Annotated in this window: 54 protein-coding genes (2 of these 54 cut by a window edge); 14 read left to right on the top strand and 40 right to left on the bottom strand. The window is 38.4% G+C overall.

All coding sequences use genetic code 11. The features are described 5' to 3' along the window. From mgtE to ACLIJJ_RS23345, 3 genes are all read left to right on the top strand, one after another. Positions 1–963, top strand: the 3' portion of a protein-coding gene (gene mgtE, locus ACLIJJ_RS23355; RefSeq protein WP_233316907.1) for a magnesium transporter. 396 nt of this gene lie to the left of the window's left edge; only the last 963 of its 1,359 coding nucleotides appear in the window; the start codon falls outside the window, past its left edge; the stop codon is at positions 961–963. Positions 964–1,134: 171 nt separating this feature from the next. Continuing rightward, complete coding sequence (locus tag ACLIJJ_RS23350) at positions 1,135–2,295, top strand: FtsW/RodA/SpoVE family cell cycle protein (RefSeq protein WP_233316906.1); 1,161 nt, start codon at positions 1,135–1,137, stop codon at positions 2,293–2,295. 295 nt (positions 2,296–2,590) lie between these two features. Beyond that, entirely contained in the window at positions 2,591–3,043 is a 453-nt protein-coding gene (locus tag ACLIJJ_RS23345) for a Dps family protein (protein ID WP_233316905.1), read from the top strand. A gap of 33 nt (positions 3,044–3,076) precedes the next feature. Here the strand turns inward: ACLIJJ_RS23345 and ACLIJJ_RS23340 are convergent, their stop codons facing one another. After that, complete coding sequence (locus ACLIJJ_RS23340; protein ID WP_233316904.1) at positions 3,077–3,979, bottom strand: YegS/Rv2252/BmrU family lipid kinase; 903 nt, start codon at positions 3,977–3,979, stop codon at positions 3,077–3,079. A gap of 138 nt (positions 3,980–4,117) precedes the next feature. Here ACLIJJ_RS23340 and ACLIJJ_RS23335 point away from each other — a divergent pair, with 138 nt between their 5' ends. Together ACLIJJ_RS23335 and ACLIJJ_RS23330 are read left to right on the top strand one after the other, a co-directional pair. After that, entirely contained in the window at positions 4,118–4,774 is a 657-nt protein-coding gene (locus ACLIJJ_RS23335; protein ID WP_233316903.1) for a potassium channel family protein, read from the top strand. A gap of 153 nt (positions 4,775–4,927) precedes the next feature. Beyond that, the gene (locus ACLIJJ_RS23330) at positions 4,928–6,442 is read left to right on the top strand and encodes a mechanosensitive ion channel (protein WP_233316902.1); all 1,515 of its coding nucleotides are present in this window, start codon (positions 4,928–4,930) and stop codon (positions 6,440–6,442) included. A gap of 198 nt (positions 6,443–6,640) precedes the next feature. Here ACLIJJ_RS23330 and ACLIJJ_RS23325 read toward each other — a convergent pair whose 3' ends face one another. From ACLIJJ_RS23325 to ACLIJJ_RS23290, 8 genes are all read right to left on the bottom strand, one after another. Further along, positions 6,641–7,420: a divergent polysaccharide deacetylase family protein gene (locus ACLIJJ_RS23325; protein WP_233316901.1), complete on the bottom strand. Its 780-nt coding sequence runs from the start codon at positions 7,418–7,420 to the stop codon at positions 6,641–6,643. A gap of 98 nt (positions 7,421–7,518) precedes the next feature. Beyond that, positions 7,519–8,592, bottom strand: coding sequence for an ABC transporter substrate-binding protein (locus ACLIJJ_RS23320; RefSeq protein WP_411411772.1), 1,074 nt, complete (start codon positions 8,590–8,592; stop codon positions 7,519–7,521). Beyond that, positions 8,589–9,392, bottom strand: coding sequence for an ABC transporter permease (locus ACLIJJ_RS23315; RefSeq protein WP_233316899.1), 804 nt, complete (start codon positions 9,390–9,392; stop codon positions 8,589–8,591). The genes ACLIJJ_RS23320 and ACLIJJ_RS23315 overlap by 4 nt, the downstream gene beginning before the upstream one ends. After that, positions 9,389–10,192, bottom strand: coding sequence for an ABC transporter permease (locus tag ACLIJJ_RS23310; protein ID WP_233316942.1), 804 nt, complete (start codon positions 10,190–10,192; stop codon positions 9,389–9,391). The genes ACLIJJ_RS23315 and ACLIJJ_RS23310 overlap by 4 nt, the downstream gene beginning before the upstream one ends. Then, positions 10,182–11,288, bottom strand: coding sequence for an ABC transporter ATP-binding protein (locus tag ACLIJJ_RS23305; RefSeq protein ID WP_233316898.1), 1,107 nt, complete (start codon positions 11,286–11,288; stop codon positions 10,182–10,184). Before ACLIJJ_RS23305 ends, ACLIJJ_RS23310 begins: the two co-directional genes overlap by 11 nt. A gap of 23 nt (positions 11,289–11,311) precedes the next feature. Continuing rightward, positions 11,312–11,854 (bottom strand): helix-turn-helix domain-containing protein, encoded by a 543-nt coding sequence (locus ACLIJJ_RS23300; protein WP_233316897.1) that lies wholly within the window; start codon positions 11,852–11,854, stop codon positions 11,312–11,314. Positions 11,855–12,053: 199 nt separating this feature from the next. Then, complete coding sequence (locus tag ACLIJJ_RS23295) at positions 12,054–12,299, bottom strand: hypothetical protein (RefSeq protein WP_233316896.1); 246 nt, start codon at positions 12,297–12,299, stop codon at positions 12,054–12,056. Positions 12,300–12,760: 461 nt separating this feature from the next. Further along, positions 12,761–13,486 carry a hypothetical protein gene (locus ACLIJJ_RS23290; RefSeq protein ID WP_411411771.1) on the bottom strand — a complete coding sequence of 242 codons (726 nt, stop codon included), beginning with the start codon at positions 13,484–13,486 and terminating at the stop codon, positions 12,761–12,763. Between the two features lie 208 nt (positions 13,487–13,694). Here ACLIJJ_RS23290 and def point away from each other — a divergent pair, with 208 nt between their 5' ends. Next, on the top strand, positions 13,695–14,270 hold the full coding sequence (def, locus tag ACLIJJ_RS23285; protein WP_233316894.1) for a peptide deformylase: 576 nt from the start codon (positions 13,695–13,697) through the stop codon (positions 14,268–14,270). Positions 14,271–14,316: 46 nt separating this feature from the next. On the opposite strand, the gene ACLIJJ_RS23280 is transcribed toward def, so the two are convergent. The 4 genes from ACLIJJ_RS23280 to ACLIJJ_RS23265 all read right to left on the bottom strand — a co-directional run bounded on the left by ACLIJJ_RS23280 (position 14,317) and on the right by ACLIJJ_RS23265 (position 19,352). Next, entirely contained in the window at positions 14,317–15,213 is an 897-nt protein-coding gene (locus tag ACLIJJ_RS23280; RefSeq protein ID WP_233316893.1) for a peptidylprolyl isomerase, read from the bottom strand. Positions 15,214–15,394: 181 nt separating this feature from the next. Further along, entirely contained in the window at positions 15,395–17,008 is a 1,614-nt protein-coding gene (locus ACLIJJ_RS23275; protein ID WP_411411770.1) for a trypsin-like peptidase domain-containing protein, read from the bottom strand. 246 nt (positions 17,009–17,254) lie between these two features. Then, the gene (locus tag ACLIJJ_RS23270; protein WP_233316892.1) at positions 17,255–18,664 is read right to left on the bottom strand and encodes a sensor histidine kinase; all 1,410 of its coding nucleotides are present in this window, start codon (positions 18,662–18,664) and stop codon (positions 17,255–17,257) included. Then, entirely contained in the window at positions 18,654–19,352 is a 699-nt protein-coding gene (locus ACLIJJ_RS23265) for a response regulator transcription factor (protein WP_233316891.1), read from the bottom strand. Before ACLIJJ_RS23265 ends, ACLIJJ_RS23270 begins: the two co-directional genes overlap by 11 nt. Before the next feature lie 175 nt (positions 19,353–19,527). Between ACLIJJ_RS23265 and ACLIJJ_RS23260 the strand changes: the two genes are divergently transcribed. Beyond that, positions 19,528–19,971 (top strand): GNAT family N-acetyltransferase, encoded by a 444-nt coding sequence (locus tag ACLIJJ_RS23260; RefSeq protein WP_411411769.1) that lies wholly within the window; start codon positions 19,528–19,530, stop codon positions 19,969–19,971. A gap of 48 nt (positions 19,972–20,019) precedes the next feature. Here the strand turns inward: ACLIJJ_RS23260 and ACLIJJ_RS23255 are convergent, their stop codons facing one another. The 11 genes from ACLIJJ_RS23255 to ACLIJJ_RS23205 form a co-directional block, all read right to left on the bottom strand. Beyond that, positions 20,020–20,910 (bottom strand): ROK family protein, encoded by an 891-nt coding sequence (locus tag ACLIJJ_RS23255; RefSeq protein WP_233316889.1) that lies wholly within the window; start codon positions 20,908–20,910, stop codon positions 20,020–20,022. Between the two features lie 92 nt (positions 20,911–21,002). Further along, positions 21,003–21,992 carry a Gfo/Idh/MocA family protein gene (locus ACLIJJ_RS23250; RefSeq protein WP_233316888.1) on the bottom strand — a complete coding sequence of 330 codons (990 nt, stop codon included), beginning with the start codon at positions 21,990–21,992 and terminating at the stop codon, positions 21,003–21,005. 153 nt (positions 21,993–22,145) lie between these two features. Then, positions 22,146–23,093 carry a siderophore ABC transporter substrate-binding protein gene (locus ACLIJJ_RS23245; protein ID WP_282581412.1) on the bottom strand — a complete coding sequence of 316 codons (948 nt, stop codon included), beginning with the start codon at positions 23,091–23,093 and terminating at the stop codon, positions 22,146–22,148. Between the two features lie 270 nt (positions 23,094–23,363). Then, the gene (locus tag ACLIJJ_RS23240) at positions 23,364–24,122 is read right to left on the bottom strand and encodes an iron ABC transporter ATP-binding protein (RefSeq protein ID WP_233316887.1); all 759 of its coding nucleotides are present in this window, start codon (positions 24,120–24,122) and stop codon (positions 23,364–23,366) included. Next, complete coding sequence (locus ACLIJJ_RS23235) at positions 24,116–25,072, bottom strand: iron chelate uptake ABC transporter family permease subunit (protein ID WP_411411768.1); 957 nt, start codon at positions 25,070–25,072, stop codon at positions 24,116–24,118. The genes ACLIJJ_RS23240 and ACLIJJ_RS23235 overlap by 7 nt, the downstream gene beginning before the upstream one ends. After that, positions 25,059–26,015 carry an ABC transporter permease gene (locus tag ACLIJJ_RS23230; protein WP_233316885.1) on the bottom strand — a complete coding sequence of 319 codons (957 nt, stop codon included), beginning with the start codon at positions 26,013–26,015 and terminating at the stop codon, positions 25,059–25,061. The genes ACLIJJ_RS23235 and ACLIJJ_RS23230 overlap by 14 nt, the downstream gene beginning before the upstream one ends. 247 nt (positions 26,016–26,262) lie before the next feature. Beyond that, positions 26,263–26,562 carry a cytochrome aa3 quinol oxidase subunit IV gene (qoxD, locus tag ACLIJJ_RS23225; RefSeq protein ID WP_233316884.1) on the bottom strand — a complete coding sequence of 100 codons (300 nt, stop codon included), beginning with the start codon at positions 26,560–26,562 and terminating at the stop codon, positions 26,263–26,265. A 3-nt stretch (positions 26,563–26,565) separates the two neighbouring features. Next, positions 26,566–27,165 (bottom strand): cytochrome aa3 quinol oxidase subunit III, encoded by a 600-nt coding sequence (gene qoxC, locus ACLIJJ_RS23220; RefSeq protein WP_245399827.1) that lies wholly within the window; start codon positions 27,163–27,165, stop codon positions 26,566–26,568. After that, positions 27,165–29,120 carry a cytochrome aa3 quinol oxidase subunit I gene (gene qoxB, locus ACLIJJ_RS23215; RefSeq protein WP_233316883.1) on the bottom strand — a complete coding sequence of 652 codons (1,956 nt, stop codon included), beginning with the start codon at positions 29,118–29,120 and terminating at the stop codon, positions 27,165–27,167. Before qoxB ends, qoxC begins: the two co-directional genes overlap by 1 nt. Beyond that, positions 29,120–30,064: a cytochrome aa3 quinol oxidase subunit II gene (gene qoxA, locus ACLIJJ_RS23210; RefSeq protein ID WP_233316882.1), complete on the bottom strand. Its 945-nt coding sequence runs from the start codon at positions 30,062–30,064 to the stop codon at positions 29,120–29,122. Before qoxA ends, qoxB begins: the two co-directional genes overlap by 1 nt. A 423-nt stretch (positions 30,065–30,487) precedes the next feature. Further along, on the bottom strand, positions 30,488–32,584 hold the full coding sequence (locus ACLIJJ_RS23205) for a transglycosylase domain-containing protein (RefSeq protein WP_251646688.1): 2,097 nt from the start codon (positions 32,582–32,584) through the stop codon (positions 30,488–30,490). 209 nt (positions 32,585–32,793) lie between these two features. On the opposite strand from ACLIJJ_RS23205, the gene ACLIJJ_RS23200 reads away from it, so the two are divergent. Continuing rightward, positions 32,794–32,919, top strand: coding sequence for a hypothetical protein (locus ACLIJJ_RS23200; RefSeq protein ID WP_233316881.1), 126 nt, complete (start codon positions 32,794–32,796; stop codon positions 32,917–32,919). Between the two features lie 81 nt (positions 32,920–33,000). Here ACLIJJ_RS23200 and ACLIJJ_RS23195 read toward each other — a convergent pair whose 3' ends face one another. The 6 genes from ACLIJJ_RS23195 to ACLIJJ_RS23170 form a co-directional block, all read right to left on the bottom strand. Beyond that, positions 33,001–33,858, bottom strand: coding sequence for a glycosyltransferase family 8 protein (locus ACLIJJ_RS23195; protein WP_411411767.1), 858 nt, complete (start codon positions 33,856–33,858; stop codon positions 33,001–33,003). Between the two features lie 113 nt (positions 33,859–33,971). Next, positions 33,972–35,120 (bottom strand): mannitol-1-phosphate 5-dehydrogenase, encoded by a 1,149-nt coding sequence (locus ACLIJJ_RS23190; RefSeq protein ID WP_411411766.1) that lies wholly within the window; start codon positions 35,118–35,120, stop codon positions 33,972–33,974. Between the two features lies 1 nt (position 35,121). After that, the gene (locus ACLIJJ_RS23185; RefSeq protein ID WP_233316878.1) at positions 35,122–35,553 is read right to left on the bottom strand and encodes a PTS mannitol transporter subunit IIA; all 432 of its coding nucleotides are present in this window, start codon (positions 35,551–35,553) and stop codon (positions 35,122–35,124) included. Next, positions 35,541–37,655, bottom strand: a complete 2,115-nt coding sequence (locus ACLIJJ_RS23180) for a BglG family transcription antiterminator (protein ID WP_233316877.1) — start codon at positions 37,653–37,655, stop codon at positions 35,541–35,543. Before ACLIJJ_RS23180 ends, ACLIJJ_RS23185 begins: the two co-directional genes overlap by 13 nt. Before the next feature lie 207 nt (positions 37,656–37,862). Then, complete coding sequence (locus tag ACLIJJ_RS23175) at positions 37,863–39,323, bottom strand: PTS mannitol transporter subunit IIBC (RefSeq protein ID WP_411411765.1); 1,461 nt, start codon at positions 39,321–39,323, stop codon at positions 37,863–37,865. A gap of 248 nt (positions 39,324–39,571) precedes the next feature. Next, a complete protein-coding gene (locus tag ACLIJJ_RS23170; RefSeq protein ID WP_237940570.1) occupies positions 39,572–40,879 on the bottom strand; it encodes a hemolysin family protein in 1,308 nt (435 codons plus the stop codon). 616 nt (positions 40,880–41,495) lie between these two features. Here ACLIJJ_RS23170 and ACLIJJ_RS23165 point away from each other — a divergent pair. The 4 genes from ACLIJJ_RS23165 (at position 41,496) to ACLIJJ_RS23150 (ending at position 44,904) form a co-directional block, all read left to right on the top strand. Beyond that, entirely contained in the window at positions 41,496–42,059 is a 564-nt protein-coding gene (locus ACLIJJ_RS23165; protein ID WP_233316874.1) for a tyrosine-type recombinase/integrase, read from the top strand. A 21-nt stretch (positions 42,060–42,080) separates the two neighbouring features. Next, positions 42,081–42,587: a cation:proton antiporter regulatory subunit gene (locus tag ACLIJJ_RS23160; protein WP_233316873.1), complete on the top strand. Its 507-nt coding sequence runs from the start codon at positions 42,081–42,083 to the stop codon at positions 42,585–42,587. Next, complete coding sequence (locus ACLIJJ_RS23155) at positions 42,587–43,813, top strand: cation:proton antiporter (protein ID WP_233316872.1); 1,227 nt, start codon at positions 42,587–42,589, stop codon at positions 43,811–43,813. The genes ACLIJJ_RS23160 and ACLIJJ_RS23155 overlap by 1 nt, the downstream gene beginning before the upstream one ends. 77 nt (positions 43,814–43,890) lie before the next feature. Beyond that, on the top strand, positions 43,891–44,904 hold the full coding sequence (locus ACLIJJ_RS23150; RefSeq protein ID WP_233316871.1) for an AI-2E family transporter: 1,014 nt from the start codon (positions 43,891–43,893) through the stop codon (positions 44,902–44,904). Between the two features lie 35 nt (positions 44,905–44,939). Here ACLIJJ_RS23150 and ilvD read toward each other — a convergent pair whose 3' ends face one another. Together ilvD and ACLIJJ_RS23140 are read right to left on the bottom strand one after the other, a co-directional pair. Then, complete coding sequence (ilvD, locus tag ACLIJJ_RS23145) at positions 44,940–46,616, bottom strand: dihydroxy-acid dehydratase (protein WP_233316870.1); 1,677 nt, start codon at positions 46,614–46,616, stop codon at positions 44,940–44,942. A gap of 293 nt (positions 46,617–46,909) precedes the next feature. Beyond that, positions 46,910–47,809: an aldo/keto reductase gene (locus tag ACLIJJ_RS23140; protein ID WP_233316937.1), complete on the bottom strand. Its 900-nt coding sequence runs from the start codon at positions 47,807–47,809 to the stop codon at positions 46,910–46,912. A gap of 240 nt (positions 47,810–48,049) precedes the next feature. On the opposite strand from ACLIJJ_RS23140, the gene ACLIJJ_RS23135 reads away from it, so the two are divergent. Further along, on the top strand, positions 48,050–48,682 hold the full coding sequence (locus ACLIJJ_RS23135) for a VanZ family protein (RefSeq protein ID WP_411411784.1): 633 nt from the start codon (positions 48,050–48,052) through the stop codon (positions 48,680–48,682). A gap of 30 nt (positions 48,683–48,712) precedes the next feature. Here ACLIJJ_RS23135 and murB read toward each other — a convergent pair whose 3' ends face one another. From murB to ACLIJJ_RS23120, 3 genes are all read right to left on the bottom strand, one after another. Then, positions 48,713–49,627 (bottom strand): UDP-N-acetylmuramate dehydrogenase, encoded by a 915-nt coding sequence (gene murB, locus ACLIJJ_RS23130; RefSeq protein ID WP_233316869.1) that lies wholly within the window; start codon positions 49,625–49,627, stop codon positions 48,713–48,715. A 147-nt stretch (positions 49,628–49,774) separates the two neighbouring features. After that, on the bottom strand, positions 49,775–50,596 hold the full coding sequence (locus ACLIJJ_RS23125; RefSeq protein ID WP_411411764.1) for an ABC transporter ATP-binding protein: 822 nt from the start codon (positions 50,594–50,596) through the stop codon (positions 49,775–49,777). 50 nt (positions 50,597–50,646) lie between these two features. Continuing rightward, positions 50,647–52,236 carry a histidine kinase N-terminal 7TM domain-containing diguanylate cyclase gene (locus ACLIJJ_RS23120; RefSeq protein ID WP_251646659.1) on the bottom strand — a complete coding sequence of 530 codons (1,590 nt, stop codon included), beginning with the start codon at positions 52,234–52,236 and terminating at the stop codon, positions 50,647–50,649. Between the two features lie 234 nt (positions 52,237–52,470). On the opposite strand from ACLIJJ_RS23120, the gene ACLIJJ_RS23115 reads away from it, so the two are divergent. After that, complete coding sequence (locus ACLIJJ_RS23115; protein WP_233316866.1) at positions 52,471–53,187, top strand: tryptophan-rich sensory protein; 717 nt, start codon at positions 52,471–52,473, stop codon at positions 53,185–53,187. A 31-nt stretch (positions 53,188–53,218) separates the two neighbouring features. Here ACLIJJ_RS23115 and ACLIJJ_RS23110 read toward each other — a convergent pair whose 3' ends face one another. From ACLIJJ_RS23110 to tuaE, 5 genes are all read right to left on the bottom strand, one after another. Beyond that, a complete protein-coding gene (locus ACLIJJ_RS23110) occupies positions 53,219–54,607 on the bottom strand; it encodes a protoporphyrinogen oxidase (protein ID WP_411411763.1) in 1,389 nt (462 codons plus the stop codon). A gap of 213 nt (positions 54,608–54,820) precedes the next feature. Then, positions 54,821–55,978: a teichuronic acid biosynthesis protein TuaH gene (tuaH, locus tag ACLIJJ_RS23105; protein WP_411411762.1), complete on the bottom strand. Its 1,158-nt coding sequence runs from the start codon at positions 55,976–55,978 to the stop codon at positions 54,821–54,823. A gap of 11 nt (positions 55,979–55,989) precedes the next feature. Next, positions 55,990–56,748 carry a teichuronic acid biosynthesis protein TuaG gene (tuaG, locus tag ACLIJJ_RS23100; protein ID WP_233316863.1) on the bottom strand — a complete coding sequence of 253 codons (759 nt, stop codon included), beginning with the start codon at positions 56,746–56,748 and terminating at the stop codon, positions 55,990–55,992. Position 56,749: 1 nt separating this feature from the next. Next, the gene (locus ACLIJJ_RS23095) at positions 56,750–57,421 is read right to left on the bottom strand and encodes a hypothetical protein (protein ID WP_233316862.1); all 672 of its coding nucleotides are present in this window, start codon (positions 57,419–57,421) and stop codon (positions 56,750–56,752) included. Continuing rightward, a protein-coding gene (gene tuaE, locus ACLIJJ_RS23090; protein ID WP_233316861.1) for a teichuronic acid biosynthesis protein TuaE crosses the window boundary here: on the bottom strand, positions 57,411–57,671 show its 3' end. It continues 1,206 nt past the right edge of the window; only the last 261 of its 1,467 coding nucleotides appear in the window; its start codon lies off the right edge, out of view; its stop codon occupies positions 57,411–57,413. The genes ACLIJJ_RS23095 and tuaE overlap by 11 nt, the downstream gene beginning before the upstream one ends.

Here is a 57,671-nt window from a genome sequence, read left to right as displayed (position 1 = left end):
GATGAAACAGCCGGCCGACTAATGACGAACCGCTTTGTTTGGATACGCGATTATTATTCGACAAGAGAAGCAGTCGATAAGCTTAAGAGCTTTGCTGATTTTGCAGAAACATTAAGCTATCTTTATGTCATTGATCAAAAACGGAAATTAGTTGGAGTAGTATCTTACCGGGATTTATTAATTGCAGAGCCGCAGGATAAAATCAGGGACATTATGTATGAGCGGGTAATCAGTGTTTCTGTTGCTGAGGACCAAGAGCAAGTTGCTCATATCATCCAGAAATATGATTTCTTAGCCATTCCTGTTGTTGATGATGAAAACATGCTGATGGGTATTGTTACCGTCGATGATATTATTGACGTTGTTATCCAGGAAGCTGATGAAGATATTCAAAAATTATCTGCCGGCGGTAAGGATATAGACTTCGATACGAAAGCTCATGTTGCAGCATATCGCAGACTGCCTTGGCTTATTTTGCTCCTGTTTATCGGCATAGTGTCAGGCAGCATTATCAGTTCTTATGAGGATATTCTCAGTAAAGCTGTAGCGTTGTCCTTTTTCATGCCGATGATTTCCGGAATGACCGGTAATACTGGCACACAATCGCTTGCGGTTATCGTTCGCGGATTAATTTCTAATACAATTAATAAAAAGATTGTTACTAAGGTAATTTTCAGGGAATTGCTTGTCGGCCTTATAATTGGAGCAACATGTGGCATAATCATCACATTAATAGCATATGTATGGCAAGGAGATCCTGTCTTAGGATTTGTGGTTGGATGCTCCCTTTTCTTTACACTTATTATCGGAACACTGTCTGGTACAATTATTCCGCTGATTTTGTATCGCTTTAAGATTGATCCGGCAGTAGCTTCAGGTCCACTTATTACTACATTAAATGATATTTTTTCTTTGTTTATTTATTTTGGCATCGCAAGTGCCTTCCTCAAACATATTATGTAAAGCCAGACGCTTCATTAGAATGACTTCCCAATTTCTAATGAGGCGTTATTTTTTTCACTTAAGCAAAAGTTAAATATTTTTTGCCAATATAAAAAAATGGAAACTATTAGTCCCTTGTAACCGTCTTAATAATTGCAATTCATTTCCAGTTATTTATAAGGAGTTTTGCTTATGAGAGGAAGAAACAACAGTGTTTCAGATAAAGTTGATTGGACATTATGTTTGCTGCTGCTGCTGTTTTGTTTGACAAGCTGTGTGTCGATATACAGTGCAGACAAAGATTATCTGCCCTCACAAATTATGTGGTATGTGATCGGCTCGGTCGCTATCGCTGTTATTACTTGCTTTGATAATGACCAGTTGAGGAAGCTGACGTGGATTTTATACGGAATCGGAATCGCCCTTCTTCTAGGACTCGTTTTTGCACCGATCACCGATTTCACTCCAGAACGAAACGGCGCTCAAAGCTGGTATGTCATCCCATCTGTTGGCAGCATCCAGCCTTCGGAATATATGAAAGTATTCACGATTATGGCATTATCAAAGGTTATCCATGACCATCATGAAAAGACAGTTTATACTTCATTAAAAACAGACCTTATCCTTTTATGTAAAATAGGCCTTACGGCAGGAATTCCAATAGGACTTGTTATTGTACAAGACTTTGGAACGACATTAGTTTTAATTGCCATCGTCGCAGGGATGGTTCTTGTTTCAGGCATTACCTGGAAGATCATTATTCCGTTATACAGCTCCATTATTTCCTTCGGGGCGCTTGTGATGTATTTAGCTGTTTTCGGCAGAAGCCTGCTCGCTAAATACTTAAGCATCGACCAGTATCAGTTTGCCAGAATTGACTCTTGGCTTGATCCTGTTGAAGCAGGAGATTCCGGTCTCCAGCTCGTCTGGTCTCTGCAGGCAATAGGCTCAGGTCTTATTTCAGGAAAGGGCTATGGGAACGTTGAGGTTTATATCCCCGAAAGGCATACAGATTTTGTGTTTACTATTATTGGAGAGGAATATGGCTTTGTGGGTGGAAGCATCCTAATTATTCTATATTTCCTGCTTATATATCATTTAATCAGAACTGCCTTTCTATCTAATGATCCTTACAGCATTTATATATGTGTCGGTGTCATTAGCATGATTGCGTTCCATGTATTTGAGAACATTGGGATGACAATCCAGCTCCTTCCTATTACAGGTATTCCGCTTCCCTTTATCAGCTATGGAGGAAGCTCGCTAATGACGAATATGATGGCAATGGGGCTAATCTTCAGCATTCGCTATCATCATCGCAGCTATATGTTCTCTCCCTCTCTTTCCATATAATAGAAAGCAAAAAAAGCAGCAAATCATTCATTGCTGCTTTTTTGCTTGTTTAAATCCTAGCAGCAACCGGGTATAGTTTTCTAACAGCTGCAGAAAATAATGGTGATATTTGAAAGTTATTTGAACTTATGTGTTTTACACTAGTTTTCCACATGTTTCCTGTATATGATAGTAGTAGAAAGAATCATCAGTAAATTGAAATCAAAACTAAATTAAAATAATTATAATTAAGTATTGATTTTAAATTAAAACTTGTTATAATTAAAGTATGATAAATCGAAGGGAGCTAATCAAAATGGGATTACAAACTAAAGTTGAATTACAAAAAGAATTAAATGTACAAGTAGCAAACTGGAGCGTGCTTTACACAAAACTTCACCAGCATCACTGGTATGTAAAAGGACCTTTCTTCTTTACATTACATGAAAAATTTGAAGAGCTCTACGACGAAGCGGCAGAAGTTGTAGATGAACTTGCAGAACGTTTATTGGCAATCGGTGGAAAGCCTGTTTCCACATTAAAAGAATTTATGGAAACTTCTACACTATCAGAAAGCACAGAAAAATTATCAGCAACTGAAATGGTGAAATCTCTTGTAGAAGATTACAGCCACATCAATACACAACTTAGAGCATTAGCGGGACATGCTGACGAGCTTGACGATACTGTGACACATGATATCGCAATTGGATTAACAGAAAAAATCGAGAAGCATCTATGGATGCTTACAGCATACTTATCTGAATAAAAAATAAGGCATCCTTTCAAAGGATGCCTTTTCTCATGTTAACTTTGGCTTCAGCATTTTAATATGTCCAGGAAGAACCTTCAGTTCACTTGGTGTTTTTGTGTAAACCTCGCCATCCATATCCACATCCACAAAATGCTCAGAGCTTATTTTAATATGTTTCCCTCTTATATACACAACCTCCTCCATAAACGCCTTATCTGTTTCGAAGTCAATTTTCCGCAAGTCATTTAACTCTTTTACTAGCTGAAAATTTGTATTCCTGACAAGGAAAACATCAACCATTCCATCATTATAGGAAATGGAGAATGGCAATCGTTTCCCCCCAATATAGTTACCATTCACTACTATTGCCAAAACAGCCTTTTCACGTATTTCCTTGCCGTCTATATTCATGACAAGCTCTTTCGGCTCTGTGTTTTGGATGGTTCTAATAGCACTTAGAACATAACTCGCCTTTCCAAGAACGTTTTTCTCCTCTTCCCTAATATTATTTGATGTTTCAGCAACAATGCCTATCCCCCAAAAATTCAAGAAGTAAGCAGAATCAGTTTGAACAATATCAACAGCTTCTTCTTCTCCATTAGAAACAAGCTCCTTGGCTGCTTTTTGCAAATTTTGCTGTATATTTAAAGTCCGGCTGAAATCATTGCATGTCCCCCCTGGCAAGACAGTCAGCACAGGTCGTTTCTGTAAGCCGGCCAGTCCATTTATGCATTCGTGGATAGTTCCATCTCCACCAAGAACAATTACAAGATCTACCTTCTCTCCATACTCTCTGCATATTTCTGCAGCATGCTTTGGCCGGCTCGTTTTAAAAACATGCAATTGATCTATTTCATTTGCAAACACAGGTAAACAGCTTTGAAGCTGTACATCCGTTTCCTTTTTGCCTGCATTGCCATTATAAATAAAAAGGGCATTTTTATATTTCATAGTTTCTATGCATCCTCCTTCTTTTTATACCCTTTACCCATAAAGTACATAAAAGCTAACTTGTCTCTGCATAACTTTGGAAATATCTAGCATTATGATAAAATATAGTCCAAATACAAAAGCAGCGGAGGAACTTATGTGAAAAAACAATTTGTGGTGATTGGACTAGGGAATTTTGGCGGGAGTCTTGTTAAAGAATTTCACGAGGCTGGAACAGAGGTATTGGCAATTGATCAAAGCCTGGAAAGGGTCGAAAAATACCGCCCGTTTGCCACGCACTGTGTACAGGTCAACAATATGAGCGAGGCAACGCTGACAACTCTTGGAATCCGCAACATGGATCATGCTTTTGTTGCTTTGGGAGATGACATTGAGTCGAGCGTACTTACAACCTTGATTTTAAAAGAAATGGGCATGAAGCAAGTTTGGGTTAAAGCAGCAGATACTTATCATAAAAGAGTTCTAGAAAAGATAGGAGCAGACCGAGTCATCCATCCAGAAAGGGATATGGCTAAAAGAATCGCCCATCATGTTATCTCTGAAAAAATGATTGATTATATTGAGCTGTCAGATAAACACGGCATTGTAGAATTAGCTGCCACAGAGAAAGTACACCAGCAAACACTTCTTGAATTAAATGTTCGAGCAAATTTCGGCTGTACGATAATCGGCATTCAACGAAAGGGCGATACAATCGTCTCCCCTTCTGCCGAAGAGAAAATTTATAAAGGCGATACACTGATTGTCATCGGCAGCAATGAAGATATTTACCGATTCGAAGAAGATGGATTATAAGCAAGCGGAGAAAATCCGCTTTTTTTTATGCAGCTAGAATGCAGACCTTCTCTGTTTCCACTCCAATTTCAGCTAACCTTCCTTCTAACTTTTTAGTTTATTCTCAAATCTGACGGGTAATAAGGACAATAAGTCATGACAAGGAGGAATAATATGATAAATAACAGTGGAAATTGGAATGGATGGAACAACTACTTAGACAGATTGCCAGATTTTCTCTTGGCAGTGGTCGTATTAATCCTCGGTTGGATTATCGCAAAAATCATTGAGAAAGCCATTTATAAAGGACTTCAGAAAACAAAGCTCGATGATAAAATTTTTCCTGAAGGAAAACCAAAAAAGTACTCTTCTGAAAAAATTATCAGTAAAATAATATTTTACATTCTACTTGTGTATGTATTCAGTCTCTTCTTTAACATCTTGAATTTAACTGTTATTACATCACCATTAGTATCAATGCTCTCATCTATTTTTGGAGCAATCCCTAATATTCTAAAAGCTGCCATCATTCTATTGGTTGCATGGCTGGTTGCTTCTGGCTTAAAGTACTTGATTAAAAAGTCAGGGAACACATTGAAAGTCCATGAGAAACTTAACAAATGGAAATTACTAGACAACAATCAACAGCAGCCTAACCTGATAGACAAGATTGCGAATATCGTCTTTTATTTTGTACTACTTCTTTTCTTGCCTGCGGTTTTAGGCGCACTTGATTTATACGGGGTTTCAGAACCATTTGCTAACATGCTTCAAAATATTCTTGCATTCCTGCCTAAGCTTCTTGCAGCAGCGTTGATTGTTTTAGTCGGTTATTTTGCAGCAAAAATCGTCCGCACAATCATTACAAGCTTCCTGCAAAGCGTCGGTTTAGAATCATTGGCTAACCGCTTTGGAATGGCGAAGTTATTTGAAAAAACATCCCTATCTACTATAGTAGGTAATATCGTATTTATCTTCATTATGATTCCTGTCGTTATTTCTGCATTAGAGAAACTGGATATAGACGGAATCTCCCAGCCTGCAGTAAGCATGCTGAATGATGTACTGACAATGATTCCAAACATTGCTGTGGCAATCTTCCTTGTATTGCTGGGCGTATGGATTGGTAAATGGATTAAACAAATCGTCTCATCCCTATTATCTGGCTTAGGAATCGATTCTTATGTCCATAAGATAGGAATTGCACCTTCTACAAGCATTGCCAACCTGATTGGTTCAATTGCACAAATTTTAGTTGTTTTCTTGATGGCAGTCCAAGCATTAAATCTGCTCGGCCTTGAGTTCTTAGTTACATTATCAACGGCTGTTGTGGCTTACTTGCCGCAAGTCATTGCCGCTGTTGTAATTATTGGTGTAGGTTTGTGGCTCGGAGTTCTTGTGAAAAACACACTTGCAGGACTACTTCATGGAGCGGCATTTAGACTGCTTCCTTCCATAGCGAAGTACTCTATTATTGCCATTACAATCTTTATGGCATTAGATCAATTAGGTGTTGCTTCTTCTATTGTTACAGCTGCATTCACTCTTATCCTTGGTGGTCTAGCTCTTGCATTCGGACTAGCCTTCGGTCTTGGCGGAAAAGATTTTGCTGCTAAGAGATTAAGAAAGCTTGATGCAAAGATGGATGAATCAGGAATCAATAAGAATCAAGATGACAGCAGTATGTAATAAGCTTATATGTAAAGAAACTCCGCAATTTGCTTGCGGAGTTTTTTTCAATCATCTGAAAAAACCGTCATTTCTTATAAGTTATTAGTTGATATGAAACCAATTTCATAGTTTATGCTTAACTAAACGGCGGAGCTTTTCAGCGTTATATGCGTGAATTTTGCATAGCGTGATGGTCAGCTGCTCCGCTGCTTATTCTTACGGCAAGTCTGTATCAAGCAATTCATAACCGTCTACCAATGTGGACAACGGCACGATTTCGGCATCTTTTTGGTATAACGGAATATATTGTTTCAGCACAGATACAACAGCAGGACCGGAAATGCCTACATGGCCGATTGCAATATACTCGTCCTTCTTATTAAGGTTCTTAACAAGACTTGTTGCCTGCTTTTGGATATGCTGGTTAGAATAAATGTGATCGAAGAACATATTGTTCTCCAAATAAGGCACTTGCAATTCCTCTGCCAGTTTTTTTACGACGCTCTTCCCTGTCGTTTTGCTGTCGAGATAAAATAAATCGTGTTTTTTACACTCTTCTAATATTATCCTCATCACTCTTTCATCCTCTGTAGCCTTTGAACCCATATGATGATTCATCCCAACTGCATAAGGAATACTTTCAATGGCGGAGACAACTCTTTTTCTAATTTCTTCATCGCTTAAATTCGTTGTGATTGCTCCAGGACCAAGCCAGCTTTTTTTACCTTGCTTAGGCTCTAACGGCATATGAATGATAACATCATGCCCCTTTTTGTGAGCTTTAATGGCATCCTCTTTGCTCGTCGGCATAAATGGCATAATTGCCGCAGTGATTGGCACAGGCAGATTCAGCATCTCTTCTGTTCCCTTCATATTGTTGCCGAAATCATCAATGACAATCGCAAGCTCTTTTTTTGCCTGCTGCTTTTCACCCTCCGCATATGCAGTCACACAGGAAAAGGTGAGCAAACAAAAAAGTAATAATGTTTTTCTCATAAAAACACCTCGCTTTTTTCCTTAGTATTTTCTTCTAATCCAGACTTCATCCACTTATTTACTTCCATAAAAAAATGACTTGGCATAAAGCCAAGTCACTATTTGCGATGCATTTTGAATTCCAGGAACAGATCATTATACTCAGCTAAAGACCGCTGCCCAAGATTCTCATACACCTCAAGTTTCGATGTCATTTCCTCATCTAAATAAAAGCGTTTATCAGAAGTAATTTCTTCCGGCAAGTATTGCATTGCCGCTTTATTTGGCGTCGAATAGCCAACATACTCTGTGTTTTGTGCTGCATTTTTTGCATCAAGCATAAAATTGATAAACTGATGAGCACCATCAATATTTTTTGCTGTTTTCGGAATAACCATATTATCAAACCAAAGATTAGAGCCTTCCTGTGGAACCACATATTCTACCTCTTCATTTTCCCACATGATTTCAGCTGCCATGCCTGACCATAGTACGCCAATCGCTGCTTCTTCGTTTTCTATAAGCATACGAATTTCGTCCCCAACTATTGCTTTAACATTAGGAGTCAGCGTATCCAGCTTCTCCTTCGCTTCCCGCAAATGCTTATGATCTTTGTCATTAAGAGAATAGTTTAAGCTGTTAAGGCTCATCCCCATTATTTCTCTTGCTCCATCTATAAGCATGATTTGGTTTTTCAAGTCACTATCCCATAAGTCATTCCAGGAAGTTATCTTTTTCCCTCCGAGCATTTCGGGATTATACACTATACCTACTGTTCCCCAAAAATAAGGGATGGAATATTTATTATCCGGATCAAATGATAAATTCATGAATCTGCTGTCAATATTTTTGAGATTCGGTAACTTTGTATGATCAATCGAGAGAAGGAGATTCTCCTCTTTCATTTTATCAATCATATATTCAGAAGGGATGGCAATATCATAATTCGTGCCGCCCTGTTCTATTTTAGTCATCATCGCTTCATTTGAATCAAATGTCTCATATATAACCTTTATTCCTGTCTCTTTTTCAAACTTATCGATAAGGTCCGCATCGATATAATCTCCCCAGTTATAGACCGTTATCGTATTTCCACCCGCATACCCTCTGCTGCTGTTCACTTGATGAACAACTGCCATTAGGATAGCTGATAAGATGAGAGCTGCTGTCAGCCCTCTTATTAGCCCCTTCATTTGCTCACCCCCGGTTTATGCCTTCTGACTGTTCGCTTCGCAACGAAATAGTAGCCGATGACAAGCAGCAGTGTAATAAAGAATAGCAAAGCAGAAAGTGCGTTGATATTAAGCGAAATTCCTCTTCTTGCCAATGAATATATTTCTACAGATAAAGTAGAAAAACCATTGCCTGTCACAAAGAAGGTAACTGCAAAATCGTCCAAAGAATAGGTTAGCGCCATAAAAAATCCAGCATAGATACCTGGAGCAATATATGGCAGAATAACCTTCGACAGAACTTCCTTCCAGCCTGCGCCAAGGTCAAAAGCTGCATCCATTAAGGTTGGGCTCATTTCCTGAAGCTTTGGCAGCACCATTATTACCACTATCGGAATAGAAAAGGCAATATGCGACAAGAGAACAGATACAAAACCGAGTTTTATTCCTAAAATAGTAAAGAAAATCAGAAACGATGCACCAATGATAACATCAGGACTTACAATCAAAACATTATTTAAGGACAACACCGTATTCCTTAATCGTTTTCTTCTCATCATGGAAAGACTGATTGCTCCAAACACACCGATAATGGTCGCAATCGATGCTGACAGCAGTGCGACAATTATCGTGTTCAGTACAATCACAAGCAGCCTTGTGTCTTGAAACAGCTCTTTGTACCACTTCCAAGTGAAGCTTTGGAAATCATGCATTGTACCACCGCTGTTAAAGGAATAAAAAATCAAATAAAAGATTGGGGCATATAGAAGAATAAAAATGAAAACTAAATATAGTACAGATACTTTCGATAATTTATTCATCTTATCCCCCTCTCTTTCTTGCTACCTGTTAGCATCATAATCACAATCATGATAATAATCAGGAAAACAGCTATTGTAGAACCCATTCCCCAGTCTTGTGTGATTAAGAAATGCTGTTCAATGGCTGTTCCAAGCGTGATGACTCTGTTGCCGGCAATCAATCTTGTAATCATAAACAGAGATAATGCTGGAATAAAAACAGCCTGGCAGCCTGACTTGACCCCATCTATTGTTAATGGAAATATTACCTTTGAGAACGTCGTCCAGCTCGATGCACCTAAATCTTTTGACGCATCTACAAGACTAGGATTCAACTTTTCTAGTGCATTAAAGATTGGTAATATCATAAACGGAATAAAGATATACACACTGACAAACAGGAAGCTGAAATCTGTAAACAGAATTTGCTGTTTACCAATTCCTAAGAAGTCCAGCACCTCGTTTGCTGCACCATATGTTCCGAAAATCCCTAAAAATGCGTAAGCCTTTAAAAGCAGGTTAATCCATGAAGGCAGTATAATAAGGAGCAGCCATAATTGCTTATGCTTAGTCTTCGTTAATATATATGCTGTTGGATAAGCGATAATCAAGGAGAAAAAAGTGATCAAAAACGCATACCAAAAGGAGTTTAACGTCATTTTCAAGTAAACAGGTGTAAAAAACTTTTCGTAGTTACTGAATGTCAGCTGATCTTCAATATCAAAAAAAGAATAATAAACAATCAGCACCACAGGAGCAATTACAAACAACGCAATCCATAAGTAGTAGGGAATCGTATACCAATTTGCCTTATTTTTCATCATTTGCACCTTCATATGCCTCAAGGCGTCTGTCAAACTCTTCTTCTGTTTCTCCTATTCTCATGACATGAATTGCCTCTTTTTCAAAATCAAGACCAATTTCTTCCCCTACAACAACTTTTTTAGTGGAATGAACAAGCCACTCATTGCCATCCTCATCATATCCGCAAATTTCATAATGAACTCCCCTAAACAGCTGGGAATCTACCTTTACTTTAAGCTTTCCTGCATCTGGTGAAGTAATGTTTAAATCCTCTGGACGGATAACAACCTCCACCGCTTCATTATGGTTAAAGCCTTGGTCGACACATTCAAATGTTTTGCTTGCAAAATGAACGACAAAGTCTTTCTCCATTCTCGCTGAGACTATATTGGATTCTCCAATAAAATCAGCGACAAAACGATTAATCGGCTCATCATAAATATCCGTAGGTGTGCCGCTTTGTTCGATTTTGCCTTTATTTAAGACAAATATTTCATCTGACATTGCTAATGCCTCTTCCTGGTCATGTGTGACAAAGATAAACGTAATCCCAAGCCTTTGCTGAAGTTCTCTCAGCTCATACTGCATTTCTGTGCGCAGCTTTAAATCCAATGCAGAAAGAGGCTCATCAAGAAGAATTATTTCCGGTTCATTTACAATAGCTCTCGCAATGGCCACACGCTGCTTTTGGCCACCTGACATTTCACTTATTTCCCTATTCTCATAGGAATCTAAATTGACAAACCGTAATGCGTCCTTTACTCGCTTCTCTATTTCCTGCTTTTTCAGCTTTTTAATGCGCAAACCGAAGGCAACATTTTCAAAAACATTTAAATGAGGAAATAACGCATAATCTTGAAACACCGTATTTACTTGTCGTTTATTCGCTGGAATTTTATTGATAACTTTATCATTAAAGTAAATATTCCCCTCAGTCGGCTCCATAAAGCCTGCGATAAGGCGCAGAATTGTTGTTTTTCCGCAGCCTGAAGGTCCAAGCAGTGTATAGAATTTGCCTCGTTCTATTTCAAAGCTGACATTCTCTAGCACAGTCGTATTTTGGTCATAGGCTTTTGTTACATTTTCAAACCTTATAATAGATTCACCTGGCATGATATTCTCCTTTTCTCCTAAATTTATAAGTAAGAATCAGTTGCTACAAGCAGCAGTGAGGACTTACCATCAGCGATGTTAAAGAACTGGTGCTCCTCTGTCGCATGGAAATAGATGGACTCCCCTTGTCTTGCTCTGTATTCTTGTTTTCCGAGCTTTAACAGCACTTCCCCTTCCAAAACGAAGGCATATGTTTCAGACAGGGAAGGCTCAAACTTTTTAAATTCACCTTTTTTACTAAAGCTAAGCTTTATTGGCTCCATTTCCTTTTCATTGGATTCCGGTACTAGCCATTGAATATGATAGCCTTTTTCTTCATCAAAAAAGTCTGTTACATCCTCTTCTGTATAAACAACCTTCTGCTTCCTCTCTTCATCATCAAAAAATTCTTTTGGAGAACAGCCTAGCACTTCCAAAATATCAAAGAATGTTTCAATAGAAGGAGAGCTTAAATCTCGTTCGAGCTGTGATATATAACCTTTGCTTAAATCTGTCCTTTCCCCAAGCTCTTCCTGGGTCAGACCCTTTTTCAAACGCAAGTTCTTTATCTTTTTACCTATTTCCATATTTTTAACCTACTTTTTTGTTTAGAAATAGTAAACTCAAAGTCATAAAAGTTTACTGAAACTAAACTTTAAGTTTAATTTTACTCCGTTCATTATACAATAATTTGAATGGACTGCAATCCTATTTTAAAAAAACATCCAACATATAAAAAAATGGAGGACTTTGCTTTCGCAAAATCCTCCCACATTGAATAGAAACTTATTCTTCCTCCATTAACGGTCTATACTTTCCATTCTCCACTTTTTCTATTTTCCCGAAATGTATAAGCTTTTTAAGTGAAGCATTACAGTAAGCAGAAGCATCATACGAATCCCTGCCAACTCTTATCCCAATCTCGGTAGGACCTATTCCAGCTTCCTCGTTCTTTTCCTTATACAAATCACACAAAGCGTTGTATATATTCTGATCTTTTTCGGTAATTCGTAGTTTGGAATATTGTTTCAAAATGTATTCCTCCTAATGCTTCTCCCTTATTCGATAATTTATCTAAGCTGACTTCTGTTCATTTCTCTAACCAAAAATGAATGAAAGACAGACCCCTGTAAAATAAGAATACTAATCATTAACGAAAATAACATTCATTTATGCATATTTTTTACAAAAATAGATATTAGGGTTGATAATCTGATTTGTTAATAGGTATTTCATATCATTTCAATATATAGAACACAGGTATAATAGTCTTAATATTTAGTCAATAAATAGCATTAAACTACGCAAATCACTCACTGTTTCTCCTTCCAAATACTCCCTTTATTAAAAAACTGCTTATTCTCTGCCGGTTTATAGTACATTTATCATTTGTTTTAATTTTGCATAAAAATACAATTTTCCACTATAAACCATAGAGAAGACGCTGCTCTTTAAAGCAGCGTCTATAGCTCTGTATTGTAGAATATCGTTATTTAATTCTCTCGTGCTTCTTTGCCTCGATGGTGATGCCCCATCATAGGTCCTTCATGAAATGGCAGCAGCTTAAGCTTTTTCACTTCTTCTGGGTAACTAATCATCATTTCCTTCAACAGTTCTTTCGGTGTTTTATCCTTCGTTTCAATGCCAAGCTCCTTAGCGGCATTTGTAATCTGGACTTCTCTGACTTCATTTGCAAGAGCTCTTAAATCCTTACCCTCTGTTTTAATGTTCATTTTTTTTGCCTCTGACAGTATTAATTGTTCTCTGACTTCTTTACTGAGCTGCTCAAGTGTTTTACCTTCTGTCTTAATATTTAATTCCTTCGCCTTTTGCTTAATCTTGGCTTCGTATAACTCTTTCATCAACGTGCGTGGATCTTTGCCCTCTGTGCTGATTCCCAGCTTTTTAGCTTCATCCTGCAGTCTTTTTTCATGAACCTCTGCAGCAATCTGCTTCATGTCTTTTCCGTCTGTTTTAATACCAAGCTTACTTGCCTCTTTTTTAATTAAAACCTCATGAATTTCCTTTTTTAGCGCTTCTCCGTCTTTCCCGTCTGTTTTTATTCCTAAGCTCTCAGCCATCTTCTTAATGAAGGCTTGGTCCTCCTCAGGCGCCTGATGGTTTATCGGCGGGTTCTCCGGAGCTGCTTTTGCTGTATGTAAAAAGCTAGGCATCATAAAACTAAGTGTTAACAATCCAACTACCAGTATTTTTTTCACATTGCTTCCTCCTTTATTTTCCTTCCCTCCTATCTTTTCCTTCGTTTCATAATTTATGTAAATTTTTATTGTAAATTAACTTGAAGAAAACAGACATTATTTTTATGATGATCCCGTAAGTTAGAATTAGACTTCCATCCATTCTTTTGCTATTTTACTTATATGGTTTTTCGACTATAAAAGGACAATAATGGAGTTGATTAAATACATGAGCAAGTACAATCAATCATATGTAATAACGATGCAGGATATCGTAAGAGAAGGTGATGATATCCTCAGAGAGAAAATGCCTGAACTTTCACTGCCGCCAACCGAGGAGGATAAGCAAGAGCTTCTGTGCATGCTGCAATACTTAAAAAACAGCCAGGATCCTAGCCTTGCTAAAAAGTATAAGCTTCGTCCCGGTGTCGGCATCTCCGCAAATCAAATCGGGCTTAACAAAAGGATGTTTGCGGCCTTTATTAAAGGTGAAAATGGCAATAACTTTGAGCATATGCTAATCAATCCAAAAATCATCAGCCACTCTGCAAGCATGATATACCTGCCTGACAGCGAAGGATGTCTCTCTATTGACAGACCTGTCATTGGCTATGTGCCCCGTTTTAAAAGAATTACAGTGAAGGCTTATGATATTAACGGGAAAGAAGTAAAAATTAAACTGAAAGACTATGAAGCAATTGTATTTCAGCATGAAATCGATCATTTAAACGGTATATTGTTTCCGGACCATATTAACAGCACTAATCCATTTCAGCTTCCAGATATGGATATCAATCCTCTTTAAGCATAAAAAAGCGACTTTCCCTTTTACAGGAAAGTCGCTTTTTTCATTAGCTTGCACTTGTTGTGCTAGCAGTATCCAAGTTGTTCTTGATGTCGTAGTCAGCTTTTACTTCTTCCAACCATGTGCTGTATTCTGTGTTCATTTTGCTCTCGAACACTGTATCTTTAATTTCATCTTTATGATCGTCCAATTTAGCTTCTACTGCATCTTTATGGCCTGTTACTTTAATGATGTGCCAGCCGTTTGTTGTTTCAACTGGATCACTGATTTCATCTACATCCATAGCGAAAGCAGCTTTTTCAAACTCTTCAACCATTTGGCCAGATGAGAAGTATCCTAGCTCACCGCCGTTTTCTTTTGTTGCTGTATCAGTTGAGTATTCTTTTGCAAGATCAGCGAAATCTTCACCGTCATCAAGCTTTTGCTTCACTTCTTTTGCTGTTTTTTCGTCAGCAACTAGAATATGACTTGCTTCTACTTGCTCAGGAGTGTCAAAGCTTGCTTTGTTTTCATCAAAGTAAGCCTGGATTTCATCATCCGTAACTTCGATTCTTGGCTCAAGCAATTTTTTGATTTTCAAATAGCGCAACAGCTCTTCTTCGATATCTGCTTTAGATGCACCGTTCGCTTCTAATGCAGCATTGAAAGCATCTTCGCCGCCTGAAGATTCAATAAGCTCGTTAAGCTCGTCCTCTTGTTCTTTATCCGTTACCTTAACTTTTTCTTTTTCCGCTTCTAAATCAACTACTTTATTAGCAATTAAAGTCTCAAGGATAGATGTCCCGTATTGCTTATTCAACGCCTCGTTTAAGTCATCTTGCGTGATTTTTTCTCCATCGATAGATGCTACTGTGTTATTCTTCTGAACTAGAATAACAGCAACAACGATCAACGCTATTAGTACTACTGCTAAAATGGGTAAAATAATCTTTTTGTTTTTCATCCTGTGTCCTCTCTAAACTATATTTTAATAAACTAAAACTATCATAATAGATATGACAATTCCACTGCCACATAAAATACATCATACCATAAAAATATTACAAAAATATTAACAAAAATAGAAATCCCATCTGATTTTTAGTAATTTTACCAGATGGGATTTTTAGTATGAAACAAGCCTCTTAATTAGTGCTGCTGCTGTTGCTCGTTAAAGTCAGCTCTACTGTCTTCTTACTGCCATCATTATATACGACCATTTTTACTTTATCGCCGATATCCACTTTCGTATATAGATATTTTCTCAAGTCAGAAGACCCTTCTAGTTCAGTTCCGTTTATGGAGACAATTACATCTTGTACTTCAAGACCTGCTTTAGCTGCCGCAGAGTTAGAATCAATATTTGTTACCATAACTCCTTTTGTTACAGAGTCAGGAAGGTCCTGCAAGTACATCTGCGGAACTTCTTCTAAGCTTGCCAGTCCGACACCGATATATGGACGCTCTACCTCGCCATTTTCAATGATTTCATTGACGATTGGAAGCAAATCATTACTTGGTATTGCAAAGCCAAGCCCCTCTACTCCATCCTCTGAGATTTTCAAGCTGTTGATGCCGACAACCTCGCCTGCAGAGTTAATCAAGGCACCTCCGCTGTTCCCTGGGTTTATCGCCGCATCTGTCTGAATTACGTTAAACTCCCAGTCACCAGCAGATGTGTTAACAGTAATACTTCTGTCCACCGCACTTACAATACCTTGTGTAACTGTTCTCGATAAATCAAGGCCAAGTGGGTTACCGATTGCCCAAACTTGATCACCTGGGCGCAGTGTAGTGGAATCCCCAAAATTAATTACATCCGTAGCATACTTCGCATCAATTCTGACAACAGCCAAGTCAGTAAGGGCATCTGCACCGATTAATTTCCCTTCTGTCTTATCACCGTTATACAGTGAGATCTCTAATGAATTCGCACCTTCTATCACGTGATTGTTTGTAGCAATGTACGCATATTTATCATCCTTTTTAAAGATGATTCCAGAGCCTGACCCTGATTCGACGTCAGTGGACGTGCTTTGGGAAAATTGGCTCGTTGTTTGTTGCTGAACATTCACAATTCCAACAATTGCCTTAGAAGAGGACTCAACCATATCTGCAATGGACGTTGAACTGTCAGAAGTTTGGGCTGATGTAGTCTGTGCTGTTATATTATTAGAGCTAGAGCTGCTATTGCCAACTTTACTACTTAATTCCTCTACCTGTTGTTCCAGCTTTTCATACTGCCCATCAAGCAAATTCGTATGTGGAACAGCAACAAATGTCAATGCAGACCCGACAACACCGGCTGCCAGCAAGGAAAAGAACCCTTTCCATTTAGGACTGCCTGCTGACGGCCGCTCCTTGCTTCTTTTGCCAGAAGGCTCTTCAGCTTTTGCAGCTGCTGCCATTGTTTGCTGAACGTGAATCTGCTTTTGGGCTGCAAGTCTTTCCTCCTCGGCGTCACTTGCCATTTTTTCATATTCACGAGCTATCGCATCTGCCTTATCGAAGTCGGACATACCTGTATTTTGGCTGTCATCCTCCTGATTCTCTGATTTTACTATTGGATTTTCTTCCAGCTTGTTTAAATCAACTGCTTCATCATTCGCTTTGTCTTCTTCCTTTCTTGCCGTAAACTCAGCATTGTTTGTGAGCTCTTTTTGCATTTCAACATTTTGTTCTTCGTTCACACTCTCATTTTTGCTTTCAAAGTCCTGTTCTCCGTTCATATTCTCTTTGTTTTTTTCAAACTCATTCATCGTTTTATACCTCCTATAATAATTACCAACTATGCATCATCTATAAGAAGAAATTAATTATTGTTTTGATTTCATGTTTATATAATAAAACTTATATATGAATAAATTATTAACAAAGTTTTAATAGACCTAGAAAAATTAAGGACGAAATAGAGAATTTCCACCTACTGTTGCTGCAGATAGTAAAAAAGCTCTGATTACGCTAAGCATAAACCTTACTACCCAGCATAATCAGAAGCATCTCTCCTATTTAAATATTGGAAAATAAATCGTAAATCTCGTTCCTGCTCCTTTTTGGCTGCTTACTTCAATTTTCCCATTATGGAACTGTACAAGCTGTTTTACAATCGATAACCCTAACCCAAACTCTCCGTATGGATTATTCGTTCTTGAAATATCAGCCTTATAAAACCTCTTCCAAATATTTTCAATTTCTGCTGGGTCCATTCCAATACCTGTATCTTTGATTTCTATTATTGTATAACTTTCATCCGTTCTGCCTCTTAACCAAATTTCGCCGGCATCTGTAAACTGAATACTATTCTTCGTGATATTCATAATAATTTGAATCAGTCTGTCATAATCGGCATAAATATAAATATCATCCGCCACATCGACATTGATTGCCAAATTTTTCTCGACTGCCTGTGTATAAAGCTGTTCTTGAATAATCTCCAGAACTTCTCCAAGCTGAATTGTTTCCTTCATCAGCACTATCTGGTTGGAGCGAATTTTATCATAATCCAAATTCTCATTCACAAGCCTAATAAGCCTTTTCGTTTCCTGACTCACAAGAGTAATCCCTTTTCCTTTTTCTGCTTCAGGTATCATATTATTATTGAGTCCTTCGATAACACCGCTGATGGTTGTTAGCGGTGTTTTCAATTCATGAGATACATCTGACATGAACTGTCTTCGTCGATTTTCTAAGGCATCTATCTCTTCCTTTGAAATACGCAGACGATCAACCATGGAATTAAAGTCACTCGCTAATTCGCCAATCTCATCAAAGTTCGAGGAGTGAACTCTGACACTGTAGTCTCCAACAGCAACAAGACTTGTTGCTTCCTGCAGCTTTTTAATCCTTCTCACGTGAATTCTCGACAACAATATACTTAACAGCAATGCTACTCCAAATGCAAAAAACACAGAATACACAAGATATTTATTTATTTCATTTATAAGCTGCTTCGAATCACTTAAAGGAGCGGTCAGCAATATTCCACCTTCCACCTCTCCGTTCACACTATAAGGAATAGCAACAAGGGTAACTTCTTGATTGCCCCGTCGTGTACTGCTTTTAATTACTTTATTGTTCTCTCCGTCTTTAATGGCATTCCATTCTTCATCCGTTATATTAATTCTTTTGCCGACAGATGCAATGACATTTTGCTGTGTATCAAAAATCCCGAATGTTACGCCCCTGCTTTTGAGCACATCTGCGTAATTCAGCAGTGTTTCCTGAGCGGAGGTCTGCATTTGGTTTCCTTGAATATCTGTCAGGATGTTGATGCCATAATCATAAAGCTCCTGTCCTTTAATGGTGAGCACGACCTTCTCTACAAAATGAGTGGAGGCAATGCTTACAACTAAAAACGCAACTACTATGACACTGATATGGCTGATCAGCTGCTGGTATAAATACTTAATTCTCATTCATTACCACCGTTTCATCGTATTTATAGCCTACTCCCCACACAGTGTGAAAGAATGGCTGATTATCACGGCCGATTTTCCGTCTCAGCCTTTTAATATGAACATCTACTGTACGATCATCTCCGTAAAATTGAAAGCCCCACACTTGTTCAAGGATTTGATCTCTTGAAAACACTTGTTTTGGATGCTGTGCAAAAAACGATAGAAGGTCAAACTCTTTAGGAGTAAGATTAGGAATAAGCTTGTCTGAAATATATACTTCCCGTGTTTCCTTATTAATCTTAATGATACTCGTTTCTAACGCTTCTTCCAAACTATTTTTATCCTTTACCTGTCTTCTGATTATTGCTTTCATTCTCGCAGTCAGCGCCAACGGACTGAACGGCTTAGTGACATAATCGTCAGCGCCCATCTCAAGACCAAGAACTTGATCAGATTCTGTATCCTTTGCTGTTAACATTATAATCGGCACATTTTGGTCCACTTCTCTAATTTTCCGACAAACTGTTATTCCGTCCATTCCCGGCAGCATCCAATCCAAAATAACCATATCATATTCATTATTTATAAAATGTTTATATCCTTCTAATCCATCATGAAGAAATACTCCATTGAATCCTTCTTTCCCAAAAAACATCTCTAACATAGAGCAAACACCAATATTATCTTCTACAACTAAAACTTTCATATTTGCTGCCCTCCGCCTCTTGCTTTTGTATTTATTAAACCTGCTTTCCTTCCTCTATGCAACAGTTCTTGAACATGTTTAAATGAATGTTAATGGGTTAGCAATAATTTGTTCATAATTTCAAAATTATGCTTAAGCTTTATAATAAAAGGAAACAACAAAGGAGCTGATGTTTATGCTTATCCATTTAAATCAAGCAGATGAATTAGCTGCAGGAGCTATTCATAAATTACAAAAGCTTTCCTATCAAGTGGAGGCTGATCTTATTGAATATGATGATCTGCCTCCATTAAAGGAGAGCCTCTTTCATATTCAGAACAGCTGTGAAGTGTTTATCGGCTGGAAGGTTAATAAAGAATTGGTTGGTGTTCTTTCTTACGAGGAAACAGAGAATATCCTTCTCATCAGCAGACTCATTGTTCACCCTGCCTATTTTCAGCAAGGCGTAGCTTCAAGACTTCAAAGCAGCCTGTTGGAAAAACGGGGGAAACCAGTTCATGTATGCACTGCTGCGAAGAATACGCCAGCAGTCCGGCTTTACCAAAAATGGGGTTTTGAAATAACGAAGACATTTACACCTGCAGGCGGCCCTGTTCTCGTCCAGCTTGAGATAAAATAATAAAAAGCCTCAGGGAAAAGGGTTTTCCCTGGAGGCTTTTCCTGTTCATTATTTATTTATGCTTTCTTTCCATACACGGCTTGCCAGCAGTATTCCGCCTGTTATACCTGCATTGTCGCCAAGGCCCGGTCTCACAATATAATTGTCTATATCTGAGGAGACTTGGGGAAATTCGATATAGCCATTCAAAAGCTCCTTGAGATTGCGGTTAATATGTGACAAAACATGCTCCTGGTTCATAACCCCGCCACCGAGGATGATTTTTTTCGGTGACAGTATTAATATATATTGCATAAGTGCTTGAGCAATATAATATCCTTCTATTTCCCAGACCTTGTCATTATCGCTTAATTCTATTGCTTTTTTGCCCCATCTTTCTTCAATAGCAGGTCCTGCAGCTAATCCTTCAAGGCAATCTCCATGATAAGGACATCTTCCCTTATAGTTATCTTCAGGATGTCTCCTCACTAGGATGTGACCCATTTCAGGATGTGTTAAACCTTGGAGTAGCTCTCCTTGAACTATTGCTCCTGCACCTATTCCGGTTCCTACAGTTATATAGAGACAGCTGTCAAGTCCCTTAGCTGCTCCAAGAACTGCTTCTCCTAAGGCTGCAATGTTTACATCCGTATTGAAGCCCATTGGAATGGAAAATTCCTTCTTAAGCGCATTTAGTAATGGGTAATCTCTCCAAGCAAGCTTAGGAGTTGTCGTGATGTTGCCATATGTCGGACTATTATTATCTACATCAATTGGTCCGAAAGAGCCGATGCCGATTGCTTCCACTTTATGCTTTTTAAAAAAAGCAATTACCTCTGGCATCGTTTCTTCTGGAGTAGTAGTAGGTATTGAGATACGTTCCTTAATTTCTCCTGTTTCCGTTCCCGCCGCACATACAAATTTTGTTCCGCCAGCCTCCACTGCACCGAATAATTTCATGCATTTTCTCCCCCTTTTCATAATCAGTAAGAACGCTTTCAATATTTTCTCTTAAAATAGCACCAGGCTATTTTAAGTGTCTAAACAAGGATTTACTTTTTATCTGCAGGAAACACAATTCCTGTTTGTTTTCTTACTTCTTCCATTACTTCCATTACAGCTAAGGATAAATCAAGGGAATTTATGGACGATTCTGTCTTCCCTGCAAGGATAGTATCAATAAACTCCTTCGCTTCGTAATACATAGCTTCTTCCTTTTGCTGAACAGAAACATCTTCTCTTTCCCCGTTGCGGAACGCTATCTCTATCTTTTGCGGTGTATTCATTTGATCTATTAAGATATTGCCATCCTCACCTTGGATTTCTGATGGGATAAGGGAGTTTGTGATCTTAGAGTACATTAGCACAATATCCATATCCTTATAGGTCATAATGATGCTTCCTTCTCCATCGACACCGCTCTCAAGCAGATAGCTTGATGCTTTGACAGACTGAGGCTTTCCAAATAAGGCTACCATTGGGTAAATGCAGTACACGCCGATATCCATTAATGCTCCATTAGAGAATTCCGGCTTGAAAGCATTAAGAATATTCCCTTCTTTGTATGCGTCATAGCGGGAAGAATACTGACAATAGCTTGCGAATGCACGTCTAACTTTCCCTATTTTATGTATATTTTCTTGAATTACCTTGAAATTAGGCAGCATGGTTGTCTTTAAAGCTTCCATCAGCAGCACATTGTTTTCTTTTGCAACCGATATCATTATTTCCGCTTCCTTAACATTCGAAGCGAATGCTTTTTCTGTTAAAACATGCTTTTTATTCTTTAAAAAAAGGATGGACTGCTCCGCATGCAATGAGTTGGGGCTTGCAATATATACGGCATCGACTTGATCACTTTCTGCCATCTCAGTCAGACTTGTGAATATATGTTCTGCATTATACTTTTGCGCAAATGCTTCACCTTTTTCTTTTGAACGTGAATACACAGCAGCTAAAGTGAACTCCTCCACCATACTTGCTGCTTGAATAAATGATTCTGTAATCCAGTTTGTTCCTATAATTCCAAATCGAATACTCATGAAAATCCTCCTTGCCCATCTTAAACATATTTTCTCTTTTATATTTTCTATCGAAAATTATGAAAAAGCAACTCTATAGCAGCATTTTCATAAATTGTAAATGAAAGAACCCGTTCTGCTTATAAGCAAACCGGGTTCCTATCTTAGAAATTATTATTTTGAAATACCAGCATCGATTTCTTTCGCCATTTCTTCTGTAGAAATCAAACCACCGCCAGAAAGGTACCAATAGTTAGGATTTAAGTAGATGATATGACCGTCTTTAGCTGCATCAGTACCGTTAACTAGCTCGTTATCCAATACTTTTTCTGCAGAGGATTCTCCGCCGACAACAGCGCCTCTATCTACAACAAATAGATATTCTGGGTTCTTTTCTGCGATATACTCAAAGGAAATGCTTTGTCCATGTGTTGAAGCCTCAATTTTTTCATCTGCTTGAGCCAATCCAAATACGTCATGAATGATTCCGAATCTTGATCCAGATCCATACGCACTCACACTGCCATCATTTACTAATACTACTAATGATTTACCTTCTACTGCCTTCGCTTTATCGTTTAATGCTGAAATTGTTTCATCAATATTTGCTAATTCTTCTTTTACTGCATCTTCTTTACCGAAGATTTGTCCAACTAGTTCCATATTGCTCTTAAATGATTCCATATATTTAGTCGTATCAACACCCACATAAACAGTTGGCGCAATTTCGCTTAAGTCTTCATATGCTGCTGATTGTCTGCCTGAAATAAAGATAACATCTGGAGCCAATTCGCTTATTGCCTCTAAGTCTGGCTCTTTAAGTCCACCGACATTTGTATATTTGCTGTCACTGTACTTTGAAAGATACTCTGGAAGGCTGTCTTGTGGAACACCTGCTACTTCTACACCAAGTTTGTCTAATGTGTCTAAGATACCCATATCAAATACAACCACTTTTTTTGGATTTGGATCAACTTTTGTTTCGCCTAAATCATGTTTTACTGTAATTGGTTCTGCTGCTTTTTCATTATCAGATGAACTGCTGCTTGTAGAAGTATTGCCGCAAGCTGCTAATACTGCCATAACTAATGCTATGAATAATATAGATAGTTTTTTCTTCAATTAAGACACCCCTATTATTATATTTAGATTATTTAAATTAAATTGATTGCAATGATAAACAGAATATCCTATGATTGAGATATTAGTATTTTCCTAGTGCATTTTCCTAGAATGTCACACAGAAAAGTACTAATGCTAATGGTAGTGTTATTATGGTTCTTCTGGCGAAGAGACTTATTTTTAAGTATTCCATAGAAACACTGCCTCCTTTCTTTTTATTGAACATCTACCATTAGTTCTGCTTAGCTTTACAGTCATTAATTTATGATTTTAAGCGAAATAGACACAGATTTTATGATCGTTAATCTCCTCAATCTGCATATCCATTTCATAGATATCCTTTAGAACAGCTTGATTGATAATACTGTCTGCTGGACCATTATTAACTAGTTTGCCATTCTTTAATGCCACTATATTGTCAGAATAAACAGAGGCAAAATTAATATCATGAATTACAATGACAACTGTTTTTCCCAGCTCATTTACAAGCCTTCTAAGAACCTTCATGATTTGCACAGAATGCTTCATATCCAGATTGTTCAGCGGCTCATCGAGCAAGATGTATTCTGTATCCTGTGCAATAACCATCGCAATATATGCTCGCTGTTTCTGACCGCCGCTCAATTGATCCAAATATTTATGCTGAATTTCATCAAGCTCCATATACGAAATTGCTTCTGCCACGGCTGTTTCATCCTCTTTCGTCAGTCTTCCTTGTGAATAAGGAAACCTTCCGAAACTTACTAGTTCCTTAACAGTCAATCGTATATTAATATGATTGCTCTGCTTGAGGATGGAAATCTTTTTTGCCAGAATATTGCTTTTTGTAGTGGAGACATCTTGCCCATCAATCAGGACTTCACCGTTGTCAGCTTTAATCAGCCTGCTGATGATGGATAACAATGTGCTTTTCCCGGCACCGTTCGGGCCGATAAAGGAAGTAATCTTTCCTTTTTCGATGGAAAGAGACACATTTTCAAGGACGCTTTTTCCATTGTATTGTTTACTGACATTCTTGACCTCTACCATGCTCTTCTCTCCTTTAACAATAAATAGATGAAATAAATTCCGCCGACAAAGTTGATGATAACACTGATTGTTGTCGAGAATGTAAACACTCTTTCCACTATGAGCAAACCGCCAACAAGGGCTATGATGCTTAACAAGATGGAACCTGCAATGAGTTGGCTGTGTTTATACGTTCTAAGGAATTCTCTTGCAAGATTCACGACGAGCAATCCAAGGAAGGTGATTGGTCCGACAAGAGCAGTTGATACACTGACCAGAATTGCAACTACAACGAGCATATTTCTTACAACACGATCATAATCAATTCCCAGATTGATTGCCTGCTCTTTTCCAAGTGACATTACATCGAAAAACTTGCTGTAGCGTGACACGTAAATAGCAATCACTGCAATTATCACAATACATATTGTCAAAATATCCGTATTTACACTATTAAAGCTAGCAAACATTTTGTCTTGAACAATCAAAAACTCATTAGGATCTATCAGCATCTGCATAAAAGATGACAGACTTGAGAAGAAGCTGCCAAGAATAATTCCAATCAGGAGAAGCAGCAGGATATTCTGACTTCCTTTTCGGAAGAACAAGTAGTAAAGGGCAACTGAGAAAAGAATCATCAGCCCGACTGATAACAGAAAGTTAACATTACTGTTCAACATCGTTAAGCTCTGTGAACCGAAAAAGAAAACTACAAACGTTTGGATAAATAAATACAAAGAATCTAGACCTAGAATACTCGGTGTTAGGATTCGGTTATTAGTGATGGTATGGAAAACCATGGATGAAAATGCGATACATCCGCCTGTCAGGCATATTGCTAATATTTTGATTGCTCTTCTTGGTATAACATATTCCCAATTCACACTGCTCACCTTTATCAGCATGAATACTGCAATAAGCAGAACGGCTATTATCGCTAGAAGTAAAAGTTTTCTCTTAGGCTGATTCATACGTTCTTCTCCTTATCAATAAATAAAGGAATATGGCACTCCCGATAACGCCAACCATTACACCTATCGAGATTTCATAAGGATAAATGATTATCCGTCCAAGGATATCGCATATCAGCACAAAGTTTGCACCAAGTAATGCTGTGTGCGTTAAGCTGTTCTTCAAGTTATCTCCTCTGTAGAGAGAGACTATATTAGGAATGATAAGCCCTAAAAATGGAATCATACCGACCGTGAGCAGTACAACTGATGAAACAAGGGCAACAATAATCAGCCCAATATTTACCACTCTTTTATGGTTAAGACCTAAGTTCGTGGAGAACTCTTCACCCATGCCGGCGATTGTGAATTTGTTCGCATATAGATATGCGATAATGACGACAGGAATGCTTATGTACAGGAGCTCATATCTTCCTTCCATGATCAGTGAAAAATCACCTTGGAGCCATGATGACATGTTTTGTACAAGATCATTCTTCATAGAAAAGAATGTTGTAATGGAGCTGATGATGTTTCCAAGCATCAAGCCGACAAGCGGGATGAAAATGGCATCCTTAAATTTGATTCGATTCAGTATTTGCATAAACAGGAATGTACCAAGCAATGCAAAAACGAAGGCAACAAGCATTTTAACAATCGGAGTTGCAGTTGTGAACATCATGAGCGCAATAAGAATGCCAAATCTTGCCCAGTCCATCGTGCCTGCTGTTGTTGGAGACACAAATTTATTTCTGGTAATTTGCTGCATAATTAGTCCGCAAACGCTAAGGCTTACACCTGCAATAATAATGCTTATTAATCGGGGGAACCTGCTGATTAATAATATTTCTTTTTGATCCTCTGTCAGCTTAAAGATGCTCAAAGGATTAATATCAATAACTCCTATAAACAAGGAGGCGATTGACAACACTATTAACATGATGGCTAAATATCTTATCTTCATAGATGGTAGATTGAGTCAAAAACCTCTCTCAACTCGCCTCCTTAAAAAGTAATTCTATCTAAAAAAATTCTCAAATGATTTTCATTATCATTTACGCTCTTAAACTGATTTTATCATTTTTTTGATTATCGTCAATGGTTTTTCTTGAACAAGTTTCCATTTTCCAGTCATTTTATTCTCAATTAGTTCGTTCGTACTAGGCTTAAAACAACAAAAAAACCTCCGATTTCTCGGAGGTTTTTATCAATTAGTAATGAACATGTCCTGATGTCATTACCCAAATAGTTCCTGCTGCAACAACAATCGCACAGAAGAATGCATAAATGATATTAATCATTTGCATTTTGCCTTCACCTTCAGTTAAATGCATGAACATGAAAAGCTGAAGAAGTGCTTGGATAACTGCTAAAGAACCAATAATCCACATGATTGTCACGAAAGGCAGATCTGTATATCTTACAGCACCTACTGTTGCAAAAGTCAGCAATATAGATACGATAAATCCTGCTACGTGACCTGTCGGAAAACTGCTATTATGTTTCGCCATCTATTACACCATCCTTGCTAGATAAACGAATGTGAAGATAAAGATCCACACAACGTCTAAAAAGTGCCAATATAAGCTGATAATAAACGTTTTACGCGCAGTCGTAGGTGTCAATCCACGTTTAACTAATTGAATAATAACTGCAATTGCCCAGCCGATACCGATAGAAACGTGAAGTCCGTGTGTTCCTAACAGTACAAAGAAGCTTGAGAAATATGCGCTTGTCTGCATTTTCGCACCTTCATGAACATAATGGATGAACTCAGTCACCTCGAAGAATACGAAACCAGCACCAAGTAACAATGTAATAACAAGCCATGTTAACAAGCCTTTCAAGTTGTTGCGGCGCATATACCAGATAGCAATACCGCATGTGAAACTACTTGTTAACAGCAGCAATGTTTCAATCATAACGTCTTTTAGTATAAATAAATCTTTAGGAGTAGGTCCATCTGCGAATGCATTGTATAGAGAGCCATGTGCGGCGAACAATGATGCAAATAAGACTATTTCAGCACCCAAGAAAATCCAGAAACCGAAAATGTTCAGACGGTTCTGTTCCGTTTGGTACTCCAACGGTAAAGAAGTATCTACTTTAGCCATTATTTTTCACCCCTCCATGCACGCTCAATTTTCTTAACTTCGTCGACTTTCACGTGGTAACCTTCATCGTAATCGAAGGAACGTACAAGCAAGCCTACGAATATAAAGGCAGCTGCAATTGCTGCTAGAGGAATCCACTCAAATACCATGAAGAATCCGGCAGCTCCAAAGATTACACACATAATGAATGGAAGCCCTGAATTGCTTGGCATATGAATTTCTTCTAACTCGTCTTCTTTTAGAACTAACGCATCTTTATCTTTTTTCTTCATGTGCCAGAAAGCATCTAATGTTTTAACTTCAGGCAGTTGAGCAAAGTTATAGAACTGTACAGGTGAAGCTGTATGCCATTCTAATGTTCTTGCATCCCATGGATCTGTAGAGATATTGCGTTTTGCATAACGTGCACTCCAGTAGATGTTGTACACTAATACTGCGAAACCAGCTGCTAGAATCAATGATCCTACTGCTGAAACTGCGAATAACGGTGCAAATCCTGATTCTGCAGAGAACGTGTAAGAACGTCTAACTGCACCTTTAAGGCCAAGGAAGAACATTGGCATGAATGTTACGTTGAAACCGATATTAAATAACCAGAAATGCCATTTTCCAAGACGTTCGTTCAATGCATGACCGAACATCTTTGGCCACCAGTAATAGAATCCAGCAAATACTGCGTATACTACCCCAGGAATCAACACATAATGGAAGTGAGCCACTAGGAATAACGTATTATGGTATTGATAGTCAGCTGCAGCCATTGCAAGCATAACCCCTGTTACCCCACCGATAGTGAAGGTTGGAATAAATGCAAGTGACCATAGCATTGCAGTCGTAAATTGGATACGACCTTTTCTCATGGTAAACAACCAGTTGAAAATCTTAACCCCGGTCGGAACCGCAATCAGCATTGTTGTAATAGAGAATACGGAGTTAACGACAGGTCCAGATCCCATTGTGTAGAAATGGTGAACCCAAACAACGAAACTCAAAATCGCAATACCAACAATGGAAATAATCATAGATTTATAACCATATAATGTTTTTCTTGAGAACGTAGAAATAATTTCTGAGAACATACCGAAAGCCGGCAGGACAACAATATATACTTCTGGATGTCCCCATAGCCAGAATAAGTTGTTCCAAAGCATTGCATTTCCTCCGCCAGAAACAGTGAAGAAATGTGTACCGAACATACGGTCAAATGTCATCAATGCTAATGCAACTGTAAGGATTGGGAATGCAAAAATGATTAGGACGTTTGTCAATAACGCAGTCCATGTAAACATAGGCATTTTCATTAATGTCATGCCTTTAGTACGCATTTTCAGGATTGTGACAACAAAGTTAATACCTGTCATCAATGTACCTGCCCCGGCAATCTGCAAGGCAATTGCGTAATAGTTGTTACCTACCCCAGGTGTGAACTCCTTACCTGCAAGCGGGAAGTACGATGTCCAACCAGCATCTGGTGAACCACCGACTACGAAAGAAATATTGAAAAGCATTGCTCCAGCGAAAGTCAGCCAGAAGCTTAATGCGTTCAGCTGCGGGAATGCAACGTCACGCGCTCCGATTTGCAACGGAATAACAACGTTCATAAGACCAATTAAAGCAGGCATCGCCATGAACAAGATCATGATAACACCATGTGTTGTAAATACTTCATCATAGTGCTGTGCATCCAGGAACTTCATGTCTGGTGCCGCTGTTTGTGTTTTCATCATTAATCCATCAATACCGCCGCGGAAGAACATCAATACCGCAACAATGATGTACATTATACCAATACGTTTATGATCGACAGTTGTGATCCACTCATCCCAAAGGTAACGCCATTTTTTCAAGTACGTGATTAGAACAACAGCACCAATCATCGTCAATGCGATACCGATTTGGGAACCGAGGATCAACGGATCTCCTTGTACAAGGATTTCATTCCATTTAATGTCCATCAATGCTCACCCCCATCAGTTTTCTCTTCGCTGTCTGCATCTTCATGATCGAAGATTTTACCTTGATAACCATGAACTTTGTACAATTCAGGGTTCAAGTAGTAGTTAGAAGTTCCGCCTTTTCCATGGTCAATCCACTCTAAATGAGTATTAGAGAATGTCATGCGCCCTAGATGAGTCGGCTTCAACAATTCTTTATATTTATCTTCTGTCAACTTAGGTGCAGTATCTTTAACTTCATCAACCCAAGCATCGTAATCGTCTTGTGTTTCAGCTTCTACGTTGAATTGCATCTCTGCATATCCTTTACCGTTGAAGTTTGTATTTTGTCCTAAGTATTCTCCTGTATGATCTGCAACTAAGTACAACTCAGTTTCAGCTCCATACATTGTGTACTTTTGCCCAGCAAGCTGTGGAACCCAGAAAGATTGCATTGTTCCAGCAGAAGTCAATTTGAACTCAATCGGAACACCAGCAGGAATTTTTACATAGTTAACAGTTTCAATTCCTTCTTCCGGATAGCTGAAAATCCATTTCCAATCTGCAGATGTTACATTAATCACAACTGGTTCTTGATCTTCATAATTCTTCGGAATATCCTCTACTGCATAAATAGTTTTAACAGTTGGGATAGTCAAAGCAATGATAATTAAGAAAGGAATAACTGTCCAGACAATTTCAAGCACTGTGCTTCCGTGCTCCTCTGGCGGCTCATAGCCTTCGTTTTCCGGTTTAGCGCGGTATTTCCAAACAATGTACGCGAACAAACCAAAAACAACTAGTACGATAATTGTCATAAAAATAAGCGACCAGTTGATCAAATCCATTAAGCTCTTAGCAACAGGGCCCTTAGGATCAAAAACAACCATGCTTTCACAGCCGCTCAGTACAAAAATTGGCAAAATCGCTAGAAGTGATAATAACAAGCCTTTTTTTGACTTCAATTTAGTGCATCTCCTTCCAATTTAACTTTAAATGTTAAAATATTCACAGAATGTTCAAGATTTAGACATAGAACATTCATTTTAAATAGGTAAAATATCTATTATTACTACCTGTATGATGATATCATATCTCGAAGCCTGTAAATGTGACAAAAATCGTAAGGATAAATTTACCAATTGTCATAATTGATTTACCCCTAAATCTAGCAAACATTTTCCAAGAAGATACCAACTCAGTAATTATAGCAGATGTGGCTATGAAAATCTATGTCCATAAACTTGTCACATATACTTTTTTAAAAGGATATTGAACCATTTTTAGCCAAACTAAACGCTTCTATTATATATACTCTTTTTTTCCTTTAAAAATTGTCACAAATCATATAAAGGAGGCTGGAACATTGTGTTCCAGCCTCCTTTATTTTATTGACCCATTATTTCATTCCATTTATTCTTGAGCTTATCACTGATGATGCCTGCGTCCTCTTTCATTTCATCCAATACTTGGCCCCATTTGGAAGAATTCTCTTCAATGGTAGTCTGTATCTCTTTCGCTTTTTCCTTGATTGCTTCTTTTGTTTCCTCTACTTTCTGTGTTCGCTCAGTCTTGCCAGCAAGCTGGTCACTTACAGATATTACAGAGAAATTTTCTGGTTCTACATACTGTACTGCTTGATCCATAATCGTTTTAAAAATCGGTACAACATCTCCAGAGCTTTTACTCTTTAAATAATGCTGCTCATCTGTTTTATCATACCCAAGCCACATCGCTCCAACTAGATTTGGTGTATAGCCTACAAACCATTGATCCTTTGTGCCAGACAGATTAGCATTGTCTAATTGAGTCGAGCCTGTTTTCCCAGCAATCTCAAAGCCTGTAACCTTTGCTCCTTGGCCTGTTCCTGAATCTATAACATCCAGCAGCATCGAGGTCATATCCTCTGCGACGGATTTTGATGTTACTTTAGTCGACTTCGACTTATACTCTGCAATCACATTGCCTGTCGGTCCGACGATTTTAGTGATTAAATGTCCTTCCATCCGAACGCCATCATTCGGAAATGTTGAGTACGCTTCTGCCATCTGCAGCGGCGACACTCCCTCATACATTCCTCCAAGCGCAATACCTAAATATTTATCTTCTTTCTCATCATATGGAATGCCGAATCTATTTAATGCATCCAGCCCTTTATCAATGCCTATTTTATCTAAAAGCCAAACAGCAGGAACATTTAAGGACTTCTCTAACGCCTCATACATCGGCACTTCTCCTTGATATGTTTTCGAGAAGTTTTGCGGCTCATAGTTACCCTTTTTAAACGGCTCATCCTTCAAAATGGAGGTTGTCTTATAGCCCTGTTCCAATGCGGGGGTGTAAACTGCCAGCGGCTTCATTGTCGAACCAGGCTGCACCTTAATTTGTGTAGCTCTGTTTAATCCTCTGAAGACTTGTTCGCCTCTGCCTCCAACAAGACCTCTTATACCGCCTGTCTCGGGGTCGAGCAGCACAGCCCCGCCCTGTGCGCTTGTTCCATCACTGCTCGATGGGAAAAGCGCATCGTTTGCAAATGTTTTTTCAAGTGTTGATTGGAGATTCTGGTCCATTTCTGTATAAATTTTATACCCTCTAGTCAGAATTTCCTCTTGAGTAAGACCATACTCGGAAATTGCTTCACTTATAACGGAATCAACAAAATAAGGATAATCTCTGTCAATGAACGAACCTCCGCCGTCCTCTAGAACAATTTTTTCAGCGACAGCATCCTTATATTCATCTTCTGTAATGACATTTTCTTCTTTCATTTTCCCTAACACTACATTTCTTCGCTTGATGGCACCATCATAATTTTTGTACGGATCAAGAGAAGATGGAGCCTGTAAAAGCCCTGCAAGCAATGCTGCTTCGCTTATGGAAACATCCTTGATATTCTTGTTGTAATATTTTTTGGCTGCTTGATCAATACCCCAAGCACCGCTGCCAAAATAAACATGATTTAAATACATCTGCAGAATTTCATCCTTGCTGTAGTGCTTCTCTATTTCCACAGCCAAAAACAATTCCTCTGCTTTTCGTTTGTATGTTTGTTCAGAAGATAACAGTGCATTTTTTGTCAGCTGCTGGGTGATCGTGCTGCCCCCGCCTGTTATACTTCCAGCAAGCAGGTTTTTAAAAAACGCTCGCGTTATCCCTTTCAAATCAAAGCCATTATGGCTGTAGAACCGCTCATCTTCAATAGAAACGACTGCACCCGGTACATAGTCCGGCACATCCTTAAGCTCAATGCCTTCTGTCCGTTCTGTCTTTATCTCCGTTGCCTCGTCGCCGTCTTTATCATAAATAACAGTAGCTTGGCTAAGCCCAGCCTTCAACGTACTTACATTTGCCTGACTTGCTAAATACATAAAATATAATATAGAAACTAGAACAAATAATAACAATGCTAAAAGAAGAATTTGTGTTAAATGTCTTCTTTTCCAAAACCGCCAGAACATCTCCAGCAGGGATTTGATTTTCTCCATCATTTTACCCTTTCCTTTGCTTATTTCTCTATACTTTCTATTTAGACGTATTTCCGTCTTAAATTGTTGCATCTCATTTAATAAAAACTATATGCTCTTTCTTCTGCAAATACAATATTTATTATAGCCAAAATACAGGACTCTGCCTCATTTTGGCTTGTTTATATACACTTATTGCAGGGAATAGATAAGAAAAAGGAGTGATAGATATGAAAAAAATGATACGTACAGTCATTAAATGGGCTCCTGTCATCTATCCTATCGTAAAAAAGATGATGGATAAAAAGAAGCAATCTAAAGGAAGTACTCGCTCTAGATCACGAATGCCTAACTAAATAAAAGACATTAAAAGAGGCCGAAACTTAAGTTTCGGCCTCTTCTATATAAAAAAAGCTGAATTTATCAGCTTTTTCCCTTTAAAAATTCTTAGCGCTTGTCCCTTGCTCTAATCCAGACGCTGTTTTAGCTAAGAAATGATAGTATGTCTTTTTATATGGATGAACATAGCCTTTAAGCCACGGTTTTTCCTCTCCGCAGAAATGAACGATGGCAGGTTTGCTAAAGGCTTCTTGCTTTTTAATTTCATCTATAAACTCTAATCTCCTCTGTTTTAACAATAAATACGCCTGAGCATTCCATTTTGGATGAAGCTCCAGCCACTTATTGCAAAGCAATGTATTAAGAATATCTTGGTCATGGTATTCTAGCTGCTCATCTGTTGCATTCTTAATATACTCAAAGGCTTTCTCTGTAATTTGGTTCTCACGCCAGTTTTTTAAGTCGATAAGCATGATACCAGCATTGAAATAATTGGCTTCCTCACTGACACCGAGTGTTGCTAATCTGTCATGAAGTCCAAAATCTATTACAGCCGCAGCTATGTTTGGAGAAATATCCTGATCATAAATGGAAGAGACATCTTCAAGCACAACAGTGTCGCTGTCAATATAAAGCACCTTTTCAATATCTGGTTCTGAAATTAAATCAGGAATGGAAATACGATAATAGGAGGCTTTTGTGATATGTCTGCTTTCGACTGCATTTTCATATTGTTTTGGATCGACGTCCAGGAATTGTATGGAAGTTTGGTACGGGGCCACAGTGTTTTGCAGCCATTGTTTGTTCTTCTCCGTTATGCCGCCATTAAGGACATACAGCTGCACCTTTCTGTTTTTTTGTGTGTTTTCTAGAAGTGAGACAAACATTACTCCTAGATGGGGAACATAATTATCATCTGTTGAAGAAACTACATGGATAGTCTTGCTAGAATTCATTACTACTCGCTCCTTTCTATTTGCTAATAATTTACCCTTGTCCAAATTCAGTGAAACCTCTTGGAAAATAATACAAATAAAGCTGCCCATTAAAGGACAGCTTTCTAAACAATTTATTGCATTTCTTTGTAAGCAGCAGAGACAGCACCAACTAATTGATTGTCTAAAGGCACTCCGGAAACTTCACTGAATGCTTGTTCCACACCTTTATCCAAAATTAATTCTTTCAACTCAACTGACTCTTGGTCTTCTCCAGAGAAAAACAGCAGAGCCGATGCCATAACTTCTACTAAACCAGCAGGCTTTTCTTTAAACAATTCTATATATTCCATTGCCGGTGCAACCAGACGGTCATTACGGCTTAGCTTACGAAGCGGAGAACGTCCAACCCTTTTCACATCGTCAACGATATGAGGGTTTGCAAATCTGCCAATAATTTTTTGGATATATTTTTGATGCTCATCCTTGTCGAACTTGTATTTTTCAACAAGTACTTTTCCAGTCTCACTCAATACTTGCAGCACTTTTTCCTCAACATCTTTATGTTCGATTGTTTCAGATATAGTTTTATAATCTTTTCTGTTACCTAAATAAGCTGTAGTAGCATGACCAGTATTAACTGTGAAAAGTTTTCTTTCAATATAAGCAGTCAGATTCTCAACAAAATGCGCATCTGGAATTACAGGCTTTTCGCCTTTAATTTTTGTTTCATCAATAACCCACTCAAAAAATGGCTCTACAAGAACATCAAGCAGCTTTTCATTCGACTGGTTCGGAACAATTCGATCCACTGCAGAATCAGGGAATCCGATATATTCTTCAGCCCAAGTCTTTTCTTCATCATTTAAGTGCTCAAACACGAATTTTTTTAATTCTGTGCTGCCGCCTATCATGTTTTCACATGCGATAATATTTAAGAATGAACCATCATTTGCTTTTCTTGCTTTTAATCCGTCTGCAATCAATGGTGCAATGAACTTAAGGATGTTCGGACCGATAGCAGTTGTTACTAAATCAGCTGAAGCTATTTCCTCGACAGCCAGCTGAGGGTTCGCCTTACTGTTAATGCCTTTAATATTCGAAACTGTAAATTCATCCTTCGCATCGTTCGCAAGGAGAACTCGGTATGTTCCCTCTTGATTTATTTCATCAATAATTTTTTCATTTACATCCACAAAGTGAACTTCATAATTTGATTGATGTAACAAGAGACCGATAAAGCCTCTCCCAATATTTCCTGCTCCAAAATGGATAGCTTTCATATTAGTTAACCTCGCTTAGAATTGAAATGATTTCCTCTTCTGATTTTGCTTGTACAAGCTTTTCTACATTTTCTTCTTCAGAACATACGATAGCGATTTGAGAAAGGATTTCCAAATGCTCTCCATCTTTTCCTGCAATACCAACAAGCAATTTAACAATATTGCCGTCACCAAAATCTACACCATTTGGGACTTGCACTACAGAAAGACCTGATTGAAGAACAGCTGCTTTCGCTTCATCTGTACCGTGAGGGATTGCTAGGAAGTTCCCCATGTAAGTGGACGACATCTCTTCTCTTTGAAGCATCGCTGGAATATAATCTGCTGATACATAGCCTTGATCTACCAAGATTTGACCAGCTAATTTAATAGCTTCCGTTTTTTCAGATACATTGCTGTTTAAGATGATGTTTTCTTTTTTTAATATAGACATTTTGTTGCCTCCTGATTTGTATGAATATAGTTTTTTAAGTATTGGTTGCTTATGAAATGTGCCAACTCTTCTTTTGACCCCTTTTCAAACATCCTGATGCTTGTTTGCGACTGGATTATAAGGGAACTGATAAAGCTCAGCAATTCTAAAGTGGACGAAGCAAGATCGAATGGTGCTAAGAGCAGCAAAATCCTTGTAACTTTTTCGCTTCCGCCATTCATCGCCTTTAATTCAAAAGCATTTGTTGTATTTATTATATTAAAAGATGGAAACGCCACTGAATTGCTTCTTGTATGATAAAGAGCAAGTGTTGTATCTGGAATGGCTAAGCCTCCTATCTTTTCTCTTGCCTGGAGTGACTGTAACACTTCTGATGCATCTGTGATAGAATCTTTTTGCTTAAGCTTTTCCAGCCCATCTTGTAATAACCTAGATAAATCAGCATTAGTAGCTGCTTCCCACACTTCGAAACTTTTGAGCAGATTGGCAAGAACTGTGACTCGCTTTCCTAACTGATCAAAATGCTCAAAGCTTAAGGATAATATCTCCATCCCATCAACAGCTGGATCAGCTGATTCTGTTAATTGTCCACCTTTTTCCTGTAAGTAGTTTTTGACAATCTCGAGTTCCTGATTCGTTAAAATCGGACTTACCACAAAATAATCTCTGTTGATTTCCTCAATCGGGATAGTAGAAAGAATGGCATCATAATCATCAAGGGTAATGTTTTTCAATTCAAACACAGATGCTGTTTTTATTTCAGACAGCCCTGGTATTTCATTGCCGATTTTGGTGGCAAGCATTTTTGATGTACCAATTCCACTTGAACAAATAATTAAAACCCTTAATTTAGTCGTAAGCTGCTTGGAATTCAACGCTGCCCCAAAATGAAGAACTAAATAACCAATTTCCTCATCTGGAATATGCAGTTTAGGTAATGTTAATTCTGCTGCTTTTTTTACAACTTTAAACAGGTCATGATAGTCCAATTTTATATCGCTTAGCAGCGGGTTGGAAATTCTCATTTTTTGTTTAAGCCTGTATAAAGCTGGCTTGAGATGCGCTAAAAGCCCTTGAGATAAGGTTTCATCTAATAATCTTGTATGAAGCAAATTTTCCACATTTTTTATTAAGCTCTGTACAATGACAGCGACCTCAATGTTTTCATCCTTTATCCCTATATCCTTGTCATAGCGAATTTTCGCTCCCCGCAAATGCATGGTTATATAGCCAATTTCTTCATCTGGTATTGCAACCTCAAAGGTCCGCTCCAGACGCATGGCGATTTTACGAGCGAATTCAAACTCTTTTGTTATCTTTAACTCGCTTAAGTAATCTTCCTGAAGAGTGATATTTTCTCCCCGCTGGATACGCTCCATCGCCAATGCAATATGGACAACCAGCCCTACATACGAACTGTCTGCCAGGCTGTAAGGAAGCTCTTCATTAATATCTTCAATGATTCCCTCAATCAGGATAATCTTTTCCTTATGAACGAGACCTAACAGCCGTTCTGAAATGGAATCTATTTTGTTGGTGGATTTCTTTTGGATATTGTCTCTGACCATCTTCAAAAATTCCGGCACATCAAATCTTTCTGAAATCAGACTTGTTATCGCCTTTCTTTTTGCATCTTCAGAACCCTCCAGCTCGATTCCATAGCCCCGTTTGCGCACAAGCCGCAAGTCGTATTCTTTTATGATCGGCTCCAGCTTATCCAAGTCATGACTGACCGTTGCCGTAGTCACACCCATATCATTTGCAAGGGAAAAGAGTTTCACAGGCTCCTTATTGTCTAACAGTGTACATAATGCGACGATAAGCCTTTCATCTGGGGTATATTCTGTAAAATCCTGCTTTAGGATGGTGACCCTTAATTGATAAATATCACCTTGTGTACCGATTACCTTTACTCCCACTCCTGCTTTTTTCTGCAACTTCAAATGAAATGCCTGCAGAACATCTTCAATATTCTTCAGGTCGCGATGGATTGTCCGCTCACTCACATTTACAATGTCAGCAAGCTGCTTAATGGTGACATCCTCTTTCATATCTTCAAGCAAAAATTGCAGAATCAGTCTTTCTCTCGCAGAAATAACCATGCCATATCACCTTGTTTTCTTGACATAATTTAATTATAAGTAAGTAATTACTTGGATTCAAACAGTTGTTAAAGCATTTTTTTCACACTCAATGTTGCCATTATTAAATATTAGTTCGTAAAAATCATTTTGTTTATATTACCCACTTTTAATCCTTTTACAACATAAATAAGAGCATCACCATTTTAGGCGATGCTCCTTTTATCATTATTTCAAGTTATTGATAATCTCATCATATTTAGGGCTGTTCATAAAGTTTTCTACAGACACATGGTGTGCATCTGGAAGCTTCGCAACTGCACGATCTGTTAAATCTTTATGTGTGATAACAAGATCTGCATCACTTGGAAGGTTGGCAATCGATGTATTTGTTACATCCACACCTTCAATGCCTGCTTTTTTCACTTTATTACGCATGATAGAAGCACCCATTGCACTTGAACCCATTCCTGCATCACAAGCAAAGATGATTTTCTTCACACTGTGGTAATCGAAGTCTGCAGCTTTGCTTGTTGCTTCAGCAGCTTCAACAGAAGCATCAGCACCAGTAGCTGCACCAGTTACCGCACCGGCAACAGTGCTCTTTTTACCTTTAAGCTCTTGCATTTTATCAGCAGCAGCGTTGATGTCTTCTGCTTCGCCTTTGCTTGTTTTCAATACGATTGCACCGATTACAAAGGAAACAACGGCTGCAACGATTACACCAGCTAATACTCCTAAATGTTCACCTTTTGGAGACAATGCCATAATGGCAATAATGCTTCCTGGTGATGGTGTTGCCACAAGTCCTGCATTGAAGACAGTGAATGTGAACACACCACTCATTCCTCCACCGATAACTGCCAATAGCATTGCAGGTTTCATTAGGATGTAAGGGAAGTAAATTTCATGAATACCACCTAAGAAATGAATAATAGCTGCACCTGGTGCAGTTTGTCTAGATGTGCCTTTACCGAAAATGCTATAAGCTAACAAAACTCCTAAACCTGGTCCAGGGTTAGATTCTAATAGGAACAGTATTGACTTTCCAAGTTTATCAGCTTGCTCTATACCAATCGGGCTAAGAATACCTTGGTTAATAGCGTTGTTCAAAAACAAAACTTTACCTGGTTCAATGAGAATACTCGCAAGTGGAAGAAGATTCGCATCTACGATGAATTCCACTCCGTTAGAAAGCATTTGACTTATTGCTTCAACGATAGGTCCTACAAACTTAAATCCAATGATTGTAATGATTGCCCCCAGGATACCTGCAGAAAAATTGTTTACTAACATTTCAAAGCCTGCTTTTACCTTACCTCTGAACAAATCATCAATCTTTTTGATTAAGTATCCTCCTAGAGGACCCATAATCATTGCCCCAATAAACATTTTGATATCTGAACCAACGATAACACCCATCGTTGCAATTGCACCGACAACGCCCCCGCGGACATCATATACCATTTTACCGCCAGTATAACCGATTAATAATGGCAGCAAGTACGTAATCATAGGATCAACTAATTTTGCCAAATCTTCATTAGGAAAATATCCTTTAGGTATAAAAAGTGCTGTGATGATTCCCCAAGCGATAAATGCGCCGATATTCGGCATTACCATTCCGCTCAAGTGACTTCCGAAACGCTGTATTTTAACGCGAAAACCTTTATTATTTTCGTTAGACATTAATTGTTCACCCCTTATTCTTTCTAACTTTAATGATAAAGCGGTTTCAGCTTCGTTACAATTTAAACTAAGCATAACTTTGACGGACACAATGTTGACATAATTAAATAGAATGATTCTTTTCCAATTATTAGTTTAAAAAAATACCTATTATTGGATTTATTTACTGTTTTAAACTGTTAACTTACAATCTGCTGTTATTTTCCGCAAAAAAAGAGGACTTCATGCACACTGAAGTCCTCTTTTTATTAAATTGTTTCTTTTTCAAAAGCAGATTTAAATACTTCAATGAAATGAATATGATGTTCCTCAATACTTTTCAGCTTGAAGATAAAACCTTCTTCCTCAATTTCATCACCTTCGACCGCTTCAAAATTATTTGTCAAGAACCAGCCGCCAATTGTATCAACTTCTTCTTCTGACAGATGAATGCCAAGCAGGTCATTAACTTCACTGATTAGTACTTTACCGCTTAAGATATAGTGATTTTCTTTCAGCTTGCGAATTTCTGCAACTTCATCTTCATCGAACTCATCGCGGATATCACCAACGATTTCTTCTAATATATCCTCTGCTGTAACAATACCAGAAGTACCGCCATATTCATCTAACAAAATTGCCATATGGGTTCTTTCCTTCTGCATTTTAATAAGCAAATCGCGAATAGGTATTGTCTCAATTACGCGGATAATCGGCTTCATGTATTTCTCCAGGTCCATCTGTTCCTTCTCTTGGATCCTTGCCGTCAAGAATTCTCTAATGTTGATTAGACCAATAACATTGTCTTTATCACCATTCACTAATGGATAACGAGTATAGTTTTCCTCTTCCAGAATGTCCATGATTTCATCAAAAGTATTGTCTACACTGATTGTGACCATTTCTGTACGGGGAACCATAATTTCCTTCGCTATTCTTTCATCGAATTCAAAAATATTGTTCACGTATTTTAATTCATTTTTATTTATTTCACCGCTCTTATAACTTTCAGACATTAAAATGCGGAGTTCTTCCTCCGAATGGGCTAGCTCATGCTCTGAGGCAGGCTTTAGGCCAAACATTCCAGTCAAGACACGGGCAGATCCGTTCAAAAGCCAAATAAACGGGTACAGAAGTCTGTAGAACCAAATAATTGGCGGAGCAAAAAGCAAGGTAATCGTTTCTGCTTTTTGGATAGCAACTGTTTTCGGAGCAAGCTCCCCAACTACAACATGTATAAAGGTTACAGATATAAAGGCTATCCCAAAAGACAGGATTGTCGAAAGTGATCCAGATATATGAAGCTTTTCGAATACCGGATGAAGGATTGCTTCCACCGTCGGCTCACCAATCCACCCTAATCCGAGCGCTGTAACTGTAATACCAAGCTGACACGCAGATAAGTATTCATCCAGATGAGTAGTTACCCTTTTCGCCGCTAAAGCTCCTTTTCTTCCTTCCGCAACCAGTTGATCTATCCTCGATCCTCTTACTTTGACGATCGCAAACTCCGTTGCAACAAAAAATCCTGTAAAAGCTATAAGTATTGCGAATAAAATTAAATTAAAAATTTCCAATGAACAGCCTAAAAAGGCTTACACCTCCTGATATTATAAGAAAATTAGCTTAAAAGCAGCAATGCCTGCAAAGAAGGAAATACACTCATGTGAATAGTATTTCTAACTTCCTTCTTTTTATGTCGGGCGGCCATTCTCCCCTTTTTCCTCAATGGATATTACGGCCATACCCGTTTTTGTGCTCATTTCATACCTTGATCTCTTTTAGATTTAAGCTATTTTCCTTCGATCACTTCCTATATAATGATGAAACTTTTTTTAGCAAGTTCATCGCAATCGGCAACTTGTTAGCAAATGGATGGAGAGACCTAGGTTCGTGTAATGATTAATAGTTCGTTTTGTTATTAGGAAATCAATCTTTAATTGCACAGCCCCATTTCTTCCACCCCCTCAAAAAACTTTTTACTTTAATGAAATAATTATATAGTCGAACACAAATAATATTCAAGAAAAAAACCTTTTCTACCTCTTTATATGAAGCAGCAGTTCTAGCTTTAACAGCAGAACAACGTTTACATTTGACTGACCATCTATTATGACCTATAATAGAGTTATGTTACTCAATACTATGTTTTTTATATGTTGAGTTACATTAAATCCAAAGGAGCAAAAGAAAATGGAAGTTGTAGAGGCAATAAAGGACTTAAAGCAAATAAACAGTATGAAACGCTATTTAAAGAAGCAGTCTGAACGGGACTACTTGCTGTTTTTGCTTGGCATCAATACTGGTTTGACGATTACGGAGCTACTGGATATCCGCATCTCTGATCTTCTCGAAGAGGCAGGTATTCGCGATTTCTACACAATTAAAAAGGATGATCTTCGGGATGAGCGCAAGGTTTATTTGAACCAAAAGGTTAAAAAGGAAATTCTTCACTATATCCAAGTGAGCCAGCTTCCACCGGAAAGCTATTTATTCCAATCGAAGAAATCCAAAAATCATTTAAGCAGACAGCAGGCATACCGGATTATTCATCAGGCTGCAGAAGCTTTAGGCATCGGCTCCAATATCGGTACTAACTCGATGCGAAAGACCTTTGGTTATCATGCTTACAAGCGAGGTGTTGCCATTTCGTTATTGCAGAGGCACTTTAACCATTCTACAAAACAAGAGACATACAAGTTCCTTGGGATTAACAAAGAAGAGGTAACCACTCCTCGCATTGATGTAAACCTATAAATTATTAAGGAGGAAAGAAAGATGAATATCAGAGAGACTGAACTCCCTGGCATTGGAAAAAAATTCGAACTAGTAACCAAAAATAACGATAAGGTAGTTATCGTCATTCACGATGACGGCAGACGAGAGGTTTATCATTTTGATGATGACGATCATGAGGAAAGCATTTCTAGCGTGACATTCAACGATTTAGAGTCGAGGCAAATCGCCGGTATATTAGGTGGTTTAGCATACAAACCTAAAGCGCTTGAAACGATTGAGATGGCATTTAACGACCTCATTATTGAATGGTATAAAGTAGAGCGTGAATCGAGAGCTGCTAATCATACAATCGGAGATATGGATATCCGCAACAATTACAATGTAAATGTTATTGCTATCATGAAAAAAGGAGCAGATAAGATGTTAAGCCCTGGACCTGAAACATTAGTTGAGGCAGGCGATACACTTGTCATTTCCGGTGAAAGACAGCATTTAAAAAGATTAATACTTGAGCAACTGACAAAAAGCACTGGAGGTGACACTTAATGGATCACTTAGTTTTTGAAGTTGGTACCGCACTGCTTCTAGTTGCCCTTGCAGCCATATTGGCAGGCAAATTGAAGTTCTCCATTATCCCATTTTTAATCATTGTCGGCATGCTGGTTGGTCCCCATGCACCCCACTTCGGAATAATTGACCTGAGATTCATTGAAAGTGCCGAAATCATTAACTTCATGGGCAGAATCGGAGTTTTATTCCTCTTGTTCTATTTAGGGCTGGAATTCTCCGTTGGCAAGCTGATTAAATCAGGTCGCTCTATTGTCACTGCCGGCACGATATATATAGTAATCAACTTCTCATTAGGTCTTTTATACGGATTCTTGAATGGTTATGACCTAATCGAGGTACTAATCATTTCAGGTATTATCACTATTTCCTCTAGCGCAATAGTCGCAAAGGTTCTTGTCGATTTGCGCAGAACAGGTAATGCAGAGACAGAGCTTATCTTAGGAATAATCATGTTCGAGGATATTTTCCTTGCTGTTTATTTATCTGTCATTTCCGGACTCGTTATGGGCGACTCCACATCAATTGGTGGAACGCTGATCAGCATCGGAACTGCTCTAGGATATATGCTGCTATTTTTCATTATCGCTCGCAAAGGCGCACCTTTATTAAATAAGTTGCTTGATATTTCCTCAAACGAAATCTTTATCATCGTTATCTTTGCAGCACTATTTTTTGTTGCTGGCTTCTCAGAAACAATTCACGTTGCAGAAGCAATTGGCGCATTGCTATTAGGGCTTGTTTTCTCTGAAACAGAACACAGCCACCGCATAGAACAACTTGTTGTTCCGTTCCGCGACTTTTTCGGAGCTATCTTCTTCTTTAGCTTCGGTTTGACAATCGATCCATTCGAATTAGGCGGTGCAGTCTGGTTTACTCTTGGTGCTGTCATCCTGACTATTTTCGGAAACTTCATTGCAGGTATGATTGCCGGACGAAGAACAGGTTTGTCCCACAAAGCATCAGCCAATATCGGCTTAACAATTGTTTCCCGCGGTGAATTCTCCATCATCGTCGCTAACTTAGGCATTGCCGGCGGTCTTATGCCAATGCTGAAGCCATTCTCTGCTCTTTACGTGTTAATACTTGCCATTTTAGGTCCTTTGCTCACAAAGGAATCAACGAAAATATTCAATTTACTGAACAAAATTTTCAAATGGAAAAAAGTTGACACAAAAAAGAAAAAAACCAGTCAAATATCGTAAGTTTTTGTTATGATATTCTCCCATATAAGGTAGAATTAAGGTAAAGAAGTATAACAATAAGGGTCAGGAGAAGGAGAATGGAGTTAGTAAACAAATTAATAGCAAATAAAAGTGCAAAGCGCATCGTCATTTTCGGGTTGCTTATTTTAGGGATTTACTTTTTAAGAAGCATGATCAATTTGATGCTTTTCACCTTTATCCTTTCATTTCTAATGGATAGGCTGGAAAAAATCATCTCCAAAAAAATACCGATTAAACGAAACATCATTGTTAGCCTGCTTTACCTCATAACAATCAGCTTACTATCTTACGGCTTCATTAAGTATTTGCCGATGCTTATCGAAGAAATTACAGCGTTGGTCAGACAGCTGATGGATTTCTATTCCCAGCCTCACGATAATGCCGTCTTGAATTATATTGTAAAGGCAATTCAAGCTAGGGATATTGACAGTTATTTAGAACAAGGACTTGGGGTTATCGTCGTTTACTTTACGACAATCAGCCATTTCAGCATTCAGTTTTTGCTCGCGATTATTTTAAGCTTTTTCTTTCTGCTGGAAAAACCAAGACTTCTTAAGTACAAAGAAAACTTTAAAACAAGCAAAATTGCTGCTTTTTACAACGAAATAGCTTTCTTCGGAAAGAAGTTCGTACTGACTTTCGGAAAAGTTTTGGAAGCACAATTCATTATTGCATTAGTTAATTGTATTTTAACAACAATCGGTTTATGGATTTTAGGATTCCCGCAATTGCTCGGTCTGTCGATTATGGTCTTCCTTTTCGGTTTGATACCAGTTGCAGGGGTTGTCATATCTCTCATTCCACTTTTGACAATAGGTTATACGATTGGCGGTTATATGTATATCATTATCCTCATCGTTTTCATTTGCATCATTCATGCATTAGAGGCCTATGTTCTGAATCCTAAACTAATGTCTTCTAAAACAGACTTGCCTGTATTCTTTACATTTATTGTCTTGATTTTCTCAGAGCACTTCTTCGGAGTCTGGGGATTAATTCTTGGTATACCGGTATTTGTCTTCCTGCTCGATATCCTTCAAGTGCAAAGCATTCATACGGAGGAAGAATAAAAAAAGTCGATGGCATATGCCATCGACTTTTTTTATTAGATTTTCATGATTCCGCCAGTGCTTGCAGATGTAACCAATTTAGAATAACGGGCAAGATAACCTGTTTTAACTTTTGGTTCGAACCCTTTCCATTCTGACTTCCGTCTTTCCCATTCCACATCATCAACGATAACATCCATTGAACGGTTTTCGATATCAATAACGATGTGATCACCATCTTCAACAAATGCCAGCGGACCGCCTTCAGCAGCTTCCGGAGAAGCATGGCCGATTGACAAACCACGGGATGCTCCAGAGAAACGCCCATCGGTTACTAATGCCACTTTCGGCCCAAGACCCATGCCCACAATCTGTGATGTCGGGGCAAGCATTTCCGGCATTCCCGGACCACCCTTCGGTCCTTCATAGCGAATGATTACAACATGACCAGCCTGTACCTTGCCTTTAGAGATACCTTCAAGAGCATCCTCTTGTGACTCAAATATAATTGCAGGTCCTTCATGTCTAGTAATACCGTTTTGCACACCGCCTGTTTTGATGATTGCGCCATCCGGAGCCAGGTTGCCGAACAATACTGCCAAGCCGCCCTTTTCTGTATGCGGGTTATCAATTGGACGGATAACATCATAATTCTGCACTTCACAACCAGCAATATTTTCACCAAGTGTCCTGCCTGTTACAGTTAATGTATCTAAATGAAGAGCATCCTCTTTTTTCGACAGCTCATTAAGCGCTGCTGAAACTCCGCCTGCTTCATGCAAATCTTCAATATGCACATCAGAGGATGGAGCCAATTTCGACAGATGCGGCACCCTGTTTGCCACTTCATTAATTCTTTCCAGCGGATAATCAATACCTGCTTCATTAGCCAATGCCAATGTATGCAAGACAGTGTTTGTTGAACCGCCCAATGCCATGTCCAACGCAAAGGCATTATCGATTGCCTTTTCTGTCACGATATCTTTTGGCTTAATATCTTTTTCAATTAGAGTCATAAGCTGCTTGGCAGATTTTTTCACGAATTCTTTGCGCTCTGGTGCCACAGCCAAAATAGTACCATTACCCGGCAATGCCAGTCCTAAAGCTTCTGCTAAACAGTTCATAGAATTAGCTGTAAACATGCCTGAACATGAACCGCAAGTCGGACAGCCAAATTGTTCTAATTCAAGCAACCCTTTATCATCAAGCTTGCCTGATTGATATGCTCCTACTCCTTCAAATACGGATGATAGGGAAATCTTTCTGCCATCACTAGTAACCCCTGCTTTCATAGGACCGCCGCTGACAAACACGGTTGGAATGTTTAGACGCATTGCAGCCATCATCATTCCTGGTGTGATTTTGTCACAGTTAGGGATACATACCATACCATCAAACCAGTGAGCTGAAACTACTGTTTCAATGGAGTCTGCGATGATTTCTCGGCTCGGAAGCGAATATCTCATTCCAATATGCCCCATAGCAATACCGTCATCCACACCAATCGTGTTCATTTCAAACGGTACGCCACCTGCTTCTCTAATTGCTTCTTTTACAATTTTTCCGAACTCCTGTAAATGGACATGACCTGGAACAATATCAATATATGAATTCACTACAGCGATAAATGGTTTATTAAAATCCTCTTCTTTTACACCAGCTGCACGCAATAGGCTTCTGTGCGGAGCGCGGTCAAACCCCTTTTTGATCATGTTGCTTCTTAACTCTGCCACTTTTACCCCTCCATTTTCCGATTAAAACGAATTATCTGTATATTTAAACTTTAAATCATTGTAACACTATCATAGAAAAATTGGTATAATTTCTTCTCAACGTTTTTCAGAAAAAATATATCAGCTTAAAACCAGCAAGTAATTATGACCTTCGTTACACCACGCGTTAAATATACTAACATGAAGGAGAATACGAGGATATCCCCGACTTATTCTGTTTCGAGTTTTACTATTTTGAAATAATATCAACCGAAGCAAAAAGAGCACCCTATGTAAAGGATGCTCCTTATCTATCAAGAAAAGATTCTACTGATACTTGCTATCTCCTCATTTGTTAAAGTAACTTCTAATGTCCGTAAGTTGTTTTGCAGTTGAGCGACCGTTTTCGCTCCTGGAATAATGACATCTACTGCCTGCTGCTCTAACAGCCAAGCAAGTGCCAAATGTGTTGCTTCAAATCCTTTCTCTTCAGCCAGCTTTTTTAACTGGTCAACTTTTTCGAGATTTTTAAGGAATGCATCTCCTTGGAAAAGCGGATCTTTTGCACGAATATCATCAAATTTAGCATCTTTAGAGAATTTACCTGTCAAAAGCCCTGATGCCAAAGGAAAATAAGGGACAAAGCTTATCCCATTTTCCGCACAATACGGTAAAAAGGAATGTTCTGCTTCCCTTTTTAACAGCGAATACTCTCCTTGAAATACTTCCAAGTAGCCATCCTTGTTAAATTCCTTTAGTTGTTCTTCATTTAAGTTAGACGCACCGACTGCTCCGATTTTACCTTCATCCTTTAATTCCTTTAAAGTGCCTGCCACTTCGGCCAGTGGAGTAACACCATCTGGATAATGAACATAAAACAAATCAATAAAATCTGTCTGCAGTTTTTTTAAGCTTTCCTCTACTGAATCTCGCAAAAATTGACGGCTATTATCGAGAACAATCTTGCCGTCGACTGCTTTATGGGCAGCTTTGCTGGCAATAACCACTTTATCTCTAATTCCCCGTTCTTTGAGCACTTCTCCGATTAGCTCCTCTGATTTCCCCAGCCCATAAATAAACGCAGTATCTATAAAGTCTACTCCTGCATCTAAGGCTGCATTCACTACTTCCTTACCAGTTTCATCTTTTAAGTTTGGAAATAAATTATGCCCTCCAACTGAGTTTGCTCCATACCCTAGCTTTGTGACGTTCATTGATGTTTTCCCAATTTGAACTTTACTACTCAAAATGTTCCATCTCCTTATTTCCAAATTCGGGCTTCGTTCAGGAAATCACTCGATTCCTATGAAGAATATTACCCTTCTCTTTTATTATGGGAATCATTGGATAAATAGTAAAGCAATCTGCTTCTTTCATTTACGGCTTCTACTTTAATTTGCCTGGCCATATATATATAATATAGTTATAACACGAAAGGATTTTGAGTTTTGAAAGTGTACATACCGAAAAAGATTATTTTACTCACTTTTCTGGCCCTGTTATTTATTATTTGGATTCAGACGGATATCGAATTAACGCTCAATTTTCCAATAATCCTGCTAATGCTGGTGCCAGTTTGGATTTATTACAGAATATATCGCTCAAAGAAAAAGCAATTTGTTGCCTCAAAAAGAGAATGGATCGTCAATATCTTTTTTCTCTACTTATTAATGGTTATGTATGTGACATTGAATCCGTTCCATTTCACTCCACCCGGCAATAGAGAGAATATTAACTTGATTCCGTATGTGCAGATTCTTTATCAATATGAAAATAAGCCTCCAATATTTTGGATGCTTTATACACTTGGCAATATTATCATGTTTATTCCTTTTGGCATGCTGTTCCCGGCTATTTACCGCAGACGCTTCAAATGGCTTGCAACTGTATTTCTCGGGGCTGTTACTTCGCTTATCATTGAGGTTACACAATACTTCTTTACCGTAAACCGGGCTGCAGATATAGATGACTTTATTTTAAATGTTATAGGTAGTATGTTAGGATATATCCTATTTAAGATTCACCAAAAATTCACAACTAAGTATCCGCCGAAAATCCCTGTCATTCAAGTGATCAATAAAAAATAACCACACTGTAAAGTTCAGTGTGGTTATTTTTTATTTGTCTTCCCCGATGATTCTAACTTCTGTTTCTAAGTTAACATCATAATTCTCTTTGACTGTCTTTTGAACATGTTTGATAAGAGAAATATAATCATCAGCAGTTGCATTATCCACATTGACAATAAAGCCTGCGTGCTTTGTGGAAACTTGCGCTCCGCCTATTTTTGTTCCTTGAAGATTGCTGTCCTGTATCAGTTTCCCTGCAAAGTAGCCTGGAGGTCTTTTAAAGACACTGCCGCAAGAAGGATACTCAAGAGGCTGTTTTGATTCTCGCAAAAATGTCAGTTCATCCATTTTCGCCTTAATTTCTTCCTGTTTACCTGGTTGCAGTTTAAAAACCGCTTCTAAGACAACATAATGGTTCTTGGCAATATTGCTTGTGCGGTAACCTAAATCCAAATCCTCTTTACGTACTGAGATGATTTCCCCGGCACTAGTCAGAACAGTTGCACTCTCTAATACATCTGCAATCTCACCGCCGTAAGCCCCTGCATTCATATAGAGCGCACCGCCGATAGAGCCTGGAATTCCACAAGCAAATTCAAGACCAGTTAAGGAATGCTCAAGCGCGAATCGGGAAGTATCGATAAGTGCTGCTCCGCTCTCAGCAAAGACTTTATCTCCTTCAAGCCGAATGGTCACAAGCTTCGTTAAGTTGAACACAACACCACGAATTCCTCCATCCTTTATAAGGACATTAGATCCATTCCCTAAAATCGTGATGGGAATTCCAGCCTCTAACGCTACTTTATAAGCATTCTGTAGTTGTTCAAACGTAGTCGGAAAAAGCAGGTAATCTGCCTTCCCTCCTATTTTTGTATACGTATATTGACTTAGCGGCTCATCTATCTTAACTTCATCTTCTGTCATTATCTGCAAGAACTTTTCTTTTACATCATAATTTTTCATAATCTCAACCTTCTGCTAATATTTCAATCCTTTTACCATTTACCATTGTATAACATTCTAACTGTTTGAAACAAAAACACTTATTGTTTTTATGTGAATTTTATATTTTTGTAACATTATATGAGTTAATTTGCTGTTTTATGCCTATCACCCTCGGGACAGCACCCCTGTATTTCTCATTTCTGCATCAACCAAATCATAGGATAAACAGGCCGGCTTATTTGTCCTTGGATCTGTAACAATTTCTGCATCCACTTGAAAGACATCCTTTAATACTTCTGCTGTCATGACTTCATTCGGGGTGCCTTCTTTTCTCAGCTTTCCTTTTTTCATGGCAATCATTTTATCAGAAAAACGGGAAGCATGATTAAGATCATGTATGACCATTACAATTGTTCTCTTTTCCTCTTCATTGAGCTTTTTAAGCAATTGCAGCACCTCAAGCTGATGTGCCATATCAAGATAGGTCGTCGGCTCATCCAATAGAAGCAGTTCTGTTTCTTGGGCAATTGCCATTGCAATCCATGCTCTTTGTCTTTGACCGCCTGATAACGTATCTACCTCTTGATACTTCCATTCAGTTAGACCTGTCACTTCAAGTGCCCAATCAATTATTTCTTTATCTTTTTCCCCTAACCGACCAAAGCCCACTTGGTGAGGAGATCGTCCATAGGAAACGAGATCATAAGTCGTTAATCCGCTTGGGGCATCTGGAGATTGGGGCAAAACCGCCATCTTTTTAGCGATTTTTTTGGTTGGAATCTTTTGAATAGCCTCACCATCTAAGTAAACAGCTCCAGCCTTCACCTTATTTAGTCTAGCCAGCGCTTTTAATATCGTTGACTTTCCGCATCCATTCGGTCCGATGATGGTTGTAATTTTACCTGTTTCAATTTCCAGGCTCAGCTGCTCGACAATGATTTTATCATCATAACCTATTTTCACATCTTTCGCTGAAAGGATATTCATTTGCGCTTTCACCCCTAGCCTATTTCGTATGTTAAGTCATTTAGTTCGTTTTAATGCGATATAAAGCTGTATTCCTCATATTCACTATTAATCCCGACATATACTCTGTTTCTGCCATTCCTTTTTGCTTCATACAGAGCAACATCGGCCTTTTCAACAAGCTCGCTTAAAGCAGCCTCCGGATGAGAGATATTCTCCGTTGCTGCAACTCCAAAGCTTGCTGTAATAGCAATCTTTTCTGCTTTAGAGTAAAAACTCGAATTTTCAAGGCAACTTCTGATTGAATGGCCTATTTCAGCTGCTGATTCAAGGGAATATCCAGGGAGTAGCACAATAAACTCTTCTCCCCCATATCTTCCGAATAGCATGTCTTCTTTTAGCAGGCCTTGTGTGACAGACACAATATGCCGTAACGCATCATCACCAGCAAAATGTCCAAAAGTATCATTGATTCCTTTGAAATGATCTACATCAAAAAGCAGCAATGATGTATAATCCTGTGCACCTCTGTCCCGACTTATCACTTCCTTGGATTTCTCCATAAAAAAGGTGCGGTTATATATTTTTGTAAGGCCATCTTTATAGGCCAATTCTCGCAGCTGTTTCTGCACTACTTTTAGTTCTGTAATATCTATAATAACAATCGCTGTTCCCACAAGAATATGATTTCGTTTGTGAATCGGCGATATCCTTACTTGATAGTATTTCCCACTGTCTTTCCATTCCATCTCATATACAGTATCATCATTTATTATTCTGTCGCCAAATGCTAAAAGTCGGTCTCTGTCTTCCATTATATCATCAATTTGTTTTCCATTCTTCAAGGAAGGAAACAGCAGGGAAGCAAGCGGATTGAATTCAACTATTTTTCCAGACAAATCAAGAACAATGACTGCGTCCCTCATGCTTTCAAATAAATAATCTTTTGCAACAGGAGCCACTGTCAGCATATGTGTAGACATAATCGCCCATAGATACAACAAGCCTGTGATACCCATCACAATCGGTACAGGATCAATGCCATATGGTGTTAATCCTAATAAGTAGAGCAATGATGTTGTAATTGGCAATAAAATGCCGATTAAAAGTGTTAGTACCTGTTTCCAATGCTTTGTCTTCGACTTAATCCAATACCAAATTAAAATATTAGCTCCGACAAACAAAGTGCCAAATGTGTAGCTTCCATGAACTACATACCATTGGCCTACTGTCATATCTAACAATAAAGCACCATGACTTTGTACAAAATTAACTTGTTTATAAAATAAATGGTGAAAATCATTTGTTACGATAAAAAGAAAGGTGAGCACAGGGATGAGATAATACAAGAGCAAGGTTTTTCTGTTCAAATGCTTATCCAAGCCTATGTACTGCAAAACAAGAATCAAGGTCGCTGGAGCAGAAAACGGCATTCCTAAGTATTGAAACACAACCCAAAACATAATCCCTTTTCCTGTACTGCTCGTAAGCTCGAGCGCATGTCCGAATGCATAGATGGCTGAAAATAACGAAAGCCACGCAAACGTTCTAGTTCCCGCAAAAACATGTCTATTGGTATAGCCTATAAATGCCAATACAAGCTGTAAAACCCCACCAACCGTCATTATGACAATATATGTTAATATGATTTGGTCCATCATTTTTACTAGCCCCTATTCAGGTATTTTGACCTTACTTATTATATTAAATAAGTAAACTAACTTGCTACTAAAACTTGATAATACATAAAAGTGGAAATAATACCCTGTTTTTTTCTTTATATCATCCATATAGATAAGGAGAAGAATACTCCCAATCTGCTTGGAGTATTCTTCTTTTTTTGGATTATATTCTCTTTGTGGGTGGAATAAGTATATAAAAAAGGAGGAATTGTCTTGGCCTATATAATTCTGAGCCTATTGTTCTATGTGATGATGGTAGGAGTAAATGCCCTCGCCAATATCATTCCTATCAACGGGCAAACAACTGGCGAAATATCAAATAAATTAGCAGTGCTTGTAACTCCTGCTTCTTATGCTTTTATGATTTGGGGATTTATTTATATTCTATTAGCAATTTGGCTTGCGCGCGGCTTTATGCGCAAACACAGAGCACTTATATATTCAAAAACAAACAGCATTCTATTCGTGCTTACCTGCATTCTAAACGCCGGCTGGATACTCGTCTGGCATTATGAACTATTTGCCTTGTCAGTAGCCGTCATTCTGCTCTTGCTATTAACCTTGCTTTTCCTTTATAAAGCAATAAAGGCTGCGTCTAATCGTTTATTCGACATCTTCCCTTTTTCTATTTATATTGGGTGGATATCCGTAGCCTCTATTGTTAACATAAGCTATTACGTAACTTATATCGGCTTAAATGTCACTGACCCGCTTTGGACCGTTTCCCTGTTAGCTATTGGCGGTATTCTGGGGATTTTCTTTCGCATCTTTGAAAAGGATTGGGCATATTCCCTCGTTATTATCTGGGCTTATCTTGCAATAGCAATCAAAAATTGGTCATCTGCACAAGCTGTATCTTATTCGGCATTGTTTATCTCACTGTTGCTGCTTATTCTTGTGTTTATACCATTTAAAAAGAAAAGAACATAAGGAAAGATGCTGGTTCATCCAGCACCTTTTTTTAAAGTAGAGACTTGGTCAATTTCCCTGCTGTTTCCTCTCCATTTGCGATGCAGGCTGCAATTCCAACTCCATAATAGGAGCTTCCTGCTAATAATACATTTGGAAAAAGCTCGGCCATCTTAGCATTTATCGTATCTATTGCTGATTTATGCTGCAAGGAATAAACCGGCATTAACTCATTCCACTTCGTCACTTCATAACTGATTGGCTTTTCTGTAATTCCGAGACTTTTTTCAATATCCTTTTTAGCGACCTTTAACAGTTCCTCTTCAGACAATGAATTAAGCTGCTCATATGCAGGATTAGATTTCTTATAAAAAAGTCTAAGCAACAGACTGCTGCTTTTGGAGGTGTGTGTCCACTTTCTGCTTGTCCACGTACAGGCATTGCAAGTCAAATCGCTGTCCTCTGCCACAATAAAGCCTGTTCCGTCCTTTGGCAGCTGTTCATCTGGAATATCATAAGCAAGATACATGGTGATATTAGAAGAGTTTTGAAGCTTAACAAACTCTGTAGAAAGGCTGCTTTCAGCAAGGATTTTTTCTGCAGCTTGATGAGGTGCTGCCAGCACAATAAATTGTGCCTGAACAGCTTCACCCTCTGCTAGACTTATACTGTAGCCATCCTGCTCTTTCTTGATTGATTCAACTGCTTTGCCCTTTTTAAATTCAACATCTTCCAGCACTTCCTCCAGCCGGTTTATAATGGTGGAAAGTCCATTCTGGAAGGAGATGAATTTTTTATTAGAGGCAGACTGGAATTGACTTTTGTTCTTGCCCAGTCCTCGAATAATGCTGCCATACTTCTCCTTGTATTCAAGTAAATATGGAAGCGTTGATGCCATCGTTAAGTTATATAAACCTCCAGAATATACTCCTGCTAATACAGGGGTAATCTGCTTTTCGACGATCTCTTTCCCTAAGAAGTACTCTAAAAACTCGCCGATAGATGTTTCCTTTGTAAAATGCTTATTAGTTCTTAACAAATCCTTTAATGCTTCCAGCTTTCCTTTTTGGGAAATCAGCTCACTCGAAAGCAAGGATTCTAATGTCATAGGGATGCCGAATACAGAGTCCTTCGGGATTTCCAAAAGCTTATCTCTCGTATGAATGTAAGAAATCCCTGTTGCATTATAGACAAGCTCTTCTTCTAATCCAAGCTCCTGTACAAAGGGAAGAACGTTTTTATTTCGTGCTACAATTGAATCTGCGCCTGTTTCCATGATGAAGTCGCCTTTATGAATCGAGTGAATTTTCCCGCCTAGCGACATCTCCCCTTCAATCAGGATAAGCTTAATATCCAGCTTATGTTCTCGTTTTAATTTCTGTAAATAGTACATGGCAGACAATCCTGTGATTCCTCCGCCGACAACGACTATAGTCTTCAATAATTACACCGCCTAAAATAATCTTTCCTATATGATGTATTATGCCATTATTCCCACTAAAAAAAAGCGGATATATAATGACTTTTTGTTCACAAATTATATAAAGCTGCTAAAACTATTTTAGCATTATATCCTCTTACCAGTCTCATCACAGCAACTATAAAGAAAAGGGAATGCAAGCCGGCTGCTTACATTCCCTTTTTGTTTAATTATTTATAGCTCCATCATTTGGGCGAAAATCATATTCCAATCTTTGGTTTTTGCCAGTGATATCCTTCTCTCTGCTGTTTCTGTCTCGGCTTTATTAATGCGGATCTCTTCGCATGCTTTTAGGAAGCTGCTAACACTGGTTCCTTCAAGATGTGTATAGATGCCATTTTCAGCATATCTTTTGGTTGACGGCAAGTTCGTCCCAATAACTGCCTTCCCTGCTGCAAGAAATTCGAACAGCTTAAGCGGAAATATTGCTTTGTTATAAGTAGATGGTTTATACGGCATAATTCCTATATCAATTAAATTCATATAATGGGAAACTAATGTGGGCGGTACACTTCCTGTCCAAGTAACATTCGGAAGCTTCAATAATTTCTGGAATTCTTCACTTTGGTTCGTTCCGTCAGGCCCAACAAATAAAAACTGCCAATCCTTTCTTTGCTCTGCTGCTTCTTGAATAAGAGCAAAGTCCAGCTTCGGTTTTATTCCGCCAATATACCCTAGCACAGGTTCATTTCCCTTGTCTGCTAACACGTGCGCAGCTTTCTCATTATGCTGAAACAGCGAAAAATCAACCCCATTTTCATACGTATAGACCTTTTTTTGTTTTGGGATTGGCAGCTTATCTTTTACTTGCTCAGCTAAATAGACAGAGGTGCATGTAACAGTATAAGCACTCTCGATAATTCTGCTCTCACTTGATTGAATAATCTTATACTTAAGCATATTTACTGCAGATTTGTTTCCATCAATGGATGCTGCCCATAAATCACTGCAATCATATACAATTTTTCTCCAAGGGAACATCTCCGCAAGAATTGGAAAAGCAGGATAGGTGTACCATAGGTTGATATCATACACACTTTGCTTTGCCTGTAAATAAGCAACCAGTTTCTCTAGTTTTTTCTTATAGAATATAGATATAAAGCGGCTGAAACGAAGCAGCTTATTGTCACCCAAATCAGCAACTTTCCATTGCTTAATACCGTTTGGAAGTATTTCTACTGCCTCGCTGTCCAGAGATTTCCCAGGACATAACCAAATCACTTCAGCTGTTTTTTCTTGTTTCTGCAAATATTCTGCCAAACGATGTCTTCTGTAGCGCAACTGGTCATTCTCCCATTCTGCTGTTGCTACAAGTACATGGATTGATTTCATTTTTGACCACCTTATATCCTTTTTCTAATCGCATGGTAAGCATAATGGGAAAAACACCATGCTGCTTTAGCGAGATTAAGTCTCTCAATTTCCCGGTAAACAAACCATGTTTTTTGCGCTGATTTCCACTTATTATTGGAAATAGAATCATTGCCGATACGGTATTCAGCCAGAATTTCTTTCATACCATAAGCGTTATGTCCCTTTTTCAGGATACTTAACCACGTAGCCAAATCTTGTCGAGTTCTTATATTCGGCATGTGGAAGGAACCAATGATACTTCTGTCGACGATGACTGTAAGACAGCCGACAATCGTGTTTTTCAGCATATCCTGATAGGAGATAATCCTCGGAGCGTGAACTTGCTTCTCCAGCTGTTCTCCATCTTTTGTAATATATTCATACGATGTAAACGTAAAGGCATAATTGTTCTCTTCCATGAAACGAAGCTGCAGTTCCAGTTTATTCGGCTTCCACTTGTCATCACTGTCTAAAAAGGCAATATACCTCCCTGACGAATAATCCAATGCTGTATTTCGCGCCATAGCTGCTCCGCCGTTTTCCTTCCTGTTAATAACATGTATTCGCTCATCTGCTTTTGCCCACTCTGCCAGCATATCAGGGGTTCCATCTGTCGAACAATCATCGACAATAATCAACTCCCAATTAGGGTAAGTCTGTTTTAAAACAGACTCAATGCTGAACGAAATATAATCCTTGCTGTTATATGAAGGCATAATTACAGAAACTAATTCTTTCAAGAAAGACACCTCACTGTCGGGAATGTGCTCGTATAAACTCTGGAGTGATTAATATTAAAATACTCGCCATGATACCTAATAAAGCCCCTAATATAACTCTGTCTTCTGCAGAAGCCTCCACTATCTGCCCTTTTACATAAACATCCTTAATCAAGATAGCCTGCTCGAGACCAAGCTTTTCGTTCTTTAATTCATAAAGAAACCGCTGTTGGTCAACAATCGTATCACTGCTTGCATTTTCTGTCTCTAATGCCTGAATGCTTGATTCAATAATTGTGCTTTTTTCTTCAAAGGAAGACTGATCAAGCTTCATAAAGCCATCAACAATAGTTGTCAGATTGTTTAATGCTTCCTCTTCTGTTTTTCCTGTAAGGCTAAGCACAAGCAGTTTACTAGGCGTAGAGGAGACAGCGAGCTTATCAGTTACCTCCTCTTCCCAAACATCCGGGAGGATTTGTTTAAATGATGCTTCATTTGATAACAAGGAAACAAGCTGATCAGCATTTGTTAAATAGCTGGTTTCATAGTTTCCTAGTTTGATTATCGCTTCTGATGTGTACTCCGACTGTCCGTTGCCTGTAGGCATGAACCAGCCAAGAATCGGCATTGCCACGCAAATAATTAAAATTGCCCATATATATTTCTTCAGTCGGCCAACAATTCGTTTTATGCTATCTTTCATGAGATACAATCCCCTTATCCATTGCTTTAATTCTTTTTTTAAACACTGACAGGACAGAAATGATAAAGCCCATCAATACCCAATGAAAATACAAATTGCTGACTGTGCTGGGACTGATACTGGATGCCATAAAAGCTGCCAGTCCAAGCATGCTTGCCTCTAAAAGCATTTTATATGTCCTGCTGTTTGCCTTTTTGTAGATCCTGTACAATTGGATAAACAGGGAAAGGATAAGCCCTACGTAACCAAG

The sequence above is a fragment of the Niallia laureatilytica genome (genome assembly GCF_046613985.1).
Lineage (GTDB): Bacteria > Bacillota > Bacilli > Bacillales > Cytobacillaceae > Niallia.
This window is presented reverse-complemented; position numbering and strand designations above follow the sequence as displayed.

Coding starts and splice junctions, on each gene's coding strand:
- ACLIJJ_RS23140 (WP_233316937.1), bottom strand. CDS start 47,809: ATGAACGTCACAAAGCTAGGGTATGGAGCAAACTCAGTTGGAGGGCAT.
- ACLIJJ_RS23185 (WP_233316878.1), bottom strand. CDS start 35,553: ATGTCTATATTAAAAAAAGAAAACATCATCTTAAACAGCAATGTATCT.
- ACLIJJ_RS23120 (WP_251646659.1), bottom strand. CDS start 52,236: ATGATGGACCAAATCATATTAACATATATTGTCATAATGACGGTTGGT.
- ACLIJJ_RS23160 (WP_233316873.1), top strand. CDS start 42,081: ATGAATATCAGAGAGACTGAACTCCCTGGCATTGGAAAAAAATTCGAA.
- tuaH (WP_411411762.1), bottom strand. CDS start 55,978: ATGAAATCAATCCATGTACTTGTAGCAACAGCAGAATGGGAGAATGAC.
- ACLIJJ_RS23265 (WP_233316891.1), bottom strand. CDS start 19,352: ATGAAAGTTTTAGTTGTAGAAGATAATATTGGTGTTTGCTCTATGTTA.
- ACLIJJ_RS23180 (WP_233316877.1), bottom strand. CDS start 37,655: ATGGTTATTTCTGCGAGAGAAAGACTGATTCTGCAATTTTTGCTTGAA.
- ACLIJJ_RS23260 (WP_411411769.1), top strand. CDS start 19,528: ATGCTTATCCATTTAAATCAAGCAGATGAATTAGCTGCAGGAGCTATT.
- ACLIJJ_RS23270 (WP_233316892.1), bottom strand. CDS start 18,664: ATGAGAATTAAGTATTTATACCAGCAGCTGATCAGCCATATCAGTGTC.
- ACLIJJ_RS23310 (WP_233316942.1), bottom strand. CDS start 10,192: ATGAAAAATAAGGCAAATTGGTATACGATTCCCTACTACTTATGGATT.
- ACLIJJ_RS23150 (WP_233316871.1), top strand. CDS start 43,891: ATGGAGTTAGTAAACAAATTAATAGCAAATAAAAGTGCAAAGCGCATC.
- ACLIJJ_RS23340 (WP_233316904.1), bottom strand. CDS start 3,979: ATGAAATATAAAAATGCCCTTTTTATTTATAATGGCAATGCAGGCAAA.
- ACLIJJ_RS23255 (WP_233316889.1), bottom strand. CDS start 20,910: ATGAAATTATTCGGTGCAGTGGAGGCTGGCGGAACAAAATTTGTATGT.
- ACLIJJ_RS23205 (WP_251646688.1), bottom strand. CDS start 32,584: ATGGAGAAAATCAAATCCCTGCTGGAGATGTTCTGGCGGTTTTGGAAA.
- ACLIJJ_RS23315 (WP_233316899.1), bottom strand. CDS start 9,392: ATGAATAAATTATCGAAAGTATCTGTACTATATTTAGTTTTCATTTTT.
- ACLIJJ_RS23235 (WP_411411768.1), bottom strand. CDS start 25,072: ATGAATCAGCCTAAGAGAAAACTTTTACTTCTAGCGATAATAGCCGTT.
- qoxC (WP_245399827.1), bottom strand. CDS start 27,165: ATGGCTAAAGTAGATACTTCTTTACCGTTGGAGTACCAAACGGAACAG.
- ACLIJJ_RS23200 (WP_233316881.1), top strand. CDS start 32,794: ATGAAAAAAATGATACGTACAGTCATTAAATGGGCTCCTGTCATCTAT.
- ACLIJJ_RS23125 (WP_411411764.1), bottom strand. CDS start 50,596: ATGAATATCCTTTCAGCGAAAGATGTGAAAATAGGTTATGATGATAAA.
- ACLIJJ_RS23350 (WP_233316906.1), top strand. CDS start 1,135: ATGAGAGGAAGAAACAACAGTGTTTCAGATAAAGTTGATTGGACATTA.
- ACLIJJ_RS23165 (WP_233316874.1), top strand. CDS start 41,496: ATGGAAGTTGTAGAGGCAATAAAGGACTTAAAGCAAATAAACAGTATG.
- ACLIJJ_RS23330 (WP_233316902.1), top strand. CDS start 4,928: ATGATAAATAACAGTGGAAATTGGAATGGATGGAACAACTACTTAGAC.
- ACLIJJ_RS23155 (WP_233316872.1), top strand. CDS start 42,587: ATGGATCACTTAGTTTTTGAAGTTGGTACCGCACTGCTTCTAGTTGCC.
- qoxB (WP_233316883.1), bottom strand. CDS start 29,120: ATGGACATTAAATGGAATGAAATCCTTGTACAAGGAGATCCGTTGATC.
- ACLIJJ_RS23240 (WP_233316887.1), bottom strand. CDS start 24,122: ATGGTAGAGGTCAAGAATGTCAGTAAACAATACAATGGAAAAAGCGTC.
- ACLIJJ_RS23250 (WP_233316888.1), bottom strand. CDS start 21,992: ATGAGTATTCGATTTGGAATTATAGGAACAAACTGGATTACAGAATCA.
- ACLIJJ_RS23300 (WP_233316897.1), bottom strand. CDS start 11,854: ATGGAAATAGGTAAAAAGATAAAGAACTTGCGTTTGAAAAAGGGTCTG.
- ACLIJJ_RS23280 (WP_233316893.1), bottom strand. CDS start 15,213: ATGAAAAACAAAAAGATTATTTTACCCATTTTAGCAGTAGTACTAATA.
- ACLIJJ_RS23195 (WP_411411767.1), bottom strand. CDS start 33,858: ATGAATTCTAGCAAGACTATCCATGTAGTTTCTTCAACAGATGATAAT.
- ACLIJJ_RS23175 (WP_411411765.1), bottom strand. CDS start 39,323: ATGTCTAACGAAAATAATAAAGGTTTTCGCGTTAAAATACAGCGTTTC.
- def (WP_233316894.1), top strand. CDS start 13,695: ATGAGCAAGTACAATCAATCATATGTAATAACGATGCAGGATATCGTA.
- ACLIJJ_RS23325 (WP_233316901.1), bottom strand. CDS start 7,420: ATGAGAAAAACATTATTACTTTTTTGTTTGCTCACCTTTTCCTGTGTG.
- qoxD (WP_233316884.1), bottom strand. CDS start 26,562: ATGGCGAAACATAATAGCAGTTTTCCGACAGGTCACGTAGCAGGATTT.
- ACLIJJ_RS23230 (WP_233316885.1), bottom strand. CDS start 26,015: ATGAAGATAAGATATTTAGCCATCATGTTAATAGTGTTGTCAATCGCC.
- ACLIJJ_RS23190 (WP_411411766.1), bottom strand. CDS start 35,120: ATGAAAGCTATCCATTTTGGAGCAGGAAATATTGGGAGAGGCTTTATC.
- ACLIJJ_RS23095 (WP_233316862.1), bottom strand. CDS start 57,421: ATGAAAGATAGCATAAAACGAATTGTTGGCCGACTGAAGAAATATATA.
- ACLIJJ_RS23305 (WP_233316898.1), bottom strand. CDS start 11,288: ATGCCAGGTGAATCTATTATAAGGTTTGAAAATGTAACAAAAGCCTAT.
- murB (WP_233316869.1), bottom strand. CDS start 49,627: ATGAAAAATTATGATGTAAAAGAAAAGTTCTTGCAGATAATGACAGAA.
- ACLIJJ_RS23275 (WP_411411770.1), bottom strand. CDS start 17,008: ATGAATGAGTTTGAAAAAAACAAAGAGAATATGAACGGAGAACAGGAC.
- ACLIJJ_RS23345 (WP_233316905.1), top strand. CDS start 2,591: ATGGGATTACAAACTAAAGTTGAATTACAAAAAGAATTAAATGTACAA.
- ACLIJJ_RS23320 (WP_411411772.1), bottom strand. CDS start 8,592: ATGAAGGGGCTAATAAGAGGGCTGACAGCAGCTCTCATCTTATCAGCT.